Below are 57,671 nucleotides of genomic sequence, written 5' to 3' on the forward strand. Positions count from 1 at the left end.
TGCCGGTCAGAACGTCCTCGTCCTCGATGCCGGCGACAACTTCCAGGGCTCCCTATTCTACACGACCTACAAAGGCGCTGCCGAAGTCGAATTCCTCAATGACATGAAGATCGATGCCATGACGGTCGGCAATCATGAGTTCGACGATGGCGAAGGCCCGCTTGCCGCTTTCCTCGACAAGGCGCAGTTTCCCGTCGTGACGGCCAATCTGGTGATCGACGACCAGTCGAAGCTGGGCGAACGCATCAAGAAGTCGATCGTGCTCGATATCGGCGGCCAGAAGATCGGTATCGTCGGTGCGGTGACGACTGAAACACCGGAACTTGCCTCTCCCGGCCCGCATGTGAAGATCACCGACGATGCCGCAGCCATCAGCGCCGAAGTCGATGCCCTGAAATCGCAAGGCGTCAACAAGATCATCGCGCTCACTCATGTCGGCTATCCGCGCGATGTCGAGAAGATCGCCAAGATCGCCGGCGTCAGCGTCGTTGTCGGCGGCCACTCGCATACGCTCCTGTCGAATACCGATCCGAAGGCAGCCGGCCCCTACCCGACCATGGTCGACAATCCGGCCGGCTATAAGGTGCCTGTCGTACAGGCCGCGTCCTACAGCAAATATCTCGGCGACATCGTCGTCACCTTCGACGACAATGGCGCCGTCAAGGACGCCAAGGGTGATCCGATCCTGCTCGATTCCTCCATCAAGCCCGATCCAACGATCCTTGCACGCGTGCAGGAGATGGCAAAACCGATCCAGGAACTGCGCAAGAAGATCATCGGCAATTCGCAGGAACCGATCGAAGGCGCGCGTGAAGTCTGCCGCGTTCGGGAATGCTCGATGGGCAATCTCGTCGCCGATGCGATGCTCGACCGAACCAAGGCGCAAGGGATCTCCATTGCCATCCAGAACGGCGGCGGCTTGCGCGCCTCGATCGGCGCCGGCGACGTCAGCATGGGCGACGTGCTGACCGTACTGCCTTTCCAGAACACGGTTGCGACCTTCCAGCTCACGGGAGCCGACGTGAAAGCGGCGCTCGAAAACGGCCTCAGCCAGATCGACGACGGCGCGGGCCGCTTCCCGCAGGTTGCCGGCCTCAAATACAGCTTCGACAAATCAAAGCCGCCGGGCGGCCGTCTCGTCTCCGTCGAGGTGCAGGAAGGCACCGAATTCAAGCCGATCGATCTCGAAAAGACCTATGGCGTCGTCAGCAACAACTACATGCGCGCCGGCGGCGACGGCTATGCGGTCTTCGCCAAGAATGGCAAGAATGCCTATGACTTCGGCCCTAATCTGGAATCGGTGGTCGCCGACTATCTCGGCGCGCATAATCCCTACAAGCCCTACACGGACGGGCGCATAACACAGATTGCCGCGGCAGCGCCAGCTGCGCAGCCGGAACCCGCAAAGCCCGCCGACACCACGCAGACAGCACCGGAGCAGAAGCCGGCAGCAGCCGCTACGGGTTCATCCACGACCACCCCTCCGGCCTCCTCGCCTCCCATGGTGACAACGCCAAGCACCACCATGCCGGCAAACCCGACTGCGACGCCGTCCGCTCCGGCAAAGTCGGATCCGGCAGCCTCGACACCCGCCACCTCAGCTCCAGCGGCGGAAACCCCGGCGGCCTCCGCACCCACGGCCACAGCTCCGGCAACAGCGACGCCGGAAGCCAAGGGCAACGAACCGCCAAAGACACCGGCGACCCACATCGTCGTCGCCGGCGACACGCTTTGGGATCTCGCCAAGACCTATTATGGCAGCGCCAGCCAGTGGCACAAACTCGTGGCGGCCAACCGCAACATCAAGCCGCATCACCTGTCGGTCGGCGAAAAGTTGAAGATTCCAGCCAAGTAAGACGATTTGTCTCGCTTACTCCAGCCGGTCCGGGCTTTCCCGGACCGGCTTTTATTCTTATGTGAAGTGCTTCGTATCTTGAGAGGAATTCAATCGATGACAGCAGACCTGACCACGCTTTCGCCCGGTCACCCCAGCGTGAAATACGGCAAGGTCGGCGTGCTGCTCATCAATCTCGGAACGCCCGACGGCACCGATTATTCCTCGATGCGCCGCTACCTGCGCGAATTCCTGACCGACCGCCGCGTCATCGAGTGGTCGCGCTGGAAATGGTACCCGATCCTGTTCGGCATCGTGCTCAACACCCGGCCGCAGAAGGTCGGCAAGGCCTATGAGACGATCTGGAACAAGGAGAAGAACGAGAGCTATCTGCGCACCTATACCCGCAACCAGTCAGACCTGATGGCCGAGCGCCTGCGCGACCTGCCCAACGTCAAGGTCGATTGGGCCATGCGCTATGGTCAGCCTTCGATCGCCGATCGCATTCAGGCGCTGAAGGACGATGGCTGCGAGCGCATCGTGCTCTTCCCGCTCTATCCGCAATATGCGGCGGCAACGACGGCAACCGTCAACGACAAGGCCTTCGAGAAGCTCCAAAAGATGCGCTGGCAGCCGGCAATTCGCACCGTCCCGCAATATCACGACGACGAGACCTATATCGAGGCGCTCGCCAATTCGGTCACGCGCCATCTATCGACGCTGGACTGGCAACCGGAAAAGATCATCGCGTCCTTCCACGGCATACCCATGTCCTACTTCAAGCTCGGCGATCCCTATTACTGTTTCTGTCAGAAGACCGGCAGGCTGCTGCGCGAGAAGCTCGGCCTATCCGAAGACCAGTTCATGGTTACGTTCCAGTCCCGCTTCGGCCCGGAGGAATGGCTGCAGCCCTATACCGACAAAACGGTGGAAGAGCTTGCCAGGACAGGCACCAAGCGGATCGCCGTCCTCAACCCCGGCTTCGTCTCCGACTGCCTGGAGACGCTGGAAGAGATCGCCGAGCAGGCGGCTGAATCCTTCCACCACAATGGCGGCGAGAAATTCACCCACATTCCCTGTCTCAACGACAGCGAAGACGGCATGAACGTGCTGGAGAAGGTGGTACGGCGGGAGCTGCTCGGCTGGGCCTGAGCGGATCGCCGGGTTGATCCCGGCGACGCGATCCTACTGAAGCTGCGGCTTTCTAAGGAAGCTGCCGCGGTCGGCGGATTTGACGCGCAGCCAGGCCTCGCGGCCGTCGCGCAATACGCGCATGGGGATCTCGGATCCAGCCGGGCCGCTCTCCCAGACCTTGCGATAGAAATCGGCGAGTCCATCGACCTCGCCATCGCGGATTTCGGAAATGACATCGCCACGGCGCAAGCCAGCCTTGGCGGCCGGGCCGCCCTCGGTAACGCTCATGACGACGACTTCGCCATTGCTTTCGGCCGAGAAGGCACCGAGCCAGGGCCGCGGCGGCTTGTTGACCCGACCGCGTTTGATCAGATCGTCCAGGATCGGCATCAAAAGATTGATCGGCACGATCATGTTGATATCGGCGCTGTCGCCCTTTTCCGTCGCCATCTGCAAATGCAGCGAGCCGATGCCGAGAAGCTTGCCGTCCTTATCGACAACGGCCGCGCCGCCCCAGGAGGGATGGGCGGGTGCCGTGAAGATCGCCTCGTCGAGCAGATATTCCCAATAACCGGCGAATTCCTGCTTGGCGACGATCTTCGCCTCGACGAACTGGCCGATCCCATCGGCGACGATGACTTCATCGCCGATCTCTGCCTTGTCGGTATCGCCGAATTCGAGGGCGGGCACATCGAGAGGCCCGAGCGCCTGCACGAGACCGAATCCGGTTTCCTGATCGTAAGCGAGCGCATGGCCGGGAACGACCCGGCCGCTATTGGTCGTGAGCCAGACCTCTTCCGCTTCGGTAATCAGATAGCCGATCGTCAATACCAGGCCGTTACCGCGGATGACAACGCCACTGCCTTCCCTGCGGATGCCGAGCGTTGCCGCCGTAAAGGCGTCTTCCGGAATTGAGGCGTGCACGGCCACAACCGACCGCAAGGTCCTATCTAAGTTCATAGCTTCACCCTGATGATGCGCGATGGCTTGGCCCGAAAAGGCTGCGAGGCAGCGGAGCCGGAAATTCCATATAAGGTATGAATATCAATCGCCGGGCGCAAGACCCGTGCGACGATTGCTTGAGCGGTGCCGCCGCAAAAGGCTCGCGACTACCCCCATTCCTCACTTGCCGAGAACATGCTAACCCACCACATCTGATTGAGCTGCCGTCTCATGAGCTCGCCCGAGTGGGGGACGCCGAACAGCAGCGGTTTAGGCGACGCGAACCTGTTGAGGCGGGCGCGTCCATGGAGGAGTTCGATGGTAGTGGGTGGTTTCAGCATCGTTGTGATTGCCTTGGTGGTCTTTGTCATTCTGGTGCTGTTTGCAGGCATCAAGACCGTACCTCAGGGCTATCGGTATACAGTTCAGCGCTTCGGCCGCTATATCCGGACGCTGGAACCGGGGCTTAACCTGATCGTGCCCTTCATCGAAACGATCGGCATGCGGATGAATGTGATGGAGCAGGTGTTGGCCGTGCCGACCCAGGAGGTCATCACCAAGGACAATGCCAGTATCTCCGCCGATGCAGTCGCTTTCTTCCAGGTGCTGAATGCGGCACAGGCCGCCTATCAGATCACCAATCTCGAAAGCGCGATCCTCAACCTCACCAAGACCAATATCCGCTCGGTCATGGGCTCTATGGATCTGGACGAGCTTTTGTCCAATCGCGATGCCATCAATGAACGGCTGTTGCGCGTGGTCGATGAGGCGGTAGAGCCCTGGGGCATCAAGGTCACACGCGTCGAAATCAAGGACATCCAACCGCCGAAAGACCTGGTTGACGCCATGGGCCGGCAGATGAAGGCCGAACGCGAAAAGCGCGCTCAGGTTCTGGAGGCGGAAGGTCTGCGCAACGCGCAAATTCTCCGCGCCGAGGGCGCGAAGCAGGCGGCCGTTTTGCAAGCCGAAGGTCAGCGCGAAGCAGCATTTCGCAATGCGGAGGCCCGCGAGCGCCTGGCCGAGGCCGAAGCCAAGGCGACCCGGGTGGTGTCCGAGGCGATTGCCGAAGGCAATGTGCAGGCGATCAACTACTTCGTCGCCCAGAAATATACCGAAGCCCTGACTGCGATCGGCTCCGCCAGCAATTCGAAGATCGTGCTGATGCCAATGGAGGCGAGCTCCATTATCGGCTCGCTCGGCGGCATCGGCGCCATCGCCCGCGAAGTCTTCGGCGACAATGGCGATGGCAGCGGCGTACCGCAACCGTCCCGTCCGCGCTCCGGTTCCGCGCGCACCACACCGTCGATCAATCCGCTGCCGCCGAAGGAGACCTGACATGTTCGACAATCTCATCGTCGAACTCGGCCCCTGGAGCTGGTGGCTCGCCGGCCTGGCGCTGCTTGCCGCCGAACTCGTCCTGCCCGGCTTCTTCCTGGTATGGATCGGGCTCGCCGCGATCATCGTCGGCGCCTTGTCGCTTCTGTTTTGGGAAAGCAGCTTCTGGGTCTGGCAGGTTCAAGGGCTGGTCTTCGCCGCCACGGCGGTGATCGTCACTCTCATCGGCCGCCGCTATCTCTATAACAACAACCAAGTGACCGACGAGCCTTTCCTGAACCAGCGCGGCGCCAGCCTGGTCGGGCGCACGGCAACCCTCGACCAACCGATCGCCGAAGGCCGCGGGCGCATTCGCTTGAACGATACCTATTGGACCGTCAGCGGACCGGACCTGCCTGTTGGCACCCGCGTCAAGGTAGTCGCCAGCAACGGCCGCGAGCTCACGGTCGAACCGGTCTGATCAGGCGACGCCGATCCGCAACAGATCGTGGAAATGCACGACGCCGATCGGCCGGCGCGCTTCATCGATGACCATCAGAGCCGAGATATTGTGACGGTTGAGCACCGCCATGGCGCTCGTCGCCAGCGTCGTTTCCTTCACCGTTTTCGGATTGGGGGTCATCACTTCGTCCACCAGCTTCTCCGCAAGGCTGGTGCCGAGATTGCGGGCGATATCGCCATCGGTGACGATACCGCACAGGCAACCATCATCATCGATCACGCCCACGCAGCCGAACCGCATCTTCGATAGCGTCATCGCCGCTTCCGGCATGCCGGTTCCGAGCTTGACGAGCGGCACGCTGTCGCCCTTGTGCATAATGTCGGCCACATGCGAGAGGCTGGCACCGAGCTTGCCGCCCGGATGGAAGGTACGGAAATCTTCGGCCGTGAAGCCGCGCGCCTCCAGCAAGGCGACGGTCAGTGCATCGCCGATGGCAAGCTGCAGCAGCGTCGATGTCGTCGGCGCCAGCCCATGCGGGCAGGCCTCCTGCTCCTTGGGCAGCAGCAGCACCACATCCGATTCGCGCGCAAGCGTAGAAGTCTCGCCGGCAGTGATCGCGATCATGGGGATCGAGAAGCGGCGTGAATAGCTGATGATGCCACGCAGCTCGGCGCTCTCGCCGCCCCACGATATGGCGATGATGACATCATGCTGCGTGATCATGCCGAGATCGCCGTGATTGGCTTCGACCGGGTGCACGAAGAATGCCGGCGTACCCGTGGACGCCAGGCTTGCGGCGAGCTTGTTGCCGATATGGCCGCTCTTGCCAACGCCGGTGATCACCACACGGCCGGAAATATCGCCTATGATCTCCACCGCGCGGCTGAAAGGCTCGGCCAGACCGTTGGTCAGTGCGCGTTCCAGCGCTTCCATGCCCCGTCTCTCGGTCTCGATCGTTCGCATCGCGGATTCGATCGCACCGTTCTCGATGAGTCTTACAGCTCTCTTGTTCATGAGCGAGGCCTAACGCTTTTCGGCAAATCTGTCCACCAAAGATCGACTTATGGCGATGCGACAGCCTGCAACATCTTCCCGACAAATATTATCGAACCCTTTCTTGTCGCCATCGCTTGGCAACCAACCGTTAACCACGCGCCTTTACACTTGGGTAAGAATTTAGGTCATTTCCAGCAGGGTCAGATATAAACGACATGGGCATCGGCAAGGACAAGGCGGGTCATGGTGCCCTCCGGCTGACGGCATGGGCAAGTTCCGCCCTGCTCGGCTGGGGTATCGCATTTGCCCTTCCACTGCCGATCCATGCGCAATCATTGCCGCCAGATCAGAACCTCGACGATACCTTGCCCGCCCCGACATCCGCTTCATCGACAGATCCGAGCGCCGCACCCACCGCCGACAGCCAGGCAACCGCACCGGCAAACCAGACATCGACCTCCAGCGACGCGCCATTGAACGCGCCGCTGCGCCTCACCGGTATCGACCCCACGACCACCGGCTCGACGCTGGATAACGACCTGCGCCGCGTGAACCAGCGGGAATCTGCCGTCGACGGTCTGAAGGCTCGCCAATATCCGGATCGCGCAGACGCCCAGGGTATACCGCTCGGCACCTTTACCCTGCGCCCCTCGATCAATCAGTCGGTCAATATCGAGCGGGATCGCACCGGCGACGTCAAGAACAACCGCACTTTCCTGCAAACCGACCTGCGCAGCACCCTGACATCGGATTGGGATCGCCACGCGCTGACCATCACCGGTGAAGGCGTCTGGCAGAGGAACGTCGGCGGCACGGGCGAGGAGAAACCGACGGTCAACCTTAATGCCGACCTGCGCCTGGATCTTCCCGCCGACACGACGGCACATGTCACCGCCGGTTATCAATTCTACCGCGAGGACACGAGCGATCCGAATGCGATCGCCGGCGCCTCGAAACAGTCCGCTGTCAACCAGTATACCGCTGGCCTCTCACTGGAGCGCGATTTCGGCCTGCTGCGCGGCACGACGGCCGTGGCGCTGACACGCAGCGTCTATTCCAACGCCGTGCTTTCGGATGGGACGACAGTTACCCTCAGCGACCGTAACCAGACGGCCGGAACCTGGCGCGGCCGTATCGGTTACGAGCTATCGCCCGCCATCATTCCCTTCGTGGAAGTGGATCTCGGGCGCGCCGTCTACGACCAGACACGCGACAGTAACGGTTATGCCCGCTCGAACCAGAGCTATGGCGGCAAGGGCGGCGTCGAAGTCGACCTCGGTGAAAAATTCAAGGGCGAGCTCGGCTTCGGCTACCAGCACACGGAATTCGACGATTCGCGTCTGAGTTCGGTCGACTCGCCGACGATCGACGGCAGCCTCGCCTGGTCGCCGCAGCGCGGCACCGATATCAGTGTCGGCCTTTCGACGACGGTCCAGCCCTCGACTACGGCCGGTCTCAGCGGCTACACCGCTTACCAGCTGACGAGCACCGTGGCCCATCAGCTGCGCGACGATCTCACCGCCAAGCTGACGGGCGGAACGATCTGGCGCGACTACCCCTCAAATGGCAGCGCCGCCGATGAAACCGAATATGACGCCGCCTTCGGCCTGACCTGGGGAATCAACCGTTACCTCGATCTCACCGGCAATGTCGGCTACCAGCTGACGACCAGGGACGTTGGCGACAGCACCCGTCAGCTTCAGGCCGGCATCGGTTTGACCGCGAAGCGTTGATAGCTAGCACGTCGCTTTGAATAATTTTTCGTTCAAGCGAATCGAGGCCCGGCATATGCCAGGCCTCACCATATTTCCCGAAAGTTAGAGCACCTAAGGCGCGTCGCGATCTTTCAGATCCGCTTCCCATGCTTTAGGTTTGATTTTACGCATGTCGTTGTCGCAAAACCGCTGCACACTTTTGCGCGACATGCTCTATTTCAGGGCCGCGATCAGCGCCTTGAACTCATCCTCGATGGTCGGGCGGATGTCGTCACGCGCCAAGGCAAAGGCGACGTTCGCGAGGATGAAGCCGTCCTTTGCACCGCAGTCGAACGTCTGGCCGCGGAAGTGATAGCCGGCGAAATCCTGCATCTTGGCAAGCTTCAGCATGCCGTCCGTCAGCTGGATCTCGTTGCCGGCGCCGCGCTCCTGGCTTTCCAGAATATGGAAGATTTCCGGCTGCAGGATATAGCGGCCGTTGATGAAGAAGTTGGACGGAGCCGTGCCCTTGGCCGGCTTTTCAACCATCTCCGTGATGCGGAAGCCGCTACCAATCGTCTCGCCGACGCCGACGATGCCGTATTTATGAGCCTGATCAGGTGCACATTCCTCGACGGCGATGACATTGCCGCCGCTCTGCTCGTAAAGCTCGATCATGCCCTTCATGCAGCCCTTTTCGGCGCGCATGACCATGTCGGGCAGCAGCAGTGCAAAGGGTTCATCGCCGACGATCTCGCGGGCGCACCAGACGGCGTGGCCGAGACCCAGCGGCTCCTGCTGGCGCGTGAAACTTGCCGTACCGGCCTTCGGTAATAGGCCGCTCAGCAGCGACAGTTCGGCATTCTTGTTACGCTGGCGCAGCGTCTGCTCGAGCTCGAACTGAATATCGAAATAATCTTCGATGACGTGCTTGCTGCGGCCGGTGACGAATACGAAATGCTCGATGCCTGCTTCCATCGCCTCATCGACGACATACTGGATCACCGGCTTATCAACCACGGTCAGCATTTCCTTCGGCACCGCCTTGGTCGCCGGCAAGAACCGCGTCCCTAGTCCGGCGACCGGAAATACTGCCTTACGAACCTTCTTATGCTGTCCCACGCATACCTCCTGGGCATTAAATCAGTTGGCACAAAGCCATTCTAAAGGTGAGTAGATTAGATTTGCTACCGTTTTGCAAATAATGACTGACGCAAGCTTCCATGGTAAAGAATTTGTTGACTTCGTTCGTTTAGCGTCACGCATGGGCCGATGCCACACGCATCGCCGCACCGAAATCCAACGATTGATGGACAAGGCTGTAGATGACCGTAAACCGCAAATACTCCCTTCGTGGTCTCGCTCTGGCGCTCGCGCTCGGCGCCTTTGCGGGATTCCTTCCCGTTAACGCCAGCGCTGACACTGGGTTCCAGAAATGGATCGCGGGCTTCTACGCTACCGCCGCAAAGAGCGGCATCACGCAATCCACCTATCGCAATGCATTTGCCGGCGTAACCGATCCGGACCCCACGGTGCTTGAAAAGGCGCAGTACCAGCCGGAATTCAAGTCCCAAATCTGGGATTACCTCGACTCCCGTGTCAATCCCTATACGGTCGATATTGGCCGCAAGATGGCGGTTAAGTACGGATCCACACTGCGCACGCTCGAACAGCATTTCGGCGTCGATCGCAATATCATACTGGCCATCTGGTCGATGGAGTCGAATTACGGCGAGGTTCTCGCCAAGAACGATCGGCTGCATTATGTGCCCCGCGCGCTGGCGACCCTTGCCTATGCCGATCCGAAGCGCGCGAATTATGCCAAGAAACAACTCATCGCCGCCCTGAAAATCCTGCAGAAGGGCGACATCTCGCGCAAGGACCTGAACGGATCCTGGGCCGGCGCCATGGGCCATACGCAATTCATCCCGACGAGCTACCTGCTCTATGCGGTCGATGCCGATGGCAGCGGCCATGCCGATATCTGGAATTCCGTTCCGGACGCCCTGGCGACGACGGCCAATCTTCTCGCCAAGAACGGTTGGGATACCGGCCGGACCTGGGGTTACGAGGTGGTCGTACCACCCGGCGGCAATGCCCAGGCCGGCAAGACGCACACGATCGCACAATGGGCGGCTCTCGGCTTCGTGCGTCCCAACGGCAAGGGTTTCCGCAGCACCTCTGACCGCGCACAGCTAAAGATGCCCGGCGGATCGAACGGCCCCGGCTTCCTGATGACCGGAAACTTCTTCACCATCAAGCGCTACAACGCCTCCGACAGCTACGCCTTGGCAGTCGGCCTGCTCGCGGATCAGATTGCTGGCTATGGCGGCATGCAGCAATCCTGGCCCCGTCCGAGCGGCACGCTCGACGTCAAGCAGAAATTCGAGCTGCAGACGCGTCTGAAAGAACTCGGCTACTATGACGGCGTGGTCGACGGCAATTTCGGCTCGGGCTCGAAGGCCGCCATATCAGCCGTCCAGCAGCGCATGGGCATGGATGCGGACGGCGAGCCGTCAATGAACCTGCTGAAAGCATTGCGTAAGTAGGCCGCCTCGAGCGAATCCGGGATCGCCGGACGATGAAATCGTCCTTGTGCGGCCCGGACTCGTCAGCGGAAAGAAGCGATGATGAAACACCCTGCGCGCGCGACCAAGGCAACTCTAAGGATTGTTCTGACGGCATTCCTCGCCGGCGTCATCGCGCTTGGCTGCTTGCCGAACATGGCCGAAGCGCAGGAGCGGCCGCGGCGGAACCTGTTCGACATGCTGTTCGGCACCCCCGAGCCCGATTATCCGGACCAGCCCATGGAACAGCCGCCGCCACGGCGCAAGGTGCAGCCGAAAAAGCGTCCGACCCCGCCGCCGCGCCAGCCGGTCGCGCAGCCGGAAACGCCGCCGCCCGCCGAAAAGCTTTCTGACGCCAAAACCATCCTCGTCGTCGGCGATTTTCTGGCGAGCGGCCTGGCAACCGGGCTGGAAGATGCCTTCTCTACCTCCCCCGGCGTCGTCGTCCAGTCCCGCGGCAACGTCGCCTCCGGTCTCGTGCGGCAGGATTATTACAATTGGCCGCAGCAATTGCCCGGGATGATCGACCAGCTGAAACCGGCCATGGTCGTCGTCATGATCGGCGCCAATGACCGCCAGCAGATGATCGGCGACGGGCTGAACGAAAAATACGGAACCGACCCGTGGTTCCTCGCCTATGAAGAACGCGTACAGCAATTCGCCAAACTGGTGACGAGCCGTCATATTCCGCTGCTCTGGATCGGGCTGCCCTCCTTCGGTTCGGATCAGCTGACCGCCAGCGCCGTCAAGCTCAACCAGATCTACCAAAGCCAGACCACCAGCGTCGGCGGCGAATTCATCGACATATGGGATGGCTTTACCGACCAGAACGGCGAGTTCATCGTCACCGGCTCCGATATCAACGGCCAGCAGGTTCGACTGAGAACGGCCGACGGCGTCAATCTGACGGCCGCCGGCAAGCGCAAGGTCGCCTTCTATCTGGAGAAATCTGCCCGCCGGATCCTGGGGGATCAGGCAAGCCCCGATATCACGCGCCTGGACACCAGCAATCCGCTGCCGGCGCAACAGGCCAATCTTCCGGGCGCGGAGCCGGAAAAGATTACTCGCACCCAGCCTATGAGCCTCTCCGATCCCGATCTCGACGGCGGCGCGCAGCTTCTCGGCAGCAGCCCTGCCCCCACAATAACCACTTCATCACCGCGCGATCTTCTGGTCGAGAAGGGTCTTATGGACCCGGCGCCGGTCGGCCGCGTGGACGATTACAGATTGCCCGGGTCGGTAGCGCGGTAGGCGGCGCGGATGCGGTTTGACAACATGGCGCCTCGCCAATAGAAGAACTGCATGAGCACCAAAAGCGCAGATCGGATCGATCGTTACCGCACCTGCCCGCAGGTTGCAGTTTTGCGCGCTTTCCCCGACCGAGGTCTCCGCGTCCAGTCGTGACGGCCGGAGGCGTTGATGCGTCCGGCGGCTGCTGGACGTAAAGCCCCTCACTTCAAGACATCAACGTTGCCCATGGAGAATGGCACGTGCTCAATATCTATAACGTCAATTCGCTCGTTCACTGGGAAGAGCGGGACATTAAACTGCGCGACGATTTCGTCCGCTTCTTTTCCGATGAAGTGGCAAGCTTCCTGCGATCCGCAAACCCCGCCTGGGATATACGAAGGGTCGAGGCTCCGACCCTGATGCCGCGAAATCTCGTCTCGGACGCCTACTCAAATACCGACATATGGGTGCAGGAGCGAATGTCGAAGACCGAGGCCGAACTCGTGCTGCGGCCGGAAACGACACCCTCAACCTACGCCTACATGCAGCATCTTCTCGGAAACCATTCGAGAACGAGGCTGCCACTATGCGTTTGGCAGGCGGGCAAATCCTACCGCCGGGAACAGGACCAGCCGAGCAAACATGTAAGGCTCAAGGAATTCTGGCAGCTCGAATTCCAATGCGCCTTCACCGCCGATAGCGGCAATGATTACCATGCCGCAGCATTGGAACCGGTTCGCAGGATGATCGCCTCGGTCATCCATCTGCCGACGAGGATCGTGCCGTCCGATCGTCTTCCGGCCTATTCCGAGGTCACCATGGATATCGAGGTCGACAATGGCGACAAATGGATGGAGGTCTGCTCGATTTCGAGACGAACGGACTTTCCGCAGCACTACCGCAGCCAGCCGAAGAAAGGGCCGGCGATAGATCATGACGTCGTGGTGCTCGAAATCGCCATCGGCCTCGACCGCTGCATCTACAACTGGAACATCGCCGCAAGCCGTTAAAGGACAGGAGCCGGGTTCATCGTGAACCCGGCTTTCCAATAGCTTCAACACATCACGGCGATGCTCGCCATGGCGAATCCTTCGAGGAAATACCCCTTCCCCTGAAGCCAGATTGGTTACAAGTTATCAGGCAACGGATCCAGGTTTTGAGAATGAACCTATGCGCACCCGAAAAGTGGCGCTGAATGATGGAGATCTGTAATGAGCAAGAAGTACACGGCTCAATGCGCCTGTGGCGCGGTAAAATTCGAATTCGACAAGGACCCGGAATTTATTGCCAATTGCCACTGCCTCGACTGCAAAAGGGCGTCGGGCGGCGAGATGGCGACCTTCTTTGCCGTACCCGAAGACGATTTTGCTCTGCTGAGCGGCAAGACCAGGTCCTTTCCCTATATCGCGAATTCAGGCAAGAAACTCGAACGGAACTTCTGCCCGGAATGCGGTTCGCGGCTATATACCAGCAATCTGGAGAGCTTCCCCGGTCTGGTTTTCGTTCAACTGGGAAGCCTGGATCATCCGGAACTCATAGCACCGAGGCTCGAGATGTTCACGATGCGCCGCCTCAAATGGAACCGGCCTCTTGATCTCCCCCAATTCGAGGCCATGCCGCATTGAACGCCGGTCGGAGCGAATCCGAAGTCTCTTCAAGCGAATAAAGAGAAAGGCCGGGTTCATGTCGAACCCGGCCCTCCGACATTGCCGAAATGGCAGCGATTTTAGTTCGGCAGAACCGTAGACCCCATCAGCGCCTCGTCGATCGCACGCGCGGCCTGGCGGCCCTCGCGGATCGCCCAGACGACCAGCGACTGGCCGCGGCGAATGTCGCCGGCGGTCCAAAGCTTGTCGACAGACGTCTTATAGTCCTTGTCGTTGGCAACGACGTTGGTCGAGCCGCGGCGGTCGGTATTCAACGTTAGCTTGCCGTCCATTTCCTTGAGCACGCTGTCGGTGAACGGGCCACGGAAGCCGATGGCGATGAAGGCGAGATCGGCGCGGATGACGAATTCCGTGCCGGCGATCGGCTTGCGGCGATCGTCGACTTCGCAGCACTTCACGCCCGTCAACACGCCGTCTTCGCCGATGAACTCGAGCGTTGCCACCTGGAATTCGCGAACCGCACCTTCGGCCTGCGAGGAAGAGGTGCGCATCTTCGTTGCCCAGAAGGGCCATACGGCGAGCTTGTCTTCCTTCTCCGGCGGCTGCGGACGAATGTCGAGCTGGGTCACCTTCACCGCACCCTGGCGGAATGCCGTGCCGACGCAGTCGGATGCCGTATCGCCACCACCGACGACGACGATATGCTTGCCGCCCGCCAGAATCGGATCGGCAGGCCAGCCGACGCTGTCGATGTTTTCGCGGCCGACGCGGCGGTTCTGCTGCACCAGATAGGGCATGGCGTCATGGACGCCTGCGAGCGTCGTGCCGGGAATGCCAGCTTCGCGCGGGGTTTCCGAGCCGCCGCAATAGAGCACGGCATCATGGTCGGCCAGAAGCTGCTCGACCTTGACATCGACGCCGACATTGACGCCGCAATGGAAGGTGACGCCTTCGCCCTTCATCTGCTCGACGCGGCGATCGATGAAGTTCTTCTCCATCTTGAAGTCCGGGATACCATAGCGCAGCAGCCCGCCGGGCTTGCTTTCGCGCTCGTAGACATGGACGTCGTGACCTGCTCGGCCGAGCTGCTGAGCGGCAGCCATGCCGGCAGGGCCGGAGCCGATGATTGCGACCTTCTTGCCGGTGTGAACCGTCGCCGGCTGCGGCCGGATGAAGCCGAGCTCATAGGCCTTGTCGGCAATCGCCTGCTCGACGGTCTTGATCGCGACGGGCGCGTCTTCCAGGTTCAGCGTGCAGGCCTCCTCGCAGGGTGCGGGGCAGACGCGGCCGGTGAATTCCGGGAAGTTGTTGGTCGAATGCAGGTTGTGGATCGCCTGTTCCCAATTGTTGTTGTAGACGAGGTCGTTCCAATCGGGGATCTGGTTGTGCACCGGGCAGCCGGTCGGGCCGTGGCAATAGGGAATGCCACAGTCCATGCAGCGGGCTGCCTGTTTCTGCACTTCCTGGTCCGACATGGGGATCGTGAATTCACGGAAATGCCGGATGCGATCCGACGCCGGCTGATACTTCGCCACCTGCCGGTCGATTTCCAAGAAGCCTGTTACCTTGCCCATGCTTTCGTTTCCTCACTCAAAAAGGGGAGCTCACGGCTCCCGTGCCTGAGGGTCATCTCGGTTTCCCTGTCCGGCACTTTAATTCAAATCCGATTCCGCTGTTCGACAGTCGCGACCGCCATGACGGCGATCGCAATGCGAGGCGAAACCCTCGACTGGCTTCAGAACCGGGGCGGATTACTCCGCCGCCACGCTCATCCGGCTGCGCTCCATTTCCTCAAGGGCGCGGCGGTATTCGACCGGCATGACCTTGCGGAATTTCGGGCGGTAATCGGCCCAGTGATCGAGGATCTCCTTGGCTCGCGTCGAGCCCGTATAGTGGAAGTGGTTCGAAATCAGCTGGAAGAGACGCTCTTCGTCGTGGCGCGTCATGTCATCGGAGACGTCGACGCGTCCCTTGTGCATGATGTCGCCACCGTGATGATGCAGCTTCTCCAGCAGCTCGTCTTCCTCGGGAACCGGCTCCAGCTCGACCATCGCCATGTTGCAGCGACGGGCGAAATCGCCCTTCTCGTCGAGAACATAGGCCACGCCGCCCGACATGCCGGCCGCGAAGTTGCGTCCGGTTTCACCGAGCACGACGACGACGCCACCGGTCATATATTCGCAGCCATGGTCGCCCACGCCTTCGACGACGGCGATCGCGCCCGAGTTTCTGACCGCGAAGCGCTCGCCCGCAACACCGCGGAAGTAGCACTCGCCCTCGGTCGCACCGTAAAGCACGGTGTTGCCGACGATGATCGAATTCTCAGCGACGATCTTCGAGTTCTCCGGCGGCCGGATGATGATGCGGCCACCCGAAAGGCCCTTGCCGACATAGTCATTGCCGTCGCCGATCAAATTGAAGGTGACGCCCCGTGCCAGGAAGGCTGCGAAGGATTGGCCCGCCGTTCCCTTCAGGGTGACGTTGATCGTGTCGTCCTTCAGGCCGCGATGACCATAGCGCTTGGCAACCGCGCCCGACAGCATGGCGCCGGCCGAACGGTCGACGTTCTTGATGTCGACTTCAAAGGCGACAGGCGTCTTCGAAGAAAGCGCCGGCTCCGCCTTCTCGATCAGCTTGCGGTCGAGAATGTCGTCGATCGGATGCTTCTGCACTGTCGTCCAGTAGGTCTCTTCCTTCGGCGCATCGACCTTGTGGAAGATGCGGCTGAAGTCGAGGCCTCTCGCCTTCCAGTGAGCGAGCATGTCGTCCTTTTCCAGAAGCTCGGAAGCGCCGATGATCTCGTCCAGCTTGGCAACGCCAAGCGAGGCGAGGATCTCGCGTACTTCTTCGGCCACGAAGAAGAAGTAGTTGATGACATGCTCCGGCGCGCCTTTGAACCGCTTGCGCAGCACCGGGTCCTGGGTGGCGACGCCAACCGGACAGGTGTTGAGGTGGCACTTGCGCATCATGATGCAGCCGGCCGCAATCAGCGGCGCGGTGGCGAAGCCGAATTCGTCGGCACCGAGCAGCGCGCCGATGATGACGTCGCGGCCGGTCTTCAAGCCGCCATCCACCTGCAGGGCAATGCGCGAGCGCAGCCCGTTCAGCACCAGCGTCTGCTGGGTCTCGGCAAGGCCGATTTCCCAAGGGCTGCCGGCATGCTTCAGCGAGGTCAGCGGCGAAGCGCCGGTGCCGCCATCGTAGCCCGAGACGGTGATGTGGTCGGCGCGCGCCTTGGCAACGCCGGCGGCAACCGTGCCAACGCCGACTTCCGAAACGAGCTTGACCGAGACATCCGAGGTCGGGTTGACGTTCTTCAGGTCGTAGATCAGCTGCGCCAGATCTTCGATCGAGTAGATGTCATGATGGGGCGGCGGCGAGATCAGGCCGACGCCCGGCGTCGAATGCCGGGTCTTGGCAACCGTCGCATCGACCTTGTGACCGGGCAACTGGCCGCCTTCGCCTGGCTTGGCGCCCTGCGCGACCTTGATCTGCAGCACGTCGGCATTGACCAGATATTCGGTCGTCACGCCAAAGCGGCCGGAGGCGATCTGCTTGATGGCGGAACGTTCCGGGTTCGGCGAGCCGTCGAAGAGCGGCATGTAGCGGTCGGATTCCTCGCCGCCCTCGCCGGTGTTCGACTTGCCGCCGATGCGGTTCATGGCGATTGCAAGCGTCGTATGCGCCTCGCGGCTGATGGAGCCGAAGGACATGGCGCCCGTCGAGAAGCGCTTGACGATATCGGCAGCCGGCTCGACCTCGTCGATCGAGATCGGCGTGCGGCCGAGTGCTTCCGCACCTTTGATCTTGAAGAGGCCGCGGATGGTGTTCATCCGGAGCGCCGATTCGTTGACCATTTCGGAGAACTCGCGATAGCGGTCCTCGGCATTTCCGCGCACGGCATGCTGCAGGGCAGCCACGGCATCCGGCGTCCATGCGTGGCTTTCGCCACGCATGCGGTAGGCATATTCGCCACCGATGTCGAGCGTGCTTGCGAGCAGCGGATCGCGGCCGAAAGCAGCCTTGTGACGGGAGACGGTTTCCTCGGCGATCGTCTCGAGGCCGATGCCTTCGATCATGGTTGCCGTGCCGAAGAAATACTTGTCGACCAGTTCCTGCTGCAAGCCCACGGCATCGAAGATCTGCGCGCCGCAATAGGACTGATAGGTCGAGATGCCCATCTTCGACATGACCTTGAGGATGCCCTTGCCAACCGCCTTGATGTAGCGGTAGACGACTTCCGTCGCATCCACTTCCTTCGGGAATTCGCCGCGCTGGTGCATGTCAAGCAGCGTGTCGAACGCCATATACGGGTTGATTGCCTCGGCGCCGTAACCGGCCAGCAGGCAGAAGTGATGCACTTCACGCGGCTCGCCGGTTTCGACAACGATACCGACCGAGGTGCGCAAGCCCTTGCGGATCAGGTGATGGTGGACGGCAGCCGTCGCCAGCAGCGCCGGGATCGCGATGCGGTCCGGTCCGATCTGGCGGTCGGAAAGCACGATGATGTTGTAGCCGCCGCGAACGGCAGCTTCCGCCCGCTCGCAAAGGCGGTCGAGCATCTCGGGCATGCCTTCGGCGCCACGTTCGACATCATATGTGAAGTCGAGCGTCTTGGTGTCGAAGCGATCCTCGGTGTGACCGATCGAGCGGATCTTTTCGAGATCGCCGTTGGTCAGGATCGGCTGGCGCACTTCCAGACGCTTGGCGTTGGCCATGCCGGTATGATCAAGCAGGTTCGGACGCGGGCCGATGAACGACACGAGGCTCATGACGAGTTCCTCGCGGATCGGATCGATCGGCGGGTTCGTCACCTGCGCGAAGTTCTGCTTGAAGTAGGTGTAGAGCAGCTTCGGCTTGTCGGACATGGCCGAGATCGGCGTATCCGTGCCCATGGAGCCGACTGCTTCCTGACCGGTCGTCGCCATCGGCGACATCAGGAGCTTGGTATCCTCGGTCGTATAGCCGAAGGCCTGCTGGCGATCGAGCAGCGACACGTCGCGGCGCAGCGCCCGCGGCTCCACCGGCTTCAGGTCTTCCAGGATCAGCTGCGTGCGGTTCAGCCAGCTGCGATAGGGATGCTTGGTCGACAGTTCCGACTTCACCTCGTCGTCGGAGATGATACGGCCCTTTTCCATATCGATGAGCAGCATCTTGCCCGGCTGCAGGCGCCACTTCTGGATGATCTTCTCTTCCTCGACAGGCAGAACGCCGGCTTCGGACGCCATGATGATGCGGTCGTCGCTGGTGACGAGATAGCGGGCCGGACGCAGACCATTACGGTCGAGCGTCGCGCCGATCTGCTTGCCATCGGTGAAGGCGACGGCGGCAGGGCCATCCCATGGCTCCATCAGGGCGGCATGATACTCGTAAAATGCCTTGCGTTCCGGCGCCATCAGCTGGTTGCCGGCCCATGCCTCTGGGATGAGCATCATCATGGCATGCGCCAGCGAGTATCCACCACGCACGAGGAACTCGAGCGCGTTGTCGAAACAGGCCGTGTCCGACTGTCCCTCATAGGAGATCGGCCAGAGCTTGGAGATGTCGTCGCCGAACAGCGGCGAGGATACCGAAGCCTGACGGGCGGCCATCCAGTTGACGTTGCCGCGCAGCGTGTTGATTTCGCCGTTATGCGCGACCATGCGGTAGGGGTGCGCCAGCTTCCATGACGGGAAGGTGTTGGTCGAGAAACGCTGGTGCACGAGGGCAACCGCCGTCTCGAAACGCGGGTCGGACAAGTCCTTATAATAGGCGCCCACCTGATAGGCGAGGAACATGCCCTTGTAGACGATGGTCGAGCTCGACAGCGAGACGGGGTAGAAGCTGCTCTCCTCGCCCTCGTATTCCGCATAGATGCGGTTGGAGATCACCTTGCGCAGGGTAAAGAGACGACGCTCGAACTCCTCGTTCGTGCCGGCATCGCGGCCGGCGCCGATGAAGACCTGCACATGGTGCGGCTCGGTGGCGGCAATGTCAGGTGCCTTCGACAGCGAAGAGTTATCGACGGGCACGTCGCGGAAGCCGAGCAACACCTGGCCCTCTTCGGTGACGACCTGCTTGATAGCGGTCTTGAAGTGCTCGATCAGCGCTTCGTCGCGCGGCAGGAAGAAATGGCCGACGCCATATTCGCCCGCCTTCGGCAGGACGACGCCCTGCTTGGCCATCTCCTCGCGGAAGAAGCGGTCGGGAATCTGTACGAGAATGCCCGCGCCGTCGCCCATCAGCGGATCGGCACCGACGGCACCGCGATGCGTCAGGTTTTCGAGAATGAACAGGCCGTCGCGCACGATCTGGTGCGACTTCTGACCCTTCATATGCGCGACGAAGCCGACGCCGCAGGCGTCATGCTCGTTGCGGGGATCGTAGAGGCCCTGTTTCGGCGGGATGCCGACAGCGCGTTTCGACGTCTTGGCCGTCGCGGCAGCATTCACTGCAGCGGTCTGGTCAAAACTCGTCAACGTCGTCCTGTTCGTCATGGTCTTCCCTCCGATAAGGCCCGCGTCGCGGGCGCTTCTTCGTCCCGCACGGTCCGTTTCCGAGGCCGACGCGCGACTGCGCTGTTGCATTGTGAAGATCCGGCCGCGAACCGCGGCTCCTTATATGGAGCCCGTCGTCAGCGTTTCGCGTCCTGCTATTCCACCGCCGCATTGCCCCCTGCCCGAAGGGCTGAAAGGGACATGCTCCTGGTAACTATAGCTCGAAATCCCGACATCGTCAGGACCCTTAGCGCATCTTCGGCCTTGGCGGCCAAAATAGGACAGCAACCCTGTCCTAATTCATCAGCTCTATGCCAGAAAGCTTCTGCCTTCGCAAGAGCAAAACGGCAAAATTTCGTCAACCGAAGACGTAAGATTGCCTTTGTTGCATAAATCAAGCAATAAAGTTTCGCTGCAGCGCATCATTTTATTTGTTGATTGCGTAGATCAATTTCTGTGATGCATTCTTCAAACTCATGCTCTTGATAGGTTTTTGCATTGGCGTAATGTCCGCCCGACCCTATCTCATCTAGCCGCAATTCAATCCTCCATCTGGTGCATTTCCATGTTCTTTGCTTCCGATAACTGGGCCGGCGCCCATTCCAAAGTCGCCGAACGTCTGCTCGCCGCATCGAGTGGGTTTGCTTCCGCCTACGGTACAAGCGAGCTCGACCAGCGCGTCGAAGCCAAATTCTCCGAGATCTTTGAGCGCGAGGTCGCGGTCTTCTTCGTAGCAACCGGCACGGCCGCCAATTCGCTGTCGCTTGCCAGCGTTCAGAAACCGGGCGGCATCAGCTTCTGCCACACCGAGGCGCATGTCGCCGAAGACGAATGCGGCGCTCCTGACTTCTTCAGCGGCGCGCGTCTTGCGACCATTGAGGGCGCCCTCGGCAAGATCGACCCCAAGGCGCTTGCCACCAAGATCGCCCGCTTCCCGCAGGATGCCGTCCATCACGGCCGCGCGGCTGCCGTAACGATCACTCAAGCGACGGAAATCGGCACAGTCTATTCGCTTGCCGAGATCGACGCCATCGCGGCCATCGCCAAGGCGAACAGTCTGCCCCTGCATATGGATGGCGCGCGTTTCGCCAACGCCCTCGTCGCGCTCGGCACGACGCCGGCCGAGATGACTTGGAAGCGCGGCGTCGATATCCTCTCCTTCGGCGGCACCAAAAACGGCTGCTGGTGCGCCGAGGCGATCGTCATCTTCGATCCTGAGAAGGCGAAGGAGATGCATTTCATCCGCAAGCGCGCCGCCCAGCTTTTCTCCAAGTCGCGCTTCATCGCCGCCCAGTTCGACGGCTATTTCCAGGACGGCCTCTGGCTTGATCTCGCCCGCCATTCCAACGGAATGGCCGATCGCCTGCGCGCTGGGCTGGAAAAGACCCCTGGCGCTCGCCCGGCGTGGCCGACCACCTCGAATGAGGTTTTCGCGATCATACCGAAGTCTGCCGCCAAGGCGGCCGAAGACAAGGGAGCGAAGTTCTACGAATGGCCGATCCCGGAATCGCAGCCGGATCTCGTCGGCGGCGATGAAACGCTGATCCGCCTCGTGACCAGCTTCGCCACCACCGAGGCTGATGTGGGGAATTTCCTCGCTTGCCTGGGTTGACCACATGAAAAGAGCGCCGGAGCCGACTTTACGGCCGGACGGCGCTCACAATGCCAGAAGGGGTCAGTTTTGATTCCGATGGGCGATCATTGCGAAGTTCGATAGATCGTCGCGATCGGATGCCGGTGCGTTGTGTATAATCATCGTCATTGCCACGACGCAGGCAACAAGCCCGGAAATGAAGATGGCACCATATATCATCGGGCGACTATTCCTCCGCAATTCCCCCACCGCCACCTGAGATAGCAGAAGAAGCTGACTTCCGCCTGAAAACGGGTACGGCAATCAATCAGCCGGCGAAATAAATCCGGATCTCATCCGCATGATTGGAAAGGCTTTTAACGATAGCTCGCAGACAATTTCGTCGTCAGCTTGATCGCGGCCCCCGGACCTTGGAGAGGATATCGTCAGAGAGTGCGTTAACCAGAAGTTGGTCGGCGCCCTTGCGCGGCACAAGGACGAATTCGACATCTTCGAGGACGGGCAGCCAGCCCGGTGCGATCTCCAGCAATCCGGCGGGGGCCATGCTTTTCGGCTGGACGAGAACGCCCATGCCTGCGCGCGCCGCCGCGGTCAGGCCGCTTAGGCTGCCGCAGGTGCAGACGATGCGCCAGGGCATCTGCTGCCGGCGCAACGCCTCGAGCGCCACCGCTCGCGTGACGCTTGGAGTTGGAAAGGCGATCAGTGGCAATGGTCCCGCAAGTTTGCGGATGCGATCCGGGTCGCGCGCCAGCCAGACCAGCGGCTCGCGGTAGACGAGCTTGCCTCTCGCATCGCCGAGCCGCCGCTTGGCAAGCACCAGATCGAGATCTCCATTATCCTGCATTTCATAAAGCACGCCACTGAGCGCGACCGTCAGCTCGAGATCGACGGAAGGATGCGAACGCACGAACTCCTCCAATACGTCCGGGAGCTGGCTGGTGACGAAATCCTCGGAAACCCCGAGCCGGAGGTTGCCGCGCAGGCTGTTGCCGGCAAAAAGCTGACGCACCTCCCCTTCGATCGACAGTATCTGGCGCGCATGGCCGAGCAGCGCCTCGCCATCACCGGTCAGAACGACACGATGCGTATCGCGCGCCAAGAGCTTTCGCCCGAGTTCGGCTTCCAGCCGCTGTATATGCTGGCTGACGGTCGATTGCCCGAGCCCCAGCCGCTCCGCAGCAAGCGTGAAACTACCCATCTGCTCCACGGCGACGAAGCTGCGCAACTGTATGAGATCAAGCATGTCTTATCCTGTATCACGATAACTGTTATTCCTTGCATCGTGGATCACAATAGGTCTATCTGCAAGGAGTATCATCAAGACTTGCAAATGCGATTGGGGTAGGCACGATGCGCCGCTTTCTTCCAGACACCTTCACCATGCTGCTGGTGCTCACCGTCCTGACGGCATCCTTCTTTCCGGTGCAGGGGGCTAGCGCTCACTATTTCAGCATTGCCACCAACGTCGCCATCGGCCTCTTGTTCTTCCTGCATGGCGCGCGCCTGTCGCGCGATGTCGTCATCGCCGGCATGCTGCACTGGCGGCTGCATCTCGTCATCCTGCTGACGACTTTCGGCATCTTTCCGCTGCTGGTGCTGGCCATGGGTCAAATCGTTCCGAACAGCATCCTGCCCGTCTCGCTTTATACCGGCATGCTGTTTTTGAGCGTTCTGCCGTCGACCGTGCAGTCCTCGATCGCCTTCACCTCCATCGCCGGCGGCAATGTGCCGGCCGCGATCTGCTCGGCGTCGGCCTCCAACATCTTCGGCATGTTCCTGACGCCGCTGCTTGTCGGCATCCTATTTTCGGTCGGCGGCCAGGGCGGCGGCTTTTCCTGGGATGTTTTGTGGCAGATCATGCTGCAGCTGCTCGCCCCCTTCATCGCCGGCCAGCTGCTGCAGCCATGGATCGGCGACTGGATCCGTTCGAAGAAGAAGATCCTGATGCCGGTCGATCGCGGCTCGATCCTCATGGTGGTTTATTCAGCTTTCAGCGAGGCCGTGGTGGAAGGATTGTGGCATACCTTCTCCGTCCTCGATATCGTCACGGTCGTCATCGCGAATATGGTGCTTCTGGCGATGGTAATCTGCATCACCATGTTCGGCAGCCGCGCCCTCGGTTTTGAAAAGGCCGACGAGATCACCATCACCTTCTGCGGCTCGAAGAAGTCGCTGGCAAGCGGCGTGCCGATGGCCAACGTCATCTTCGCCGGCCAGAGTATCGGCGCCATCGTGCTGCCGCTCATGCTGTTCCATCAGATCCAGTTGATGACCTGCGCAGTGCTCGCCCAGAAATATGCCGATGCCGCCAAGCGGCGCGAGGCTGCGAAGGCTCAGGCGGGGATGAAAACGGGCGAAGCAACAAACGCAGCCTGAGTTTTCCGATAACACACAAAATGAAAGCGGCGCCCCGATGGAGCGCCGCTTCTTTTGATCTTGGGAGGATCAGGAGCATGACGGTCCAAGACCGTCAGCCATACTTAGTTGATGTGAGCCTCAATGGCCTTCGGGGTTTCCACGGGCTCGGCCGCAATGGAGATACGGCGGGGCTTCATGGCTTCGGGAATGTTGCGCAGCAAATCGATGTGCAGCAAACCGTTCTTCAGTGAAGCAGCCTGAACCTCGACATGGTCGGCAAGCTGGAAACGACGCTCGAAGGCGCGCTTGGCGATACCGCGATAGAGATATTCGCTGGTTTCAGCCGGCTCTTCGCTCTTTTCGCCCTTGACCTGAAGGACATGGGCGTGGGCCTCGATGCTCAGTTCCTTTTCATCGAAACCGGCAACGGCCATGGTGATGCGATAGGTGTTTTCACCCGTGCGCTCGATATTGTAGGGCGGATAGGTCTGGGCCTGATCCGGCTGGCCAAGGCTGTCGAGCATGGTGAACAGACGGTCGAAACCGACGGTGGAACGGTAAAGGGGAGAGAAGTCTACGTGACGCATGGAAGTCCTCCTGTGAGCGACAATTGCGATTTCAATTCTTGTCCCATGACCCCACTCGGGGCGGCCTCGGGACGGTTCTGCGAGCCCGTTTGGCACCCGCGAAAAAGAGATGGGGATCACTTTTCCGGAGTTCAAGCCCCCAGTGCCGCAACCCTCTTTTTGCAGAAAATCACCGCGTGAACCGCAGATGAACGGATAGTTCGGAACCCGTTCAGGCTGGCTGGCCTATCGTTTGACCATCGGAACAACCATCGTCCGATGACTGAAGTGTATCGTCCCTTCTTCTTCAGTCCTTGCTCGGCCGGCGAAGCGGATCTCTCTATCTCCGCAAGCCGGCCTTTTTTCTTTGCGGACACTACCGCAGCAACTTCAGCGACCCAGTAAGCGATTTCACCCATTTCGAAGGCCCCGCCAGCCCGAGGCCATCGATCGCCTCGCCGGCGAGATCGCGATCCGGAAACGTCGCCTCATATTCCCTGTAATCGTGCAGCGAGCGGGCAAAGGCAGGAAACGGAACGATCGCGCGGTCGTTTTCCACCGGCAAGGTCTTCAGCAACAAAGATCGTATGGTTTCCGCATCCGCCTGCAGTATCGGGATGGGCATGTTCGAACTGATGTCGATGGTGCGCTCCTCCCTGTCGGTCAATTGCCTTGCCGCGAGCGAGGGAAACTTTGCGCCCAACCCGATAGAGATGGCGCCGGCGGTGTTGGCGATCAGCCCAAGCGGCAGTGCTGGATTGATGACGATGGCAAGACGGATATCGGGAAGCATGAAGACCTGCTGCTGTTGACATGTGGGATCGCAGGATATCTCTCTCGCAGGGGATAATCCTGCCTTTCATTGCCTCGTATTCAGGGAATGTGGTAGGATCTACCTCATCTTTGCAGATAAAAGGTTGGATATGCCCGACACCCTCGAGCCCATCGATTTGAAGATTCTCGGCGCCCTCCAGAAGAATGGGCGCCTGACGAACCAGGCGCTTTCATCCGAAGTCGGGCTCTCGACATCTCCGTGCTGGCGGCGCGTGCGCCAGCTGGAAGAAACAGGCGTGATCCAGGGTTATACGGCCGCGCTCGACAGGCGCCAGATCGGCCTCGGCGTCCTTACCTTCATCAGGGTCAAGATCGACAGCCATAGCGAGGCGGAAGCCGAGGAATTCTCGCGCGATGTGCTGAAACTCAGCGAGGTCGTGGCCTGCTACAGCATCGCCGGGGACGCGGATTTCCTGCTGCAGGTGGTGGCGGCCGATCTCGACAGCTATGCCGATTTCGCCATGGCGGTCGTGCGCCGCTTGCCGCGCATCAAGGAGATGCAGACCACCTTCGTGCTGAAGGAAATCAAGCCTTTCAAGGGCTTTCCGCTTGGGGTCGGCCAGCGATAGCAGCGCAAGGCACGGATGCAAGGTGCGCTATGGAGAAGATAGCGCACCCATGTGCCTCTTTACGTTTGGATCGAAGCCATCCTATTCTCGGGCAAGTGGCTGCCCACCCTAGGGTATTGCCCGGGGTATAAAATGTCGGCGCTCTCTTTCTCGAAGATTTCCTCATCGCTGAATACGCTTCTGGCAGCAATCGGTCTGCTGACGGTGGCGGCGCTTACGACGCCTGATATCGTCGGACAGACCAGGCTCATCCTGGAACTCCTTCTTGCCGGCGTCTGGGCCATTTATGTCCTGCAATTGATCGAAACGCTGGTCATGCACCGCGCAAGGGACGTTCGCGGCAGGATACCGGAAATCGCAGTCGACATACTGGCCGTTCTGGTCCCCTTGGCCGCTTTCCTTCTCATTCGCGGGCGCGATCAAAGCCTCTATTGCACCATCTGGCTTTTGAAGCCGCTGCGCGGTTCGACCTTCTTCCGGCTGCTGGGCAGGGTCCTGACCAAGGAGGCACGCAACCTGATCGGCGTCACCTCGATTTTCGGCATCGTTCTGTTCGCCGCAGCGCTTGCCGCTTACATCATCGAACGCGACGTCCAGCCTGACAAGTTCGGCAGCATCCCCCTCGCAATGTGGTGGGCCGTGACGACGCTGTCGACCACGGGCTATGGCGACGAGATCCCGCAAAGCCTCGCCGGCCGCACCCTTGCCGGGCTGGTCATGATGTGCGGTATCGGCATCTTTGCCTTATGGGCCGGCATTCTCGCCACCGGCTTCTACGAAGAGGTTCGCCGCCAGGACTTCGTGCGCAACTGGCAGCTGGTTGCGGGAGTGCCGTTGTTCCAGAAGCTCGGTTCAGGCGCCCTCATCGAGATCGTACGGGCGCTGAGACCTCGCGTCGTGCCGGCGGGCGGTATCATCTGCCGCAAGGGCGAGGCCGGCGATCAGATGTACTTCATCGTCGAGGGCCGCGTCAGCGTCGCCACGTCAATTCCGGTAGAACTTGCCTCCGGCAGTTTCTTCGGCGAGATGGCGCTGATCACCGGCGAGCCCCGCTCGGCAACCGTCAGCGCCGCGACCGAAGTCTCACTGCTGTCGCTCTATGCGTCAGATTTCCAGATGCTTTCGAGTAGCAGCCCGGAGATCGCCGAGATCATTCGTCAGACGGCGCTGGAGCGGCGCGGCGCGGTACCGAAGAGCTGATACGGACGATCTTCATGGTGTCGGGCCTTGCGCGCACTGTTCGGAGAAAAGCCATAAACCTGTTGCAATTCCATGAGGCTGCGCTATCCCCTTCAGATAAGCCATTGGTCAGCGAGGCGCGACACCGTCATGGATTCGATCCTCTATTCCACAGCAGATAATCCGGTGCCGGAAAACCGCACCGAAGGCTTCTTCGAAAGTTTCGACGGCCGCAAGCTGCGCTATGCCGTCTTCCGCTGCGAGCAGCCGGTCGCCAAGGGAACCGTTGTGCTGCTGCAGGGCCGTAACGAATTCATCGAGAAATATTCCGAGACGATCCGCGACCTCGCAGCCAAGGGCCTTTGGGTCGCGACCTTCGATCTGCGTGGCCAGGGCGGATCCGAGCGGCTGCTGAAAGACCCGTTGCGCGGCCACATCCGCCATTTTTCCGATTATGAGCGGGATCTGACTGCCTTCCTCGACAAGATCGTCCTGCCGGATACGCGTCTGCCCTTCTTTCTCCTCGCCCATTCGACGGGCGGTCTGATTGCCCTGTCCGCGGCGCCGAGGCTTGCGACACGAATTGAGCGCATGGTGCTGTCTGCTCCGTTCATCGGCCTTACCGGCCATGGCGCCTCTCCTGGCTTTATCCGCTTTCTGTCCGGCGCGGTCAGCGGTATCGGCCTTGGCCGCATGCAGTTCAGCAAGAAGTTCAAGGAAAGGCCATTTGCTGAAAACCCGCTGACGACGGACGAGCAGCGCTACCGCCGCAACATCGGCATCGGCGCCACCTATCCGCAGCTTTGCCTGGGACCGCCGACGGCACGCTGGCTGTCGCAGGCCTTGCGGGCAATCGAACGGGTCAACAGGCCCGAACATCTGTTTTCGATCCAGATTCCGACCGTCCTGATCGCGCCGACGCGCGACGGGGTCGTGCCTTATGCCGATCAGGAGCGGCTGTCGCGCTATTTCCGCGCCGCACAGCTGGTGCCTGTCCACGGCGCCAAGCATGAAATCCTGCAGGAACGGGATGTCTATCGCAATCAGGCACTTGCCGCGATCCACGCCTTCATCCCCGGCAGCGATGCCGAGACCAATGCCTATGAAATTGAGGCAGAAGCCTGAAGGACTTAGCGGGATAGAACTGCCAGGGCCTGCTCGTAAACGGCGCGGCTGCCGGCTGCGATGATCGTCCCGCCCATTTCCGGCCGGCCGCCATCCCAGGTGGTCATGATGCCGCCAGCTTGCTCGACAACCGGAATGATGCCGCCGACATCATAGGGTTTCAGCGAATTCTCGATGACGAGATCGATATGACCGGCAGCCAGCAGCGCATAGGCGTAGCAATCGCAGCCGTAGCGGAAGAGGCGTACCCCACTTTCGATCTCGCGATATTTTGCAAGCTCATCGCCGACGAAGAGATGCGGTGAGGTAGTGAAGAGGATGGCATTGGAGAGGCTACCGCAATCGCGGACCTGCAGCCGCCTCTCGCCGTCAGGACCGGAATAGGTGGCGCCATTGCCATCGGCAAAATAGCGCTCGCCGGTAAAGGGCTGGTCGATCATCCCCATGACGGCGCGGCCGTTCTTCTGCAGGCCGATCAGCGTTCCCCACACCGGGACGCCCGAGATGAAGGCGCGCGTGCCGTCGATCGGATCGATGACCCAGACATGCTCGCGGTCGAGTCCGACATTGCCATGCTCCTCACCCAGAATGCCATGTTCGGGGAACTCGGCTTCGATCAGCGCGCGAATCGCCTCTTCAGCGGCACGGTCGCCTTCCGTCACGGGATCAAAGCCCGTGGCTTCCTTGTTGACCACATCGATGCCGGCGCGAAAACGCGGCAGGGTTTCGGCCTTGGCCGCTTCGGCCAGACGATAGAAGAACGAGCGATCGGGAAGCATGGTGAATCCGGATAGGTGACGGGATGGCGATGTCATAACGCATCTAGACGGGGAAGCAAACCGCCTGATGACGCGCCGGGCGCAATGCCTGCGGATCAGGCAGGATTTTTGAATTTGCCCAAATATTTTGCACCGCAATAAAGTGCTTGACATTTGTGCAATGCAGCAGCAATATCCTCATGCAGTCTTTCGACTGTAAATACCCTCCTTGGGTGTTTCCTCCCTAGACTTAGCCGCGCCACGAGCGCGGTTCTTTTTTGTGGCGGAGTGATCCCCTCGCCCCGCTAGCGGGGAGAGGGCCAGGGTGAGGAGCCAGGCACTAGGTGTGCGCTGCAACGACAAGCACGCCCGACCATCACCATAGCCAAACGCTTGGCAGATTCTGTTCGCTCTGAAAATTCCGAGACAGCCCCTCATCCGAGGCGTCGCCATTTCGCCCGCTCAATGTCTCCGCCCCACGTTCTCCCCGCCTTCGCGGGGCGAAGGGGCCTTGCCTTATTCCGCCGCCAGCGCCGGATCGCCCGTATAGGATTCCACATGCTCGGCCATGCGCTTCATGAAAAGTGTGATGGCAGCGGCGACCTTGTCGAAATCCGGGCGCTTCTCGAGCGTCGTCTCGTCGACATAGAGCGAACGGTTGACCTCGATCTGCAGGGCATGCAGCCCGCGGGACGGACGGCCGTAATGCTCGGTGATGAAACCGCCGGCATAGGGCTTGTTGCGCACGGCGTTGAAGCCCATCTCCTCGAGAATCTGCATCGCCGCACGTGACAGCTCGGCCGAGGCGCTGGTGCCGTAGCGATCGCCGAGGATGAAATCGGGCCGCGCATTGCTGCCGGCGATGCGGATATTGCCCGGCATGGAATGGCAATCGACCAGCACACCGAAGCCGAACTTGACATGAGTGCGCGCGATCAGCCGGCGTAGCGTGGCATGATAGGGCTTGTAGATGGTGTCGATGCGCTTCAGCGCATCCTCCACCGGCACACGGCGCGCATAGATCTCCATGTTTTCGGCGACGATTCGCGGAATCGTGCCAAGGCCGCCGGCGACCCGCAGCGAATTGATGTTGGCATAGGAGGGTAACGCACCGTCGAACATGCGCGGATCGAGCTCATAAGGCTCGCGATTCACGTCGATATAGGCGCGCGGGAAATTGGCGAACAGCAGCGGCGCACCGAGCGAGCTCGCCGCCGAAAAAAGCTCGTCGACATAATGATCCTCGGAGCGGCGGATAGCGATACCCTGCAGGCGGGATTGAGCGATGAAATCGGGAGGATAGATGCGGCCGCTGTGAGGTGAACTGTAGACAAACGGTATCGTCTGGGAAGCGGGTTCCAATACCTCGAAAATCTCGAAACTACGCATTTCCGCGGACATCAACGTCTTTACCATGTCAACAACTTGTCGCAGTCATCATGTTGCCAGTTGCATGACCGCAAGTCCATAGTAACTTGAGCGAAATGGCCTTAATCCAAAACACCGTGCTCGGAATCTCGGATGCCTGGTCAGCGAAAACGCAGGACGTTTTCGTGGAATGGACGTATGCTTCGAACAAATGCTGGAACGGCGCGTTTTGGCTGACTATTCACGGCTTGTTTACGGCGCCGCGGTACCCTAAACGCTGGACGAGTCCAACCAGACAAAGTTGATTAGCGATAGAGATGATGACCCAGAAGATACTTCTTGCCGAAGACGACAACGACATGCGTCGCTTTCTCGTGAAGGCACTCGAAAAAGCCGGCTACAAGGTCTTGTCCTTTGACAATGGAGCCAGCGCTTACGACCGGCTGCGCGAAGAGCCGTTCTCGCTGCTTTTGACTGACATCGTCATGCCTGAGATGGACGGTATCGAGCTGGCGCGGCGCGCCACCGAACTCGATCCGGACCTGAAGGTGATGTTCATCACCGGCTTTGCCGCCGTCGCACTGAACCCCGATTCGAAGGCGCCGAAGGATGCCAAGGTCCTTTCCAAGCCTTTCCACCTCCGCGAACTCGTCGATGAAGTCAACAAACTCCTTGCCGCGTAAGGCTTTCGGCGGCAACGTCACAAAACCGAAAAAAGCCTATTGACGGCCACCAAGGTTTTGTGATCTATGCGCCGCCATCGGATGGGCGTGTAGCTCAGCGGGAGAGCACTACGTTGACATCGTAGGGGTCACAGGTTCAATCCCTGTCACGCCCACCATCCTAATTCGCTGAAAAGCAAGGCCTTTCGAGAAATCGAAAGGCCTTTTTCATTTCTTATCCGTTGACAGAGTCCGGTTATCCCCAAAGCGGATCGGGCCGAAGAATACCCCTCGACCTGAAGCGAATTGCAGTCCGGTCAGCGATCCAGGAAATGCCGCAAAACCGCGGTCGTCGGATAGGCGTAGACGCCACGATCGACAAAGCCGTGACGATAGAGACAATTTCGCAGAGCCAGCCAGTATGGGGTACTGTTGGGATCCGGAGAGCCGCGGCGCCAGGAATAAGCCTCAGGCTCGCAGCGATCGAGAACCCTCTCATATGTCGCCAGCACCACCGGATCACTATCGGCACGAATGCCGCCATGGTAGGTCTGGTAATTCGAAGGCGCCTCGCCGGCAGAGACGCATGCCAGGCTCAAAATCGCTCCCAACGCTAACATCATTCTCATGTGCTTCGATCTCCAACTAGCCGCGTCCCGAAAAATTCGAGCGCAGGTCGAGAATAGTAGTCTTTTGGAAGATAGCCAATCACATGCTGATGTTCGCGGCGATTGCGGGGGCGAACGGAGCTTGCGACACAAGTTCCCGCTACAAGCCGCTTGACTTCCGGCCGCGCCGTCATCCTACTGTCATATCAGCGCATCGATCATACGGGAGGATGAGATGACGGTGATGAAGCGGCAGTTCTACAAGAACCACAAGCCCAATGGCGATGAGTACATGTTCCATCTCGCCCGCGACACCGAGAGCGGTGAGGTCTACGTCATCCGCCAGGCGGATTATGTCGTCGATGGCGGCAGCGAGAAAACCATGACCCTCTATGAATTCCTGGCCGGGGGCGGCAATCGGCAGAATGCCCTGCTGCAGTTGATCGGCGAGCTTGTTCCGGAATCCGCACAACAACATTGAAACGTCGCCTCACGGCCGCGGTGACTTTGCGACAGAGGCATTCCTGCCACCGGACTCTGACGTGCCCGGCCTGGATCCGGGCGTCTGTTGGCTTTGGACTTGTGCACGCTTCGGGTTGACTGCCACATTTTGATCGGCGAATCTGCATGGGCTTGAAAGGAGCCTCTCTTATGCGATTCGCAGGCATTGCTTTTGGATTGACGGCGCTGGTCGCCACACAGGCCGCAGCTGCTACCGTCGAGAATTTTCCGGCACAGGGCGCCACCGTGGTCAGCGGAAAATGTTCCAAGCTCGTGGTCGGCAAACTCGATGCCTCCAAGGGATGCAAGGCAGAACTCGCCAGCGTCACCGCACCTGACGGCTCCGTGACTTTCATTTTCACATCCGGCGGCAAAATGCTCGGTTTCCGTGGCAACGGGAAGGGCATCAAGCCCGGCAGCCAGAAAGGCACCGCGCAATTGCCGATCGACGTTGTCGCGACGGGTGCCGGCAACGATATGTCGAATCAAGTCCCCGCGAAGGGCGCCTGCACCTTCGCAAATCCTTACGCTGGCAAGCCGGTCGCCATCGAGTGCTCCGCCAAATCGCCGGAAATGAGCTTCAACGGCAGTTTCACATCCGACGGCAAGGCGCCTCGCCACAAGTAGCCGTCACCAGCGCGCCGCCGTCATCTTTTGTTAGTGCGGCAGCGCATTCTTCTGTTTTCTGCCATGATTTGCATCGGCCGGCGCTTCCCGGGACAGGTCCGAACCGTTGACGTGGGCGGGAACGTGTACGTCCTCATGGGTTACAGGATGCAGCGTCAGATCCACCTGATGCGGCGGCAGAACCTGGGCTTGGCGAAGCGTATTCGGCCTTGCCTTTTTCTGCCGTTCCGTCAGCTCCGGTTTTGGCGCCTCCGGTGTGCGGTGAATGGGTGCTGGACTCATCGGAATTCCTCCTGTTGAACGCTGTTATTAAGGGTAAGGAGCCCGCCGCAGCGGCGGATGGTCACAAAGACATCCCAAAGGCCAAACGCAGCCTTTTCCGTTTGGTTCCCCGAATTTCTCAATTATCGAGGGCAAGGCCCCCCATCATCATTTCAACTCTTGACCTGCATCCCAACTTCACTAACTATGGAGCATCTCCGCGCCTTCCTGACATCGGCAGCGGATTGAACTTTGGTGCCGGGCCCCTCTGGCGAGAGTTTTCACGGCGCTCTCGCGATGTCGGTACCGCCTGCAGATGAGCCGGCGGATTTCTTTCCATGATGAGCTTGACCATGCCTGACCCGCATGCCGTCTTCGGTATGCGGCTATGCGCGCAATCCGGGTATATCCACTCCATTTCCAGCGAGGCGCATCCATGAAATCGCCCGCCGCCTCAAAATCCGTGCTCGGCTATTTCAGCTGGGCCTTTGCCGTAACCGTCGGCGGCCTTGCGCTCGGTGCGCTGTTAGGTTGGAACACCACCGGCACCTTCAGCGGCCTTGCCACAGCCTTCTTTATCTGTGCCGTCCTGGCTGTGCTGGAAATCTCGCTTTCCTTCGACAATGCCATCGTCAACGCCAACAAGCTGAAGGAGATGACGCCGGTCTGGCAGCATCGCTTTCTGACCTGGGGCATCATCATCGCCGTCTTCGGCATGCGGATCGTCTTTCCGCTGGTGATCGTCGCCATCGCCGCCTGGATTAACCCATGGGAAGCGCTGAAACTCGCCGCCGCGAAGCCCGAGCAATATGCCGAGATCATGCAGGCAGCGCATCTGCCGATCGCCGCCTTCGGCGGCACCTTCCTGATGATGGTAGGCCTGACCTATTTCTTCAACCATGAAAAGGACGTGCACTGGATAGGCTTCATCGAGAAGCGGATGGCGCATTTTGCGACCGTCAAGGGCGTCGAAATCGCCTTCGTGCTGGTCCTGGTCCTCATCTTCACCTCGGTACTCGACGGTGATGACGCGACGACCTTCCTGCACGCCGCGATCTATGGCCTCCTGACCTTCCTGCTCGTCGAGGTTCTGGCCGGCTTTCTGGACGCCTCGCAGCGAACGATGAGCGCTGCGGCGAAGGGCGGGTTCGGCGCTTTCCTCTATCTGGAAATCCTCGATGCCAGCTTCTCCTTCGACGGCGTCATCGGCGCCTTCGCCCTCACGCAAAACCTCTTCATCATCGCCATTGGCCTCGGCATCGGCGCCATGTATGTCCGCTCCATGACGATCATGCTGGTGGAAAAGGGCACGCTCGCCCACTACCGCTACCTCGAACACGGTGCTTTCTACGCCATATTGATCCTCTCGGTGATCATGTACGTGCAGACGCTGACGCATATCCCCGAAGTCATCACCGGCCTTGGCGGCGCGGCCCTGATCGGCATCTCGCTTTGGTCTTCGATCCGGTACAACAGGCGCAACGGCCCCGATCACGTGCCGTCGCAGGATGAGCGGCAAGACCGGGCGGAAGCTTGATCCATGCAGCATTGAGATTATTACTCGCAAGCAATGCTATTTTAATCTGCAGGGAAAGCAGTCTTTGCATGACCTATGCTTTTTTAAAGCAGAGTGATGCCTCCGACACACTTTCAGTGGATCTTGTGGACTAAAGTCGTCGAATGTTTAGGATCTCGACGTATTAGAGCTGGCGCTTTAAGAAAAAACATCGCAATGGCGATGGAAATTGTCGAAGGAGCATGGTCGGCGCACAATGGTTGTGCGTCGTCAGACGGCTTCAATTGAGATGGCCAGGAGAGGCAGAGCATGGCGGCAAAAATCGTCCCGGTGATCATGGCAGGCGGCAAGGGTACACGGCTGTGGCCGCTATCGCGCGCTTCCGCCCCGAAACAATTCATCCAGTTCATCGGCGACAGGACGCTGTTTCAGAACACTTTGGAGCGGGTGGCCGACCCCGAACTCTATGAAGCGCCGATCGTTCTCACCAATGAGGAATTCCGCTTCCTTGTCGCAGAGCAGGCCCGCGAACTCGACCTGAAACTGGCAGCGGTGCTGCTGGAGCCGGTGGCCCGCAACACGGCCGCCGCGGTTGCCGCCGCCGCCGCGCTCGTCACCGAGCTCTTTGGCAAGGACGCGCTCATGCATGTCCTCGGCTCCGACTACGAGATCGACGCCAACACGACCTACTACGACTGCGTGCGGCTGGCGCGTGACACCGCGCTTCAGGGCAAGCTCGTAACCTTCGGCATCAAGCCGACGGAGCCTGCCACCGGCTACGGCTATATCGAAACCGGCAAGGCGCTCGCGACCGGCGCCCATGCCGTCAAGCGTTTCGTTGAGAAGCCCGTCCTGGAAAAGGCAAAGGAGATGGTGGCAAGCGGCAGCTTCTACTGGAACTCCGGTATGTTCATGTTCTCGGCCGCCCAGCTTCTCGCCGAAATGAAGGAATTTGCACCCGACGTCGAAAAGGCTGCCAGCAAGGCCGTCTCGAAATCGACGCGCGACCTCGATTTTACCCGCCTCGACGCCGACAATTTCTCCAAGAGCCCGGATATTTCCATCGACTATGCGCTGATGGAAAAGACGGCCAATGCCGCCGTCGTCCCCTCGCCTTTCACCTGGTCCGATCTCGGCAGCTGGGATGCGGTCTGGAAAGTCGGCAGCCGTGACGAAAGCGGCAACGTGTCGGCCGGTGCCACGACGCTGGTCAACACGAAGAATTCGCTCGTTATGTCGCACAGCCTGCACGTCGCCGTGCAGGGCCTTGAGGACGTCGCCGTCATCGCCAGCGAAGACGCCGTCTATGTCGGCCATCTCAAGGACAGCCAGGAAGTCGGCAAGCTCGTCAAGCTGCTCGCAAGCGAAAAGAAGACGGCCAAACTCACCGAAACGCATCCGACCTCCTACCGCCCCTGGGGCGGCTATACCTCGGTGCTGAATGGCGAGCGCTTCCAGGTGAAGCGCATCTTCGTGCTGCCGGGCAAGAAGCTCTCGCTACAGAAGCATCACCATCGCTCCGAGCATTGGATCGTCGTCAAGGGTACGGCCGAAGTAACGGTCGGCGAAAACGTACAGATGCTGCGCGAAAACGAATCGATCTATATCCCGCTCGGCGAAGTGCATCGCCTTGCCAACCCGGGCAAGATCCTGCTGGAGCTCATCGAAGTACAAACCGGCTCCTATCTCGGCGAAGACGACATCATCCGCCTCGTCGACGAGTTCGGCAGAAGCTGATTGCAAGCAGCCGGGTCGAGATTTCAAAGCGGCGGGCGAAAGCTCGCCGCTTTTGTTTTGGCATGCCACAGCAGGACTTTCCGAAGTGCCTGGAGACACCTTGCTTTCTTTCGCTGCATTGCACACACTGCCTATGGGAACAGCAATCACCGCACAACGATGCGGGCTAGGCAAAGAGACATATGGCGATCAAGGCAAGCATCTATCATCTCACCCATTATAAATACGACAATCCGGTTCGCCTCGGTCCCCAGATCATCCGTCTGAAACCCGCCTCGCATTCCAAGACGCGCGTGCTGAGCCACGCGCTCAAGGTCACCCCGGCAAACCATTTCGTGAACCTGCAGCAAGACCCCTACGGCAACTATCTCGCCCGCTTTGTCTTTCCCGATCCGGTGACCGAACTGAAGATCGAGGTCGACCTCGTCGCCGATATGACGGTCTACAATCCCTTCGACTTCTTCGTCGAAGAGGAAGCGACGAAATGGCCCTTCGAATATCCCGAGACGATCCGTGAGGATTTGTCGATCTATATGAAGCCTGAGGAGCCTGGTCCCCGGCTGAAAGACTTCCTCGCCACGCTCGACCGCTCGGAACAAAAGACCGTCGACATGATCGTCGGCCTCAATGCACGGCTGCAGCAGGAGATCGGCTATGTCATCCGCATGGAAGCCGGTGTCCAGACGCCTGAGGAGACCTTGGAAAAAGCGAAAGGCTCCTGCCGTGACACGAGCTGGCTGCTCGTTCAGGTGCTGCGCCATCTCGGCCTCGCCACTCGCTTCGTCTCCGGCTACCTCATCCAGCTGACACCCGACCTGAAGGCGCTCGACGGTCCCTCCGGGACCGAGGTCGACTTCACCGATCTGCATGCCTGGGCAGAAGTCTATCTTCCCGGCGCCGGCTGGGTCGGTCTCGATCCGACCTCCGGCCTTCTGACGGGCGAGAGCCATATCCCGCTCGCCGCCACGCCGCACTACCGCAACGCCGCACCGATCTCGGGCGGATATTTCGGCGAAGCCAATACCGAATTCGATTTCGACATGAAGGTCGCCCGCGTCGCCGAGCATCCGCGCATCACCAAGCCCTTTTCCGACGAAAGCTGGGATGCATTGAACGAACTCGGCGAAAAGGTTGACGCGATCCTCAAGGAAGATGACGTGCGCCTGACCATGGGCGGCGAACCGACCTTCGTCTCGATCGACGATTTCCAGTCCGAAGAATGGAACACCGCCGCCGTCGGCCCGACCAAACGCGACCTTGCCGATCAGTTGATCCGGCGCCTGCGCGAGCGCTTCGCCCCCGGCGGCTTCCTGCAGTATGGCCAGGGCAAATGGTATCCCGGCGAAAGCCTGCCCCGCTGGACCTTCTCGCTTTACTGGCGCAAGGACGGACGGCCCATCTGGCAGAACCCCGCTCTGATCGCCGAAGAAACGGCACAGACCGGTGCGGACTCGGAGCGCGCCGGCAAGCTTCTGAATGCGATTGCCGAGGAACTGGCAATCGAGCCCGACATGGTGCAACCGGCTTACGAAGACCCGGCTGAATGGATCGTCAAGGAAGGGAGCCTGCCGGAGAACGTTGATCCTTCCAATTCGAAGCTCAAGGATCCCGAGGAGCGCAGCCGTATCGCTCGTGTTTTCGAGCGTGGTCTGACGACTCCAACCGGCTACATATTGCCCATACAGGCATGGAACGCGCGCGCCGGCGGTACGCGCTGGGTCAGCGAAAAATGGCGCACGCGCCGCGGCAAGATTTTCCTTGTGCCCGGCGATTCTCCGGTCGGCTATCGCCTGCCGCTTGGCACCCTCCCATATGTGCCGCCGTCACGCTATCCCTATATCCACACGGCCGATCCCTCCATTCCGCGCATGCCTCTGCCTGACGTCATCGTGCCGGCTGGCCGCACCATGCCGGAAGCCTCGTTCCAGGTGGATGAAAGCTCGCAATCGCGGGTCGAACAGACGCTCGGCGAAATCGGCGGCGCCGTCCGCACCGCGATCTCTGTCGAACCGCGTGACGGTCGGCTGTGTGTCTTCATGCCCCCGGTCGAAAAGATCGAACATTATCTCGAACTGCTGGCAGCGGCCGAGAATGCCGCGGCTGAACTTGCGCTGCCGATTCACATCGAAGGCTATTCGCCGCCACAGGACGAACGCATCAACGTCATTCGCGTCGCGCCTGACCCGGGCGTGATCGAGGTCAATATCCATCCCGCGTCGAACTGGCAGGACTGCGTGGACATCACGACGGCGGTTTACGAAGAGGCGCGACAGACACGCCTCGGCACGGACAAATTCCTGATCGACGGGCGTCATACCGGCACCGGTGGCGGCAATCATGTCGTCGTTGGCGGCGCCAATCCGAACGACAGCCCGTTTCTTCGTCGTCCCGACCTGTTGAAGAGCCTGGTGCTGCACTGGCAGCGCCATCCCTCGCTCTCCTACCTCTTCTCCGGCCTATTCGTCGGCCCGACAAGCCAGGCGCCGCGCATCGATGAAGCCCGTCACGACAGCCTCTACGAGTTGGAAATCGCGCTGGCCCAGGTGCCGGCGCCAGGTCGCGGCATCCAGCCGCTCCCCTGGCTGGTGGACCGGCTCTTCCGCAATCTTCTAACCGATGTCACCGGCAACACGCACCGCTCGGAAATCTGCATCGACAAGCTGTTTTCGCCGGATGGACCGACGGGACGCCTCGGCCTCGTCGAATTCCGCGGTTTCGAAATGCCGCCGAATGCCCGCATGAGCCTTGCCCAGCAATTGCTGGTGCGCGCGCTGATCGCCCGCTTCTGGCGCAGCCCGATCGATGGCAAGTTCGTGCGCTGGGGCACGACGCTGCATGATCGCTTCATGCTGCCGCATTATATCTGGCAGGATTTCCTCGACGTTCTCGGCGACCTTCGCGAAAACGGCTTCGACCTCAGACCGGAATGGTTCCAGGCGCAGCTCGAATTCCGCTTCCCCTTCTGTGGCGAAGTCGAATATGAGGGCAGCAAGCTGGAGCTGCGCCAGGCGCTGGAACCATGGCATGTCATGGGCGAAGAAGGTGCGATCGGCGGCACCGTACGCTACGTCGATTCGTCGGTCGAGCGCCTGCAGGTGCAGTTCGAAACCTCCAATCCGTCGCGTTATACGGTGACCTGCAACGGCCGTCCCGTACCGCTGACGCCGACGGGAATGGCGGGCGTCTCGGTCGCGGGCGTGCGCTACAAGGCATGGCATCCGGCTTCCGGTCTGCATCCTGTGCTTCCCATCGATACGCCGCTGACCTTCGACATCTACGATACCTGGTCGCGTCGCTCGATTGGCGGCTGCATCTACCATGTTGCCCATCCGGGCGGCCGCAACTACGACACCTTTCCTGTCAATGGCAACGAGGCGGAAGCACGACGTCTTGCGCGTTTCGAGCCTTGGGGGCATACAGCAGGTGGTTATGCCGTAAGACCGGAGACTGCATCGGTGGAATTCCCGCTGACGCTCGACCTCAGGCGGCCGGCGGGAATTTGAAACGAGACTGTGCATGGGTAGAAAACGGGCGACGGAACGACGGGACGAGGTAAAGACCGGCACTGCCAAGGCACCGGTCTTTGCCTATCGTCCCCTGCCCGGCGTCGCCGACGAAATGGTCGACAATACCGGCGCCGTGCGCCCGGTCTGGCAAAATTTCCTCTCGGCGCTGACGCGTATGACGGAAGAGGGATTGACCGAGCGCTTCGCCCGCGCCGACCGCTATTTGCGCGATGCAGGCGTCTTCTATCGCGCTTATGGGACAGCGGGTGTCAGCGAACGCAACTGGCCGATCTCCCATATCCCCGTGCTCATCGACGAACGCGAATGGCAGGCTCTCTCCGAAGGCCTGCAACAGCGCGCCGATCTGTTGGAATCGGTCATCGCCGATATCTATGGCGACAGCCGACTGGTGAGCGAAGGGCTGCTGCCGCCGGCCTTGATTGCCGCCAATCCGGAGTTCCTGCGCCCGCTTGTCGGCATCAAGCCCGCAAGCGGCCATTACCTGCATTTCCTGGCTTTCGAGGTCGGCCGCGGTCCTGACGGCAATTGGTGGGTGCTGGCTGACCGCGCGCAGGCGCCATCCGGCGCCGGCTTCGCGCTGGAAACCCGCGTCGCCACAACCCGCGCCTTCTCCGATATCTACGCGGAAACCAAGGTCCATCGCCTCGCCTCCTTCTTCGGCGCGTTCCGCGATGCCCTGCTCGGCGGCAAGCGCGGCGCCGAAGGCCGCGTCGCCGTCCTGACGCCGGGGCCTGCCAACGAAACCTATTACGAACACGCCTATATCGCCCGCTACCTCGGCTTCATGCTGCTCGAAGGCGAGGACATCACCGTCGTCAACGATCAGCTGATGGTGCGCACTGTCGCAGGGCTGCGGCCGATCAGCGTGTTATGGCGCCGCCTTGATGCTTCCTACGCCGATCCGTTGGAGCTCAACCAGCGCTCCCATATCGGCACGCCCGGCCTCGTCGAAGCCCTGCGGGCGCAGACGGTAACCATCGTCAATGCGCTCGGCTCCGGCATTCTCGAGACCCGAGCACTGCTCGCCTTCATGCCGACCATCTGCCGGCATCTGCGCTCCGAGGAATTGAAGTTGCCCTCGATCGCGACCTGGTGGTGCGGCCAGAAGAGCGAGCGTGAACATGTCGCCGCCAATATCGAGAAAATGGTTATCGGTCCGGCCTATTCCTGCATGCCCTTCTTCGATGATAACGGCCAATCCGTGCTTGGCTCGACGCTGCGCAGCACCACCCGCGATTCGATCGCGGACTGGCTGGCGACCGAGGGTAACAAGCTGGTGGGCCAGGAGGTCGTGACACTTTCGACGACTCCGGCCTGGGTCAATGGCAAGCTCACGCCGCGGCCGATGAGCCTGCGCGTCTTCGCCGCCCGCACGGAAAACGGCTGGCAGATCATGCCCGGCGGCTTTGCCCGCATCGGCAGCGGCGACGATGTCGCCGCGATTGCCATGCAGGCCGGCGGCTCGGCTGCCGATGTCTGGATCGTCTCCGACAAGCCAGTCGAGGCGCACACGCTTCTGCCGGCAGAAGAAACTTTCACCCGCAACATGCCGGGCAGCCTGCCCAGCCGGGCGGCCGACAACCTCTTCTGGCTCGGCCGCTATATCGAGCGCGCCGAAGGTGCACTGCGCATCCTGCGCGCCTGGCACGGACGTTTTGCCGAAGCCGCCGATCCGAACCAGCCGCTGCTTGCCGATGTCAGCGCCTATCTTGCCGCCATCGACATCGATACCAAGCAAGCGGTGCCGGAAAACCTGCTGCGCAACATCGATAGCGCCGTCTATTCGGCCAGCAACATCCGCGATCGCTTCTCTCCCGATGGCTGGCTTGCGCTGAACGATCTCGCCAAGACGGCACGCCGCTTCAAGGAAGGCGTGAAGCCTGGCGATGACGCCAGCCATGCCATGACGATCCTGCTGCGCAAGCTCGCGGGCTTCGCCGGTCTCGTGCATGAAAACATGTACCGCTTCACCGGCTGGCGCTTCCTGTCGCTCGGCCGCTATATCGAGCGCGGCCTGCACATGACCCGGCTGCTCGGCCATATGTCCGGCCCCGATGCGCCCGACGGCGCGCTCGATATGCTGCTGGAGATCGGCGACAGCGTCATGACCCATCGCCGCCGCTACAACGTCAATACCGCTCGTCTGACGGTGACGGATCTGCTCGCGCTCGATCCGCTCAATCCGCGCTCGATCCTTTTCCAGATGAACGAGATCCACCGCGAGGTCGAGCAATTGCCGAATGCCTACGTCAACGGCCAGATGTCACCCTTCTTCCGCGAAGCCATGCGTCTGCATTCGGGGTTGGCAGTGATGACGCCCGAAGCAATGACGGTCGAAGTCTACCAGCAGCTGGCGCGCGAACTGGAGCGGCTATCCGATCTGCTGGCACGCACCTATCTCGGATGACGTAATGCTCTACGACCTCTCGCTTCACATGGGCTATATCTATGACGTGCCGGCGAGCGGCGCGCGGCATATATTGCGCGTCATGCCGCTCTCCCTGCCCAACCGGCAGAGGCTGATAGCCGGCTCGGTGAAGATAACGCCGGGGCCGGACGAGCAATCCCACTTCACGGATTTCTTCCAGCATCCGGCGACTTCGATCCTCGTGCGCGAGCCCCATGAAAGGCTCGATATCCGCATGCAGGCGCGTGTTCAGGTGGAGAGCCAGCCCGTTGGGGCGGACTTCTCGCCGCTGCTCGCCAAGCTGCCAGAGGAGATCAATGATTGCTGGTCGATCGATCCGTCTTCGCCCCACCATTTTCTCGGCAGCAGCCCGCGTCTGCCGGACACGAGGGAAATCGCGGATTACAGCAGACAATGGAAAACAGCCAATCTGACGACCCTGCAGATCGCCCATGCGGTCTGCGCGCAGGTACACAAGGACTTCGTCTATGATACCGAGGCGACGACAGTGGACACCACGCCGAGGGAAGCCTTCCGCCTCAAGCGCGGCGTCTGCCAGGATTTCTCGCATGTCATGATCATCGCGCTTCGCAGCCTCGGCATTCCCGCCGGCTATGTCAGCGGCTTCCTGCGCACCATTCCGCCGCCCGGCAAGGAAAGGCTGGAGGGCGCCGATGCCATGCATGCCTGGGTGCGCGTCTGGTGCGGCGAAACGGCGGGCTGGATCGAGCTCGATCCGACCAACAATATTCCCGCCGGCACCGATCACATCGTCGTCGCCTATGGCCGCGATTATTCGGACGTTGCGCCCGTTATCGGCGTACTGAAGAGCTACGGCAATCAGGAAGCCGTTCAGGCAGTAGATGTAATTCCACTAAAATAGAATATACTTAAAGTAGTAAAAAGTTGAAGCAAATCGCGTCAGATGAAGTAGTTTGTTAAAAATCTACTGGCCGCTTAAACGTTCAACTAATATTTGTAATCGATAGTCCCGCCGTTCTTGAGAATCCAACTCTTTCCAATAGGCGGACATGATGATTGCCGGCTCCAATTTACTTTGCGCATTGAAACAACTTTTACGCGATAGAGCCGGAAATTTTGGCATCCTGACGGCGATTGCAGTCCCGGTGCTGGCCGTAGCGGGTGGTGTGGCGGTCGATGTCACGAACATGTCGCTGACACACAGTCAGCTTCAGGAATCCACGGATGCCGCCGCGCTCGCTACGGCAACGGCGCTTGCGGACGGCAGTGCAACCACGACAACCGCCAAGGATATGGCCAACAATTTCGTCCTCGGCCAGATGTCGAATTATCTTGCCGGTGATACGGATGCTACGAATTCACTGAAAGCCGGCACCAGCACGACGGTGACAAAAACGACCGATTCCTCTGGGAATTCGGGTTACACGGTCGCTGTGAATGCATCCTATTCAATGCCCGTGAACAGCATGACCCGGCTGACTGGGCAGAGCTCCCTGAACATTTCTGCGTCCAGCACGTCAACCAGCGGAAAGACTACTGAAACCCAGAAGAATGCGCTGTCGATGTATTTCGTTCTGGACCGCTCCGGATCCATGGATGAAGCCACGGACACGGTTAATACCGAGCAACCTACCCAAACATATAGCTATGGTTGCTTAAAAACGAATTCGCAAGGCTGGCAGGAGTGGGGTACGTGCACTGCCACCAAGACGAATTACTATACAAAAATGGAATCTCTGAAGATTGCGACGTCTAATCTCTCCGCGCAACTGAGCAAGGCTGACCCGAACATGATGTATGTTCGCACCGGGGCAGTTTCCTATAACAACGTCGCCCAAACGGCGACAGCTTTGGCCTGGGGTACGAGCGGCATCACAACATATGTCAACAACTTGACGTCAAAAGGTTCCACGAATTCGGCGCCTGCTTTTACGGCGGCAGTCGACGCGTTGACGAAACCGTCTGCGACAGCCGGGCTGACGAACGAGCAACTTCAGCACAAGAATAAGAGCGGCGTCAAAAATCCAACCATGTACATTGTTTTCATGACCGACGGCGAAAACAACGTGACAAATGCTGATGCGGATACCAAAGCACAGTGCGACAAGGCACGCAGCAATGGCATCCATGTGTACACGATCGCCTTCATGGCACCGGAAAATGGCCAGGCCTTGCTGAAGTACTGCGCTACTTCAGCCTCAGACTACTTCACACCCCAAAGCGCGGCGGATCTTTTCAAGGCGTTCACGACAATCGCCACGGAAACATCGAAGCAAATGACGCTCCTGACCAAGTGATCGCGCCCGGCATCCGCGCGGAGCAACCACCGATAGACTACAAAATAAAAGCCGCGCGATACGAGTATCGCGCGGCTTTTATTTTGATCGATGCGCGAATAAGAACCCGAAATATCATCAGAATCAAGTCCTTTCGCGTTCACTGGAAACCTTTCGCCGCAATTTTCGCATCCGCGCAACTCGCTTGTTGCAACTGCTTTACATCGGTGCGTAAACTGATAGTGAAACGGAAAGGCAAATCGATTTAATTGGCCGTAACACGCTGAATATAAATCACAAATGGCGAGAGTTGATAGTATGAATAACTTGACGAAGGCCGATCTCCCCGTTCCAGCCCCGCGCAGTTCCCGCCCCGAAATCCTTGCCGAAGAAATCATCGAGCGCCTGACATACCGCATCGGCAAGGACGCGAAGGTCGCCAAGCCGCATGACTGGCTGACGGCAACGATCCTCGTCATTCGCGACCGCGTCATCGACAAGTGGATCGAATCGACCCGCAAGACCTACGAGACGAACGCCAAGCGCGTCTACTATCTATCGCTCGAATTCCTGATCGGCCGCCTGATGCGCGACGCCATCTCCAATCTCGGCCTGATGGAGGAGATCACCAACGCTCTCGCTTCGCTGGGCGTCGATATTCGTGTCATCGCCGGCCTCGAGCCCGACGCGGCGCTCGGCAATGGCGGTCTTGGCCGTCTAGCCGCCTGTTTCATGGAATCCATGGCAACCGTCGACGTGCCGGCCTACGGCTATGGCATTCGCTACGTCCACGGCCTCTTCCGCCAGCAGATGGCCGATGGCTGGCAAGTGGAATTGCCGGAAACCTGGCTGGCGCACGGCAACCCGTGGGAATTCGAACGCCAGGAAAGCTCCTATGAAATCGGCTTCGGCGGCGCCGTCGAGACCATCGGCAGCCACGACGATCAGCCGCGTTACGTCTGGAAGCCGGCCGAGCGCGTCATCGCCACCGCATTTGATACACCCGTCGTCGGCTGGCGCGGCAAGCGCGTCAACACGCTGCGCCTCTGGTCGGCGCAGCCGATCGACCCGATCCTGCTCGATGCCTTCAACGCCGGCGATCACATCGGCGCGCTGCGTGAAAGCAACAAGGCCGAAAGCCTGACACGCGTCCTCTATCCCGCCGATGCGACGCCCGCCGGCCAGGAGCTGCGCCTGCGCCAGGAATTCTTCTTCTCGTCCGCCTCGCTGCAGGACATCCTGCGCCGTCACCTGCAGCAATATGACGATCTGACCAATCTCGCCGACAAGGTCGCGATCCAGCTGAACGATACACATCCGGCCGTCTCCGTCACGGAAATGATGCGCCTGCTGGTCGATGTCCATGGCTTCGATTTCGACAAGGCCTGGGACATCACCAGAAACACCTTCGGATACACCAATCACACCCTGCTGCCGGAAGCTTTGGAAAGCTGGCCGGTGCCGCTGCTCGAGCGGCTTTTGCCGCGCCACATGCAGATCGTCTATGCCATCAACGCCAAGGTTCTGGTGGAAGCGCGCAAGCTGCGCAATTTCAGCGACATCGAAATCCGCTCTATCTCGCTCATCGACGAAAATGGCGATCGGCGCGTGCGCATGGGCAACCTCGCCTTTGTCGGCTCGCATTCGATCAACGGGGTTTCCGCGCTTCATACCGACCTGATGAAGGTCACGGTCTTTGCCGACCTGCACAAGCTCTATCCGGACCGCATCAATAACAAGACGAACGGCATCACGCCGCGGCGCTGGCTGATGCAGTGCAATCCCGGCCTGACCAATCTCGTACGCGAGACTATCGGCGACGCCTTCCTCGACGATGCCGAGCAGCTGAAGCCGCTGGATCAGTTTGCACACGACAGCGCCTTCCAGGAGAAGTTCGCTGCCGTCAAGCGCGCCAACAAGGTGCAGCTCTCCAATCTCGTCGCCAGCCGCATGGGCATCAAGCTCGATCCGAATGCGATGTTCGATATCCAGATCAAGCGCATTCACGAATACAAGCGCCAGCTTCTGAACGTTATCGAGGCCGTTGCGCTCTACGACCAGATCCGCTCGCATCCCGAGCTCGATTGGCAACCGCGCGTCAAGCTCTTTGCCGGCAAGGCGGCGCCGAGCTATCACAATGCGAAGCTCATCATCAAGCTGATCAACGACGTCGCCCGCGTCATCAATAATGACCCATCGGTGCGCGGCCTGCTGAAGGTCGTCTTCGTGCCGAACTACAACGTCTCGCTGGCAGAGGTCATGGTTCCGGCCGCCGATCTTTCCGAGCAGATTTCGACCGCCGGCATGGAAGCCTCGGGCACCGGCAACATGAAATTCGGCCTCAACGGCGCGCTGACTATCGGCACGCTTGATGGCGCCAATGTCGAAATGCGCGACAATGTCGGCGAGGACAATATCGTCATCTTCGGATTGCGGGCCGATGAGGTCGCAAACCTGCGCACCGACGGCCATAACCCTCGTGCCATCATCGAGCGCTCGCGCGAATTGGCTCAGGCTCTGTCAGCCATCGCCTCCGGCGTCTTTTCTCCCGACGATCGCAACCGCTATGCCAGCCTGATCGACGGCATCTATAGCCACGACTGGTTCATGGTCGCCGCCGATTTCGACGCCTATGCCTCGGCCCAGCGCGAGGTCGATATTCTTTGGGCCAATCCATCCGAGTGGTATGCGAAGACGATCAACAATACCGCTCGCATGGGCTGGTTCTCCTCCGACCGGACGATCCGTCAGTATGCCAAGGAAATCTGGAGAGCCGGATGAAAAAGCCGAAAGAGCCCGCTGATGGCACAAGCTTGAGGGATATTTCGGCAGGGGATATTGCTGCAATTCGATCATGTCCCAGGACGTGGTGTAGCTTAGACGACCACGGCTCATCCCAGAGGGTCGGATGAGTATCAGCTTGCTGCTGGCAGGCTGATGAGCGGATCATCGCTCATTGTGGCGATTGTCTCAAGTGTCATGTAGCGGGATCGCTGGACGGCCCATTCATCGTTCTGTTCGAGCAGCAGCGCACCGACCAGGCGCACGATGGCGTCGTCGTTGGGGAAAATGCCGACGACCTCTGTGCGCCGCTTGATCTCACCGTTCAATCGCTCAATGGGGTTGGTCGAGTGAAGTTTGGCCCAATGCTGCTTGGGAAAGGTCATGTAGGCGAGCACGTCTTGCTCGGCACTGTCCATGAGACTGGCGAGCTTCGGTACCTTTGGCCTGATCTGGTCGGCGACGTTGCGCCACTGAGTGCTTGCGGCCTCCGGCGTGTCCTGAGCGAAGGCCGTTGCAATGAACGCGGAGACAACCCGGCGTCCGCTCTTTCCAGCATGGGCCAAGGCATTGCGCATAAAGTGCACCCTGCAGCGCTGCCAGGTGGCGGAAAGCACTTTCGATACTGCGGCCTTGATGCCCTCATGGGCATCGGAGACGACGAGCTTGACGCCGCGCAGCCCCCGCCTGATCAGCTTTCGAAGAAACTCGGTCCAGATCGCCTCGGCCTCGGACGTGCCGATCTCCATGCCGAGCACTTCGCGTCGGCCATCGGTGTTGACGCCGACGGCGATGATTACGGCGACGGAGACAATACGACCACCGCGCCGAACCTTGAGGTAGGTCGCATCGATCCACAGGTAGGGCCATTCTCCTTCGATGGGCCTGTCGAGGAAGGCCTTCACCTTCTCATCGATCTCCTCGCAGAGCCGGGACACCTGACTTTTGGAGATGCCCGACATGCCCATGGCCTTGACGAGGTCATCAACAGAGCGGGTCGAAACACCCTGGATATAAGCCTCCTGGATGACCGCCGTCAGAGCCTTCTCGGCCATGCGGCGCGGCTCCAGGAAGCTCGGGAAGTAGCTGCCGGTGCGAAGCTTGGGAATGCGCAGCTCGACGGTGCCCGCCCGTGTCTCCCAATCCCGGTCGCGATAGCCGTTACGCTGGGCCAGCCGGAAGCCATTCTTCTCGCCATAGGCCGCGCCGGTCTTCGTGCCGACCTCCAGCGCCATCAGCTTCTCGGCAGCAAAGCCGATCATCTCCCGCAGCAAATCGGCATCAGCGCTCTTCTCAACGAGTGAGCGCAGGTTCATCATGTCGTCGGTCATCGGTGGTGTCCCTCAGGTTGGCTCTAAGCAACCCGACCCTACCGGAAATCACCGATGGCTATGAAATCAAGCTACACCACTCCATGGGACACGATCTGCAATTCTCGCAGGCACGCATTCCAATCCGTTCGCCGTTCTCGGCGTGCACAAGACGGATGAAGGCTATGTGGCCCGCTGTTTCATCCTTGGCGCGGAAGCTGTCACCGCCACGGCGCTCGACGGTTCTGTCATCGGCGAGCTCGAATGCCTCGATCCGGCAGGCTTCTTTTCCGGCGACGTCAAACTCGCCAAGCAGCAGCCGGTCCGCTATCGCGCCAGGCGCGGCGATGTCGAATGGGCTGTGACCGACCCTTACAGCTTCGGCCCGGTCCTCGGACCGATGGACGATTACTTTGCGCGTCAGGGCACGCATTTGCGCCTCTTCGACAAGATGGGCGCCCATCCGCTGAAGCATGAGGGCGTCCAGGGCTTTCATTTCGCCGTCTGGGCACCGAATGCACAGCGCGTTTCCGTCGTAGGCGATTTCAACAATTGGGATGGCCGCCGGCATGTCATGCGCTTCCGTTCCGATAGCGGCATCTGGGAAATCTTCGCCCCGGATGTGCCGGCCGGTGTCGCCTATAAGTTCGAGATCCGCGGCCAGGATGGCGTGTTGCTGCCGCTGAAGGCCGATCCCTTCGCCCGGCGCAGCGAACTCCGCCCAAAGACGGCGTCGGTCACCGCCAACGAACTGCTCCAGGTATGGGACGATGCCGCTCACCGCGAACATTGGGCAAGCGTCGACCAGCGCCGTCAGCCGATTTCCATTTACGAAGTCCATGCCGCTTCCTGGCAGCGCCGGGACGACGGTTCGATGCTGTCATGGGATGAACTCGCCTCGCGCCTCATCCCCTATTGCGTCGACATGGGCTTCACCCATATCGAATTTCTGCCGATCACCGAACACCCCTACGATCCGTCCTGGGGCTATCAGACCACGGGTCTTTACGCCCCGACCGCCCGTTTCGGTGAGCCGGAAGGCTTTGCCCGCTTCGTCAACGGCTGCCACAAGGTTGGGATCGGCGTCATCCTCGATTGGGTACCGGCGCATTTCCCGACCGACGAGCATGGCCTGCGCTGGTTCGATGGTACAGCGCTCTACGAGCATGAAGACCCGCGAAAGGGCTTTCATCCCGACTGGAACACGGCGATCTACAATTTCGGCCGCACCGAGGTTCTCGCCTATTTGCTGAACAATGCGCTCTACTGGGCGGAAAAATACCACCTGGATGGTTTGCGCGTCGATGCGGTCGCTTCCATGCTCTACCTCGACTATTCCCGCAAGCATGGCGAATGGATCCCGAACGAATATGGCGGCAACGAAAACCTGGAAGCCGTCCGTTTTCTGCAGTCCATGAACACCCGGCTCTATGGCGCTCATCCCGGCGTCATGACCATCGCCGAGGAATCGACCTCCTGGCCGAAAGTGTCACAGCCTGTCCATGAAGGCGGCCTCGGCTTCGGCTTTAAGTGGAACATGGGCTTCATGCACGACACGCTGAGCTACCTCGCCCGCGAGCCCGTGCACCGCAAATATCATCACAACGAGCTCACTTTCGGCCTGATCTACGCCTTCTCGGAAAACTTCGTGCTGCCGCTCTCCCATGATGAGGTGGTTCACGGAAAGGGATCGCTGATCGCCAAGATGGCCGGTGACGACTGGCAGAAATTCGCCAATCTGCGTGCCTACTACGCGTTCATGTGGGGTTATCCCGGCAAGAAGCTGCTCTTCATGGGCCAGGAATTCGCCCAGTGGAGCGAGTGGAGCGAAGAACGCGCGCTGGACTGGAACCTGCTGCAGTACCGCATGCACGAGGGCATGCGGCGCCTCGTTCGCGATCTCAATTTCACCTATCGCAGCAAGCCGGCGCTCCATGCCCGCGACTGCGAGGGCGATGGTTTCGAATGGCTTGTGGTCGATGATTTCGAAAACTCGGTCTTCGCCTGGCTGCGCAAGGCGCCGGGCGAAAAGCCGGTTGCCGTCATCACCAATTTCACGCCAGTCTATCGTGAGAATTACACCTTGCGTCTGCCGGCGGAGGGGCGATGGCGCGAGATATTGAATACCGATGCCGATATCTACGGCGGCAGCGGCAAGGGGAATGGCGGGCGCGTCCAGGCCGTGAATGCAGGCGGAGGCGTACAGGCGGTGATAACGCTGCCTCCGCTGGCGACGATCATGCTCGAACCAGAATTTTAAGATCACTACGGACAGGGAGGAATAAAATGGTAGAAAAACGTTTCCAGCCGCTGGCGCGCGATGCCATGGCCTACGTTCTTGCCGGGGGGCGCGGCAGCCGCCTGAAAGAACTGACCGACCGCCGTGCCAAGCCAGCCGTCTATTTCGGCGGCAAGACCAGAATCATCGATTTTGCGCTGTCAAACGCGCTCAATTCCGGCATCCGCCGCATCGGCGTCGCGACGCAGTATAAGGCGCACTCGCTGATCCGCCATATGCAACGCGGCTGGAACTTCTTCCGCCCAGAGCGAAACGAAAGCTTCGATATCCTGCCGGCCTCGCAGCGCGTCTCGGAAACGCAATGGTATGAAGGCACCGCCGACGCCGTCTACCAGAACATCGACATCATCGAGCCCTACGGTCCGGAGTATATGGTCATCCTTGCCGGCGATCATATCTACAAGATGGACTACGAATGGATGCTGCAGCAGCACGTCGATTCCGGCGCAGACGTCACTATCGGCTGCCTGGAAGTGCCGCGCATGGAGGCCGTCGGCTTCGGCGTCATGCATGTCGATGACAAGGACCGGATCATAGATTTCGTCGAGAAACCGGCCGATCCGCCGGGGATCCCCGGCAATCCCGATTTCGCGCTCGCCTCGATGGGCATCTACGTCTTCCATACGAAGTTCCTGATCGAATGCCTGAAGCGCGATGCGGCCGACCCGAATTCCAGCCGCGACTTCGGCAAGGACATCATCCCCCATATCGTCAAGAACGGTAAGGCGGTCGCCCATCGCTTCACGCAGTCCTGCGTTCGCTCGGATTTCGAGCGTGAAGCCTATTGGCGCGACGTCGGCACGATCGATGCCTACTGGCAGGCGAATATCGACCTGACCGCCGTGGTGCCGGAACTCGACATCTACGACAAGTCCTGGCCGATATGGACTTATGCGGAAATCAGCCCGCCGGCCAAATTTGTCCATGACGACGAGGACCGCCGCGGTTCGGCAGTCTCCTCCGTCGTCGCCGGCGATTGCATCATATCCGGGGCCAGCCTCTACAACAGCCTGCTCTTTACCGGCGTGCGCGCCAATTCCTATTCCAAGCTGGAGGGTGCGGTCGTGTTGCCGAGCGTCAAGGTTGGCCGCCGGGCACAGCTCAAGAATGTCGTCATCGACCACGGCGTCACCATTCCCGAAGGTCTGGTGGTCGGTGAAGATCCGGAACTGGATGCCAAACGCTGGCGCCGCACGGAAAGCGGCATCTGCCTCATCACCCAATCGATGATCGACAAGCTGGATCTGTAACCTATGAAGGTTCTCTCGGTTTCGTCCGAAGTCTTCCCCTTGATCAAGACAGGGGGTCTGGCCGATGTGGTCGGCGCCCTGCCTATTGCACTGAAGCCCTATGGCGTCGAAACCAAGACCCTCATCCCAGGCTATCCTGCGGTCATGAAAGCCATTCGCGATCCGGTTGTTCGTCTGGAGCTTCCGGATCTTCTTGGCGAGGCCGCCACCATTCTAGAAGTCGAGCACGCGGGCATTTCCTTCCTCGTGCTCGACGCACCGGCCTATTACAGCCGCACCGGCGGCCCCTATGTCGATGCGACGGGCAAGGACTATCCCGACAATTGGCGACGTTTCGCCGCGCTGTCGCTGGCCGGCGCGGAAATTGCAGCTGGTCTCCTGCCCGGCTGGCGGCCGGATCTCGTGCACGCACATGATTGGCAGTCGGCGCTGGTGCCGGTCTATATGCGTTACTATCCGACGCCGGAACTGCCGAGCGTTCTGACCATCCACAACATCGCATTCCAGGGCCAGTTCGGCGCCGATATCTTCCCCGGCCTTCGTCTGCCGGCGCATGCTTTCTCGGTGGAAGGCATCGAATATTACGGTGATGTCGGCTTCCTGAAAGGTGGGCTGCAGACGGCGCATGCCCTGACCACCGTCAGCCCTTCCTATGCCGAGGAAATCCTGACGCCGGAATTCGGCATGGGCCTCGAAGGCGTCATCGCCAGCAAGGCCTACAATCTCTACGGCATCGTCAACGGCATCGACGACGATATCTGGAATCCGGCGACCGATCCGATGATCGCGCAAACCTATAGCGCGGCGACGCTGAAGGAGCGCGCCATCAACCGCCATCGGGTCGTCGAGCATTTCGGCCTCGAAGAGGATGATGGTCCGATCTTCTGCGTCGTCAGCCGCCTCACCTGGCAGAAGGGCATGGATATTCTGGCGGAGGTTGCGAGCGAGGTCGTCCACATGGGTGGCAAGCTCGCAATTCTCGGCGCAGGCGACGCGGCGCTGGAGGGCGCGCTCTTTGCCGCAGCCGGCCGTCACCGCGGTCGCGTCGGCGTTTCGGCAGGCTACAACGAGCCCATGTCGCATCTGATGCAGGCCGGCTGCGACGCGATTATCATCCCCTCGCGTTTCGAACCCTGTGGTCTCACGCAGCTTTATGGCTTACGCTATGGCTGCCTGCCAATCGTTGCGCGAACGGGCGGGCTGAACGATACGATTATCGACGCCAACCACGCCGCGCTGCAGGCAAAAGTCGCGACCGGCATTCAATTTTCACCCGTCACCGCGGAGGGGCTGTTGCAGGCCATGCGCCGCGCGATGCACCTCTTCCAGGATCGAAAGGTCTGGACGCAGATGCAAAAGCAGGGCATGAAATCCGACGTATCCTGGGGCAGGAGCGCAGAACGCTACGCCGCTCTCTACTCCAGTCTAGTCTCGAGAGGCGCTTAACCCGATGATTAAAACCGTACCGACCACCCCCTATGCGGATCAGAAACCCGGCACTTCGGGCTTGCGAAAGAAGGTTCCCGTATTCCAGCAGCCGAACTACGCGGAAAACTTCATCCAGTCGATTTTCGATTCGCTCGAAGGCTATCAGGGCAAGTGCCTGGTCATCGGCGGCGACGGCCGCTACTACAATCGCGAAGTCATCCAGAAGGCCATCAAAATGGCCGCTGCGAACGGTTTCGGCAAGGTGATGGTCGGCAAGGGCGGCATCCTCTCGACGCCCGCAGCCTCCAATATCATCCGCAAATACAAGGCCTTCGGCGGTATCATCCTGTCGGCCAGCCACAATCCCGGTGGTCCGACCGAAGACTTCGGCATCAAATACAACATCAGCAATGGCGGCCCAGCGCCCGAAAAGATCACCGACGCCATCTATGAGCGCTCCAGGGTGATCGACAGCTACAAGATCGCCGACTTCCCGGACATCAACCTCGACCGCATTGCCCGCGAGGACGTCGGCGGCATGATCGTCTCGGTCATCGACCCCGTCGAAGACTATGCGGCTCTCATGGAGGAGCTGTTTGATTTCGGCGCGATCCGCAACCTGATCAGCCTGGGCTTCCGCATCTGCTTCGACGCGATGAGTGCCGTCACCGGTCCTTATGCCAAGGAAATCTTCGAGATCCGCCTCGGCGCCCCGGACGGATCGGTGCGCAACTTCCTGCCGCTGCCGGATTTCGGCGGTCATCATCCCGATCCGAACCTTGTCTACTGCAAAGAGCTCTACGATGACATGATGAGCGACGATGCGCCCGATTTCGGCGCAGCGTCGGACGGCGACGGCGACCGCAATCTCATCATCGGCAAAGGCATCTACGTCACCCCTTCCGACAGTCTGGCGATCCTGGCGGCCAACGCCAACCTCGCTCCCGGCTATTCGCATGGCATTGCCGGCATCGCCCGTTCGATGCCAACAAGCGGCGCTGCCGATCGCGTAGCCGAAAAGCGTGGCGTTGGCATCTACGAAACGCCGACCGGCTGGAAGTTCTTCGGCAATCTGCTCGATGCCGGCATGGCAACGATCTGTGGCGAGGAAAGCTCCGGCACCGGCTCCAACCACGTTCGGGAAAAGGACGGTCTTTGGGCCGTGCTGCTCTGGCTGAACATCCTGGCTGTACGCGGCGAAAGCGTCATCGATATCGTGACGCAGCATTGGGCCACCTATGGCCGCAACTATTATTCCCGGCACGATTATGAAGGTGTCGACACAGACGCTGCCAACGGCCTGATTGCAGCGCTGCGCGAAAAGCTGCCGACCTTGCCGGGCACGAAAATCGGCGATCTCACCGTTTCCGCCGCCGACGACTTCGCGTACCACGACCCGGTCGACAAGTCGGTCAGCCAGCATCAGGGCATCCGCATCCTCTTCGAAGGTGGCTCTCGCGTGGTCTTCCGCCTCTCCGGCACCGGCACCACCGGCGCCACGCTGCGCGTCTATATCGAGCGCTACGAGCCGGATCCGACCCGTCACAATATCGAGACCCAGGAAGCGCTGGCCGATCTCATCACGGCTGCCCAGGATATCGCCGACATCAAGGGCCGCACCGGCCGTGACGCACCGACGGTGATTACCTGAGTTTTAGGTTTTAAGTTCCTTCTCCCCGTAATGCGGGGAGAAGGTGGTCATGAGCGGCTGAACGAAGTAAAGCAGCGACTGGTCGGAGAGGGGCCTTCTCGAAATTCACCGCAACTGCATAATATGCCGAACGCTCTGCCCCTCACCCTAGCCCTCTCCCGGCAGGCGGGGAGAGGGAACAATCTCCAGCGATCCGGAAAGCCCGCGAGATATGTCAGAACCGACAACCCGCAGCCTTGGCGCGACCCTCACCGACTCGGGTGTTGAATTTGCCGTCTATTCCAGGCATGCCGAGCAGATAGACCTCTGTCTGTTCGACGCTGAGGGCCGCAAGGAAATCGCGCGGCTTCCGCTCGCACGCGACGGCGATGAGCATCGACTCTTTGTTAGAGATGCCGGGGAAGGCACGCGCTACGGCCTGCGAGCCCATGGTTCATACGATCCCGACCAAGGCCTGTGGTTCGACCCTTCCAAACTGCTGGTCGACCCCTATACCAGGGAAATAGACCGGCCGTTTCGCTACGATCCGCGCCTGGGGATCTTCGGTGCGGACACGCAGGATCTGATGCCCAAGGCGATCGTCTCGCGCGATATCGCGGTAAAGCGAGCCAAGCCTTTGTTTCAGCCGGGCGGTCTGATCTATGAAATCGCCGTGAAGCCCTTCACCATGCTGCATCCCGACGTGCCGGCGAAACAGCGCGGCACGCTCGGCGCCCTCGCCCATCCCTTCGTCATCGCGCATCTCAAGCGTCTGCAGGTCGACGCCATCGAACTGATGCCGATCACCGCATGGATCGATGAACGGCACCTGCCGCCGCTCGGCCTCACCAATGGCTGGGGCTACAATCCGGTCGCCTTCATGGCGCTCGACCCGCGCCTCGTCCCCGGCGGCATGAAGGAGCTGCGCGAGACGGTCGCTGCCCTTCACGCCGAAGGCATCGCCGTCATCCTCGATCTCGTCTTCAATCATACCGGCGAGAGCGACCGCCAGGGCCCGACACTATCCCTGCGCGGCCTCGACAACCCCACTTATTTCCGCCATTTGCCGGACCAGCCCGGAACGCTGGTCAACGATACTGGCACTGGAAACACCGTCGCCTGCGATCAGCCGGTAACGCGAAAGCTCATTATCGACAGCCTCAGCCATTTTGTCCGCAATACCGGCATCGACGGCTTCCGCTTCGATCTCGCCACCGTGCTGGGACGCAACGGCAAGGGCTTCGATCCGGAAAGCATGACGCTTCGCACCATGCTGGCGGACGAAGTGCTGCAGGATCGCATTATGATCGCCGAACCCTGGGACATCGGTCCCGGCGGCTATCAGCTCGGGAATTTCCCGGCACCTTTTCTCGAATGGAACGACCGCGCCCGCGACGACCTGCGCCGCTTCTGGCGCGGCGATGCCGGCATCGGCGATCTGGCAACGATCCTTGCCGGCTCCTCCTCCATCTTCGGCCGTGACGGGCGCACGCAGACGCGCTGCGTCAACTTCCTCGCGGCCCATGACGGCTTCACGCTGATGGATCTCGTTTCCTACGAGAACAAGCACAATGAGGCCAATGGCGAAAACAATCGCGACGGCCACAACGAAAACTTCTCCTGGAACAACGGCATCGAGGGAAAAACGGACGATCAGGCGATCCAGTCCAAGCGCCGCGCCGATATCGAAGCCATGCTGTCGACGCTCTTTGCCGCGCGCGGCACGATCATGCTGACCGCGGGCGATGAAGGCGGGCGCAGCCAGCAGGGCAACAACAATGCCTATTGCCAGGACAACGCCATCACCTGGATGGACTGGAAGCTGCTGGACGAAGAGCTGATCGGCCATACCGCCTGGCTCGCCGGTCTGCACCGCCGCTTCACGGCCTTTGCCGATATGAATTTCTTCCGCGGCGATGGCGACGTGCTTTGGTTCTCAAGCGCAGGGACGCCGATGACGGTGCCGGATTGGGAGGCGCCGGGAGCGGCCGTGCTCGGCATGGCGCTGCAAACAGGGGATCGCGCGACACATCGATCGACGCGGCTCGCGCTGGTCTTCAATCGCGCCGCGGACGAGCGCTCCGTGACATTGCCGGTTTCCGAAAGCGGCGGCTGGTCCCGGCTGACGGTGGCAGGCGAAACGCCAGCCGGGGAGCAGATCGCCATTCCCGCCCGCTCCGTCGCTTTCTTTGTCGAAAACTGATCCCGGTTGCACTTTCAGTCTCGATTCGCCAGAAAGGGCTTTGACGACACAGACTGAC

At 60.4% G+C, this 57,671-nt stretch carries 42 protein-coding genes and 1 tRNA gene (1 of these 43 only partly in view); 30 read left to right on the forward strand and 13 right to left on the reverse strand.

Annotation, left to right across the window (positions count from 1 at the left end; translation table 11 throughout):
* Both RTCIAT899_RS14950 and hemH read left to right on the forward strand, forming a co-directional pair.
* Positions 1-1,855, forward strand: partial view of a 5'-nucleotidase C-terminal domain-containing protein gene (locus tag RTCIAT899_RS14950; protein ID WP_015341078.1) — the 3' portion only. It extends 233 nt beyond the left edge of the window; only the last 1,855 of its 2,088 coding nucleotides appear in the window; its start codon lies off the left edge, out of view; its stop codon occupies positions 1,853-1,855.
* A 96-nt stretch (positions 1,856-1,951) separates the two neighbouring features.
* Positions 1,952-2,986 (forward strand): ferrochelatase, encoded by a 1,035-nt coding sequence (gene hemH / locus RTCIAT899_RS14955; RefSeq protein ID WP_015341079.1) that lies wholly within the window; start codon positions 1,952-1,954, stop codon positions 2,984-2,986.
* 33 nt (positions 2,987-3,019) lie between these two features.
* On the opposite strand, the gene RTCIAT899_RS14960 is transcribed toward hemH, so the two are convergent.
* The gene (locus RTCIAT899_RS14960) at positions 3,020-3,928 is read right to left on the reverse strand and encodes a S1C family serine protease (protein WP_041677660.1); all 909 of its coding nucleotides are present in this window, start codon (positions 3,926-3,928) and stop codon (positions 3,020-3,022) included.
* Positions 3,929-4,228: 300 nt separating this feature from the next.
* Between RTCIAT899_RS14960 and RTCIAT899_RS14965 the strand changes: the two genes are divergently transcribed.
* Together RTCIAT899_RS14965 and RTCIAT899_RS14970 are read left to right on the forward strand one after the other, a co-directional pair.
* On the forward strand, positions 4,229-5,245 hold the full coding sequence (locus tag RTCIAT899_RS14965; RefSeq protein WP_041677661.1) for an SPFH domain-containing protein: 1,017 nt from the start codon (positions 4,229-4,231) through the stop codon (positions 5,243-5,245).
* 1 nt (position 5,246) lies between these two features.
* A complete protein-coding gene (locus RTCIAT899_RS14970; RefSeq protein ID WP_015341082.1) occupies positions 5,247-5,705 on the forward strand; it encodes an NfeD family protein in 459 nt (152 codons plus the stop codon).
* Here the strand turns inward: RTCIAT899_RS14970 and RTCIAT899_RS14975 are convergent, their stop codons facing one another.
* Positions 5,706-6,701 carry a KpsF/GutQ family sugar-phosphate isomerase gene (locus tag RTCIAT899_RS14975; protein WP_015341083.1) on the reverse strand — a complete coding sequence of 332 codons (996 nt, stop codon included), beginning with the start codon at positions 6,699-6,701 and terminating at the stop codon, positions 5,706-5,708.
* Positions 6,702-6,898: 197 nt separating this feature from the next.
* Between RTCIAT899_RS14975 and RTCIAT899_RS14980 the strand changes: the two genes are divergently transcribed.
* Positions 6,899-8,416 carry an outer membrane beta-barrel protein gene (locus RTCIAT899_RS14980; protein ID WP_015341084.1) on the forward strand — a complete coding sequence of 506 codons (1,518 nt, stop codon included), beginning with the start codon at positions 6,899-6,901 and terminating at the stop codon, positions 8,414-8,416.
* A 195-nt stretch (positions 8,417-8,611) separates the two neighbouring features.
* Here RTCIAT899_RS14980 and galU read toward each other — a convergent pair whose 3' ends face one another.
* The gene (gene galU / locus RTCIAT899_RS14985) at positions 8,612-9,499 is read right to left on the reverse strand and encodes a UTP--glucose-1-phosphate uridylyltransferase GalU (RefSeq protein WP_015341085.1); all 888 of its coding nucleotides are present in this window, start codon (positions 9,497-9,499) and stop codon (positions 8,612-8,614) included.
* Positions 9,500-9,702: 203 nt separating this feature from the next.
* Here galU and RTCIAT899_RS14990 point away from each other — a divergent pair, with 203 nt between their 5' ends.
* The 4 genes from RTCIAT899_RS14990 (at position 9,703) to RTCIAT899_RS15005 (ending at position 13,799) form a co-directional block, all read left to right on the forward strand.
* Positions 9,703-10,926: a lytic murein transglycosylase gene (locus RTCIAT899_RS14990; RefSeq protein ID WP_015341086.1), complete on the forward strand. Its 1,224-nt coding sequence runs from the start codon at positions 9,703-9,705 to the stop codon at positions 10,924-10,926.
* 78 nt (positions 10,927-11,004) lie between these two features.
* Positions 11,005-12,195, forward strand: coding sequence for an SGNH/GDSL hydrolase family protein (locus tag RTCIAT899_RS14995; RefSeq protein ID WP_015341087.1), 1,191 nt, complete (start codon positions 11,005-11,007; stop codon positions 12,193-12,195).
* Positions 12,196-12,434: 239 nt separating this feature from the next.
* Entirely contained in the window at positions 12,435-13,184 is a 750-nt protein-coding gene (locus RTCIAT899_RS15000) for an aminoacyl--tRNA ligase-related protein (RefSeq protein ID WP_015341088.1), read from the forward strand.
* 201 nt (positions 13,185-13,385) lie between these two features.
* Positions 13,386-13,799 (forward strand): GFA family protein, encoded by a 414-nt coding sequence (locus RTCIAT899_RS15005; protein ID WP_015341089.1) that lies wholly within the window; start codon positions 13,386-13,388, stop codon positions 13,797-13,799.
* A 101-nt stretch (positions 13,800-13,900) separates the two neighbouring features.
* On the opposite strand, the gene RTCIAT899_RS15010 is transcribed toward RTCIAT899_RS15005, so the two are convergent.
* Positions 13,901-15,355, reverse strand: a complete 1,455-nt coding sequence (locus tag RTCIAT899_RS15010) for a glutamate synthase subunit beta (protein WP_015341090.1) — start codon at positions 15,353-15,355, stop codon at positions 13,901-13,903.
* Between the two features lie 177 nt (positions 15,356-15,532).
* Complete coding sequence (gene gltB, locus RTCIAT899_RS15015; protein WP_015341091.1) at positions 15,533-20,257, reverse strand: glutamate synthase large subunit; 4,725 nt, start codon at positions 20,255-20,257, stop codon at positions 15,533-15,535.
* Between the two features lie 565 nt (positions 20,258-20,822).
* Here gltB and RTCIAT899_RS15020 point away from each other — a divergent pair.
* Positions 20,823-21,869: a threonine aldolase family protein gene (locus RTCIAT899_RS15020; protein ID WP_015341093.1), complete on the forward strand. Its 1,047-nt coding sequence runs from the start codon at positions 20,823-20,825 to the stop codon at positions 21,867-21,869.
* Between the two features lie 367 nt (positions 21,870-22,236).
* Here RTCIAT899_RS15020 and RTCIAT899_RS15025 read toward each other — a convergent pair whose 3' ends face one another.
* Positions 22,237-23,094, reverse strand: coding sequence for a LysR substrate-binding domain-containing protein (locus RTCIAT899_RS15025; protein WP_015341095.1), 858 nt, complete (start codon positions 23,092-23,094; stop codon positions 22,237-22,239).
* A gap of 107 nt (positions 23,095-23,201) precedes the next feature.
* On the opposite strand from RTCIAT899_RS15025, the gene RTCIAT899_RS15030 reads away from it, so the two are divergent.
* A complete protein-coding gene (locus tag RTCIAT899_RS15030) occupies positions 23,202-24,227 on the forward strand; it encodes a bile acid:sodium symporter family protein (RefSeq protein ID WP_015341096.1) in 1,026 nt (341 codons plus the stop codon).
* A 104-nt stretch (positions 24,228-24,331) separates the two neighbouring features.
* Here the strand turns inward: RTCIAT899_RS15030 and RTCIAT899_RS15035 are convergent, their stop codons facing one another.
* Positions 24,332-24,796, reverse strand: coding sequence for an Hsp20 family protein (locus RTCIAT899_RS15035; RefSeq protein WP_015341097.1), 465 nt, complete (start codon positions 24,794-24,796; stop codon positions 24,332-24,334).
* A 355-nt stretch (positions 24,797-25,151) separates the two neighbouring features.
* On the reverse strand, positions 25,152-25,568 hold the full coding sequence (locus RTCIAT899_RS15040) for a DUF2000 domain-containing protein (RefSeq protein ID WP_015341098.1): 417 nt from the start codon (positions 25,566-25,568) through the stop codon (positions 25,152-25,154).
* 130 nt (positions 25,569-25,698) lie between these two features.
* On the opposite strand from RTCIAT899_RS15040, the gene RTCIAT899_RS15045 reads away from it, so the two are divergent.
* From RTCIAT899_RS15045 to RTCIAT899_RS15055, 3 genes are all read left to right on the forward strand, one after another.
* The gene (locus RTCIAT899_RS15045) at positions 25,699-26,178 is read left to right on the forward strand and encodes an Lrp/AsnC family transcriptional regulator (RefSeq protein WP_041677662.1); all 480 of its coding nucleotides are present in this window, start codon (positions 25,699-25,701) and stop codon (positions 26,176-26,178) included.
* Between the two features lie 132 nt (positions 26,179-26,310).
* Positions 26,311-27,378, forward strand: a complete 1,068-nt coding sequence (locus RTCIAT899_RS15050) for a cyclic nucleotide-gated ion channel (RefSeq protein WP_015341100.1) — start codon at positions 26,311-26,313, stop codon at positions 27,376-27,378.
* 129 nt (positions 27,379-27,507) lie between these two features.
* Positions 27,508-28,482 (forward strand): alpha/beta fold hydrolase, encoded by a 975-nt coding sequence (locus tag RTCIAT899_RS15055; RefSeq protein WP_015341101.1) that lies wholly within the window; start codon positions 27,508-27,510, stop codon positions 28,480-28,482.
* A gap of 5 nt (positions 28,483-28,487) precedes the next feature.
* Here the strand turns inward: RTCIAT899_RS15055 and hisN are convergent, their stop codons facing one another.
* Positions 28,488-29,261 carry a histidinol-phosphatase gene (gene hisN / locus RTCIAT899_RS15060; RefSeq protein ID WP_015341102.1) on the reverse strand — a complete coding sequence of 258 codons (774 nt, stop codon included), beginning with the start codon at positions 29,259-29,261 and terminating at the stop codon, positions 28,488-28,490.
* A gap of 495 nt (positions 29,262-29,756) precedes the next feature.
* Positions 29,757-30,641 carry an N-formylglutamate amidohydrolase gene (locus RTCIAT899_RS15065; RefSeq protein WP_041677663.1) on the reverse strand — a complete coding sequence of 295 codons (885 nt, stop codon included), beginning with the start codon at positions 30,639-30,641 and terminating at the stop codon, positions 29,757-29,759.
* Between the two features lie 287 nt (positions 30,642-30,928).
* On the opposite strand from RTCIAT899_RS15065, the gene cpdR1 reads away from it, so the two are divergent.
* Positions 30,929-31,291, forward strand: a complete 363-nt coding sequence (gene cpdR1 / locus RTCIAT899_RS15070) for a response regulator CpdR1 (RefSeq protein ID WP_004117561.1) — start codon at positions 30,929-30,931, stop codon at positions 31,289-31,291.
* Positions 31,292-31,374: 83 nt separating this feature from the next.
* Positions 31,375-31,449: transfer RNA gene (locus RTCIAT899_RS15075), tRNA-Val, on the forward strand.
* A gap of 138 nt (positions 31,450-31,587) precedes the next feature.
* Here RTCIAT899_RS15075 and RTCIAT899_RS15080 read toward each other — a convergent pair.
* Complete coding sequence (locus tag RTCIAT899_RS15080; RefSeq protein WP_041677664.1) at positions 31,588-31,899, reverse strand: hypothetical protein; 312 nt, start codon at positions 31,897-31,899, stop codon at positions 31,588-31,590.
* A 214-nt stretch (positions 31,900-32,113) separates the two neighbouring features.
* On the opposite strand from RTCIAT899_RS15080, the gene RTCIAT899_RS15085 reads away from it, so the two are divergent.
* Both RTCIAT899_RS15085 and RTCIAT899_RS15090 read left to right on the forward strand, forming a co-directional pair.
* Positions 32,114-32,359: a hypothetical protein gene (locus RTCIAT899_RS15085; RefSeq protein WP_041677665.1), complete on the forward strand. Its 246-nt coding sequence runs from the start codon at positions 32,114-32,116 to the stop codon at positions 32,357-32,359.
* 170 nt (positions 32,360-32,529) lie between these two features.
* Entirely contained in the window at positions 32,530-33,006 is a 477-nt protein-coding gene (locus RTCIAT899_RS15090) for a hypothetical protein (RefSeq protein WP_015341107.1), read from the forward strand.
* A 30-nt stretch (positions 33,007-33,036) separates the two neighbouring features.
* Here the strand turns inward: RTCIAT899_RS15090 and RTCIAT899_RS15095 are convergent, their stop codons facing one another.
* The gene (locus RTCIAT899_RS15095; RefSeq protein ID WP_015341108.1) at positions 33,037-33,288 is read right to left on the reverse strand and encodes a hypothetical protein; all 252 of its coding nucleotides are present in this window, start codon (positions 33,286-33,288) and stop codon (positions 33,037-33,039) included.
* Positions 33,289-33,703: 415 nt separating this feature from the next.
* Here RTCIAT899_RS15095 and RTCIAT899_RS15100 point away from each other — a divergent pair, with 415 nt between their 5' ends.
* The 7 genes from RTCIAT899_RS15100 (at position 33,704) to RTCIAT899_RS15135 (ending at position 47,493) form a co-directional block, all read left to right on the forward strand.
* Entirely contained in the window at positions 33,704-34,804 is a 1,101-nt protein-coding gene (locus RTCIAT899_RS15100) for a DUF475 domain-containing protein (protein ID WP_015341109.1), read from the forward strand.
* Positions 34,805-35,092: 288 nt separating this feature from the next.
* Positions 35,093-36,520, forward strand: coding sequence for a mannose-1-phosphate guanylyltransferase/mannose-6-phosphate isomerase (locus tag RTCIAT899_RS15105; RefSeq protein ID WP_015341110.1), 1,428 nt, complete (start codon positions 35,093-35,095; stop codon positions 36,518-36,520).
* 182 nt (positions 36,521-36,702) lie between these two features.
* Positions 36,703-40,023, forward strand: a complete 3,321-nt coding sequence (locus RTCIAT899_RS15110; protein ID WP_015341111.1) for a transglutaminase family protein — start codon at positions 36,703-36,705, stop codon at positions 40,021-40,023.
* 13 nt (positions 40,024-40,036) lie between these two features.
* Positions 40,037-42,454 (forward strand): circularly permuted type 2 ATP-grasp protein, encoded by a 2,418-nt coding sequence (locus RTCIAT899_RS15115; protein WP_015341112.1) that lies wholly within the window; start codon positions 40,037-40,039, stop codon positions 42,452-42,454.
* 4 nt (positions 42,455-42,458) lie between these two features.
* Positions 42,459-43,337 carry a transglutaminase family protein gene (locus RTCIAT899_RS15120; RefSeq protein WP_015341113.1) on the forward strand — a complete coding sequence of 293 codons (879 nt, stop codon included), beginning with the start codon at positions 42,459-42,461 and terminating at the stop codon, positions 43,335-43,337.
* A 151-nt stretch (positions 43,338-43,488) separates the two neighbouring features.
* Positions 43,489-44,733, forward strand: a complete 1,245-nt coding sequence (locus RTCIAT899_RS15125; RefSeq protein WP_015341114.1) for a vWA domain-containing protein — start codon at positions 43,489-43,491, stop codon at positions 44,731-44,733.
* Positions 44,734-45,030: 297 nt separating this feature from the next.
* Positions 45,031-47,493 carry a glycogen/starch/alpha-glucan phosphorylase gene (locus tag RTCIAT899_RS15135; protein WP_041677667.1) on the forward strand — a complete coding sequence of 821 codons (2,463 nt, stop codon included), beginning with the start codon at positions 45,031-45,033 and terminating at the stop codon, positions 47,491-47,493.
* Between the two features lie 134 nt (positions 47,494-47,627).
* Here the strand turns inward: RTCIAT899_RS15135 and RTCIAT899_RS15140 are convergent, their stop codons facing one another.
* Positions 47,628-48,824, reverse strand: a complete 1,197-nt coding sequence (locus tag RTCIAT899_RS15140; RefSeq protein WP_004110519.1) for an IS256 family transposase — start codon at positions 48,822-48,824, stop codon at positions 47,628-47,630.
* A 100-nt stretch (positions 48,825-48,924) separates the two neighbouring features.
* Between RTCIAT899_RS15140 and glgB the strand changes: the two genes are divergently transcribed.
* The 5 genes from glgB (at position 48,925) to glgX (ending at position 57,613) form a co-directional block, all read left to right on the forward strand.
* Complete coding sequence (gene glgB, locus RTCIAT899_RS15145) at positions 48,925-51,063, forward strand: 1,4-alpha-glucan branching protein GlgB (protein WP_425281486.1); 2,139 nt, start codon at positions 48,925-48,927, stop codon at positions 51,061-51,063.
* A 26-nt stretch (positions 51,064-51,089) separates the two neighbouring features.
* A complete protein-coding gene (glgC, locus tag RTCIAT899_RS15150) occupies positions 51,090-52,352 on the forward strand; it encodes a glucose-1-phosphate adenylyltransferase (RefSeq protein ID WP_015341117.1) in 1,263 nt (420 codons plus the stop codon).
* A 3-nt stretch (positions 52,353-52,355) separates the two neighbouring features.
* Positions 52,356-53,798, forward strand: a complete 1,443-nt coding sequence (gene glgA, locus RTCIAT899_RS15155; RefSeq protein WP_015341118.1) for a glycogen synthase GlgA — start codon at positions 52,356-52,358, stop codon at positions 53,796-53,798.
* A 4-nt stretch (positions 53,799-53,802) separates the two neighbouring features.
* On the forward strand, positions 53,803-55,431 hold the full coding sequence (locus tag RTCIAT899_RS15160; protein ID WP_015341119.1) for an alpha-D-glucose phosphate-specific phosphoglucomutase: 1,629 nt from the start codon (positions 53,803-53,805) through the stop codon (positions 55,429-55,431).
* A gap of 211 nt (positions 55,432-55,642) precedes the next feature.
* A complete protein-coding gene (glgX, locus tag RTCIAT899_RS15165) occupies positions 55,643-57,613 on the forward strand; it encodes a glycogen debranching protein GlgX (protein ID WP_015341120.1) in 1,971 nt (656 codons plus the stop codon).
* The last annotated feature ends 58 nt before the right edge of the window (positions 57,614-57,671 follow it).

Source organism: Rhizobium tropici CIAT 899 (genome assembly GCF_000330885.1).
Taxonomy (GTDB): domain Bacteria; phylum Pseudomonadota; class Alphaproteobacteria; order Rhizobiales; family Rhizobiaceae; genus Rhizobium; species Rhizobium tropici.

Bases quoted from the DNA above. Each gene is read 5' to 3' on its own strand.
- RTCIAT899_RS15085 (WP_041677665.1), top strand. From the start codon at position 32,114: ATGACGGTGATGAAGCGGCAGTTCTACAAGAACCACAAGCCCAATGGC.
- RTCIAT899_RS15050 (WP_015341100.1), top strand. From the start codon at position 26,311: ATGTCGGCGCTCTCTTTCTCGAAGATTTCCTCATCGCTGAATACGCTT.
- RTCIAT899_RS14975 (WP_015341083.1), bottom strand. From the start codon at position 6,701: ATGAACAAGAGAGCTGTAAGACTCATCGAGAACGGTGCGATCGAATCC.
- RTCIAT899_RS14960 (WP_041677660.1), bottom strand. From the start codon at position 3,928: ATGAACTTAGATAGGACCTTGCGGTCGGTTGTGGCCGTGCACGCCTCA.
- RTCIAT899_RS15115 (WP_015341112.1), top strand. From the start codon at position 40,037: ATGGGTAGAAAACGGGCGACGGAACGACGGGACGAGGTAAAGACCGGC.
- RTCIAT899_RS15025 (WP_015341095.1), bottom strand. From the start codon at position 23,094: ATGCTTGATCTCATACAGTTGCGCAGCTTCGTCGCCGTGGAGCAGATG.
- hisN (WP_015341102.1), bottom strand. From the start codon at position 29,261: ATGCTTCCCGATCGCTCGTTCTTCTATCGTCTGGCCGAAGCGGCCAAG.
- RTCIAT899_RS15110 (WP_015341111.1), top strand. From the start codon at position 36,703: ATGGCGATCAAGGCAAGCATCTATCATCTCACCCATTATAAATACGAC.
- RTCIAT899_RS15120 (WP_015341113.1), top strand. From the start codon at position 42,459: ATGCTCTACGACCTCTCGCTTCACATGGGCTATATCTATGACGTGCCG.
- RTCIAT899_RS15125 (WP_015341114.1), top strand. From the start codon at position 43,489: ATGATTGCCGGCTCCAATTTACTTTGCGCATTGAAACAACTTTTACGC.
- hemH (WP_015341079.1), top strand. From the start codon at position 1,952: ATGACAGCAGACCTGACCACGCTTTCGCCCGGTCACCCCAGCGTGAAA.
- gltB (WP_015341091.1), bottom strand. From the start codon at position 20,257: ATGACGAACAGGACGACGTTGACGAGTTTTGACCAGACCGCTGCAGTG.
- RTCIAT899_RS15035 (WP_015341097.1), bottom strand. From the start codon at position 24,796: ATGCGTCACGTAGACTTCTCTCCCCTTTACCGTTCCACCGTCGGTTTC.
- glgX (WP_015341120.1), top strand. From the start codon at position 55,643: ATGTCAGAACCGACAACCCGCAGCCTTGGCGCGACCCTCACCGACTCG.
- RTCIAT899_RS14990 (WP_015341086.1), top strand. From the start codon at position 9,703: ATGACCGTAAACCGCAAATACTCCCTTCGTGGTCTCGCTCTGGCGCTC.
- cpdR1 (WP_004117561.1), top strand. From the start codon at position 30,929: ATGACCCAGAAGATACTTCTTGCCGAAGACGACAACGACATGCGTCGC.
- RTCIAT899_RS14965 (WP_041677661.1), top strand. From the start codon at position 4,229: ATGGTAGTGGGTGGTTTCAGCATCGTTGTGATTGCCTTGGTGGTCTTT.
- RTCIAT899_RS15045 (WP_041677662.1), top strand. From the start codon at position 25,699: ATGCCCGACACCCTCGAGCCCATCGATTTGAAGATTCTCGGCGCCCTC.
- glgA (WP_015341118.1), top strand. From the start codon at position 52,356: ATGAAGGTTCTCTCGGTTTCGTCCGAAGTCTTCCCCTTGATCAAGACA.
- RTCIAT899_RS15140 (WP_004110519.1), bottom strand. From the start codon at position 48,824: ATGACCGACGACATGATGAACCTGCGCTCACTCGTTGAGAAGAGCGCT.
- RTCIAT899_RS15135 (WP_041677667.1), top strand. From the start codon at position 45,031: ATGAATAACTTGACGAAGGCCGATCTCCCCGTTCCAGCCCCGCGCAGT.
- RTCIAT899_RS15010 (WP_015341090.1), bottom strand. From the start codon at position 15,355: ATGGGCAAGGTAACAGGCTTCTTGGAAATCGACCGGCAGGTGGCGAAG.
- glgC (WP_015341117.1), top strand. From the start codon at position 51,090: ATGGTAGAAAAACGTTTCCAGCCGCTGGCGCGCGATGCCATGGCCTAC.
- RTCIAT899_RS15100 (WP_015341109.1), top strand. From the start codon at position 33,704: ATGAAATCGCCCGCCGCCTCAAAATCCGTGCTCGGCTATTTCAGCTGG.
- RTCIAT899_RS15040 (WP_015341098.1), bottom strand. From the start codon at position 25,568: ATGCTTCCCGATATCCGTCTTGCCATCGTCATCAATCCAGCACTGCCG.
- RTCIAT899_RS15090 (WP_015341107.1), top strand. From the start codon at position 32,530: ATGCGATTCGCAGGCATTGCTTTTGGATTGACGGCGCTGGTCGCCACA.
- RTCIAT899_RS14995 (WP_015341087.1), top strand. From the start codon at position 11,005: ATGATGAAACACCCTGCGCGCGCGACCAAGGCAACTCTAAGGATTGTT.
- RTCIAT899_RS15065 (WP_041677663.1), bottom strand. From the start codon at position 30,641: ATGTCCGCGGAAATGCGTAGTTTCGAGATTTTCGAGGTATTGGAACCC.
- RTCIAT899_RS15105 (WP_015341110.1), top strand. From the start codon at position 35,093: ATGGCGGCAAAAATCGTCCCGGTGATCATGGCAGGCGGCAAGGGTACA.
- RTCIAT899_RS14980 (WP_015341084.1), top strand. From the start codon at position 6,899: ATGGGCATCGGCAAGGACAAGGCGGGTCATGGTGCCCTCCGGCTGACG.
- RTCIAT899_RS15020 (WP_015341093.1), top strand. From the start codon at position 20,823: ATGTTCTTTGCTTCCGATAACTGGGCCGGCGCCCATTCCAAAGTCGCC.
- RTCIAT899_RS15005 (WP_015341089.1), top strand. From the start codon at position 13,386: ATGAGCAAGAAGTACACGGCTCAATGCGCCTGTGGCGCGGTAAAATTC.
- RTCIAT899_RS15055 (WP_015341101.1), top strand. From the start codon at position 27,508: ATGGATTCGATCCTCTATTCCACAGCAGATAATCCGGTGCCGGAAAAC.
- RTCIAT899_RS14970 (WP_015341082.1), top strand. From the start codon at position 5,247: ATGTTCGACAATCTCATCGTCGAACTCGGCCCCTGGAGCTGGTGGCTC.
- RTCIAT899_RS15080 (WP_041677664.1), bottom strand. From the start codon at position 31,899: ATGAGAATGATGTTAGCGTTGGGAGCGATTTTGAGCCTGGCATGCGTC.
- RTCIAT899_RS15030 (WP_015341096.1), top strand. From the start codon at position 23,202: ATGCGCCGCTTTCTTCCAGACACCTTCACCATGCTGCTGGTGCTCACC.
- RTCIAT899_RS15160 (WP_015341119.1), top strand. From the start codon at position 53,803: ATGATTAAAACCGTACCGACCACCCCCTATGCGGATCAGAAACCCGGC.
- RTCIAT899_RS15095 (WP_015341108.1), bottom strand. From the start codon at position 33,288: ATGAGTCCAGCACCCATTCACCGCACACCGGAGGCGCCAAAACCGGAG.